The 56813-nt window shown below is 73.0% G+C and carries 50 protein-coding genes (1 of these 50 running past the window's edge); 26 read left to right on the forward strand and 24 right to left on the reverse strand.

The genetic code is table 11. The features are described 5' to 3' along the window. Nucleotides 1–144: 144 nt before the first annotated feature. Both ACIQMU_RS24295 and ACIQMU_RS24300 read left to right on the forward strand, forming a co-directional pair. A complete protein-coding gene (locus ACIQMU_RS24295) occupies nt 145–1746 on the forward strand; it encodes a glycoside hydrolase family 13 protein (RefSeq protein WP_352242112.1) in 1602 nt (533 codons plus the stop codon). 180 nt (nt 1747–1926) lie between these two features. Next, nucleotides 1927–2592 carry a lysophospholipid acyltransferase family protein gene (locus tag ACIQMU_RS24300; protein WP_352242111.1) on the forward strand — a complete coding sequence of 222 codons (666 nt, stop codon included), beginning with the start codon at nt 1927–1929 and terminating at the stop codon, nt 2590–2592. A gap of 74 nt (nt 2593–2666) precedes the next feature. Here ACIQMU_RS24300 and ACIQMU_RS24305 read toward each other — a convergent pair whose 3' ends face one another. Further along, nucleotides 2667–3260, reverse strand: a complete 594-nt coding sequence (locus tag ACIQMU_RS24305) for a DinB family protein (protein WP_352242110.1) — start codon at nt 3258–3260, stop codon at nt 2667–2669. 319 nt (nt 3261–3579) lie between these two features. Here ACIQMU_RS24305 and ACIQMU_RS24310 point away from each other — a divergent pair, with 319 nt between their 5' ends. Further along, the gene (locus tag ACIQMU_RS24310) at nt 3580–4377 is read left to right on the forward strand and encodes a VOC family protein (RefSeq protein ID WP_352242109.1); all 798 of its coding nucleotides are present in this window, start codon (nt 3580–3582) and stop codon (nt 4375–4377) included. 27 nt (nt 4378–4404) lie between these two features. Here the strand turns inward: ACIQMU_RS24310 and ACIQMU_RS24315 are convergent, their stop codons facing one another. From ACIQMU_RS24315 to ACIQMU_RS24330, 4 genes are all read right to left on the reverse strand, one after another. Then, a complete protein-coding gene (locus tag ACIQMU_RS24315; RefSeq protein WP_352242108.1) occupies nt 4405–5265 on the reverse strand; it encodes an endo alpha-1,4 polygalactosaminidase in 861 nt (286 codons plus the stop codon). Nucleotides 5266–5320: 55 nt separating this feature from the next. Next, nucleotides 5321–6658 (reverse strand): HAMP domain-containing sensor histidine kinase, encoded by a 1338-nt coding sequence (locus ACIQMU_RS24320; protein ID WP_352242107.1) that lies wholly within the window; start codon nt 6656–6658, stop codon nt 5321–5323. Further along, on the reverse strand, nt 6658–7332 hold the full coding sequence (locus ACIQMU_RS24325; RefSeq protein WP_402689664.1) for a response regulator transcription factor: 675 nt from the start codon (nt 7330–7332) through the stop codon (nt 6658–6660). The genes ACIQMU_RS24320 and ACIQMU_RS24325 overlap by 1 nt, the downstream gene beginning before the upstream one ends. Nucleotides 7333–7605: 273 nt before the next feature. Further along, nucleotides 7606–8517: a LysR family transcriptional regulator ArgP gene (locus tag ACIQMU_RS24330; protein WP_352242105.1), complete on the reverse strand. Its 912-nt coding sequence runs from the start codon at nt 8515–8517 to the stop codon at nt 7606–7608. Nucleotides 8518–8584: 67 nt separating this feature from the next. Here ACIQMU_RS24330 and ACIQMU_RS24335 point away from each other — a divergent pair, with 67 nt between their 5' ends. Next, nucleotides 8585–9196, forward strand: a complete 612-nt coding sequence (locus ACIQMU_RS24335; protein ID WP_402689665.1) for a LysE/ArgO family amino acid transporter — start codon at nt 8585–8587, stop codon at nt 9194–9196. Between the two features lie 44 nt (nt 9197–9240). On the opposite strand, the gene ACIQMU_RS24340 is transcribed toward ACIQMU_RS24335, so the two are convergent. Then, on the reverse strand, nt 9241–9879 hold the full coding sequence (locus ACIQMU_RS24340) for a ScbR family autoregulator-binding transcription factor (RefSeq protein WP_352242103.1): 639 nt from the start codon (nt 9877–9879) through the stop codon (nt 9241–9243). A gap of 190 nt (nt 9880–10069) precedes the next feature. Here ACIQMU_RS24340 and ACIQMU_RS24345 point away from each other — a divergent pair, with 190 nt between their 5' ends. From ACIQMU_RS24345 to ACIQMU_RS24355, 3 genes are all read left to right on the forward strand, one after another. After that, nucleotides 10070–10975 (forward strand): ScbA/BarX family gamma-butyrolactone biosynthesis protein, encoded by a 906-nt coding sequence (locus ACIQMU_RS24345; RefSeq protein ID WP_402689666.1) that lies wholly within the window; start codon nt 10070–10072, stop codon nt 10973–10975. Between the two features lie 12 nt (nt 10976–10987). Further along, nucleotides 10988–11857 (forward strand): NAD(P)H-binding protein, encoded by an 870-nt coding sequence (locus tag ACIQMU_RS24350; RefSeq protein WP_402689667.1) that lies wholly within the window; start codon nt 10988–10990, stop codon nt 11855–11857. A 267-nt stretch (nt 11858–12124) separates the two neighbouring features. Beyond that, a complete protein-coding gene (locus tag ACIQMU_RS24355) occupies nt 12125–12814 on the forward strand; it encodes a ScbR family autoregulator-binding transcription factor (protein ID WP_352242100.1) in 690 nt (229 codons plus the stop codon). A gap of 180 nt (nt 12815–12994) precedes the next feature. Here the strand turns inward: ACIQMU_RS24355 and ACIQMU_RS24360 are convergent, their stop codons facing one another. The 4 genes from ACIQMU_RS24360 to ACIQMU_RS24375 all read right to left on the reverse strand — a co-directional run bounded on the left by ACIQMU_RS24360 (nt 12995) and on the right by ACIQMU_RS24375 (nt 17987). Next, complete coding sequence (locus ACIQMU_RS24360) at nt 12995–14110, reverse strand: AI-2E family transporter (RefSeq protein ID WP_402689668.1); 1116 nt, start codon at nt 14108–14110, stop codon at nt 12995–12997. 89 nt (nt 14111–14199) lie between these two features. Further along, nucleotides 14200–16413, reverse strand: a complete 2214-nt coding sequence (locus ACIQMU_RS24365) for a HelD family protein (RefSeq protein ID WP_402689702.1) — start codon at nt 16411–16413, stop codon at nt 14200–14202. 261 nt (nt 16414–16674) lie between these two features. Further along, nucleotides 16675–16887 carry a hypothetical protein gene (locus tag ACIQMU_RS24370; RefSeq protein WP_352242098.1) on the reverse strand — a complete coding sequence of 71 codons (213 nt, stop codon included), beginning with the start codon at nt 16885–16887 and terminating at the stop codon, nt 16675–16677. 56 nt (nt 16888–16943) lie between these two features. Beyond that, a complete protein-coding gene (locus ACIQMU_RS24375; protein ID WP_352242097.1) occupies nt 16944–17987 on the reverse strand; it encodes a MerR family transcriptional regulator in 1044 nt (347 codons plus the stop codon). Nucleotides 17988–18080: 93 nt separating this feature from the next. On the opposite strand from ACIQMU_RS24375, the gene ACIQMU_RS24380 reads away from it, so the two are divergent. Next, nucleotides 18081–19586, forward strand: coding sequence for an alpha/beta fold hydrolase (locus tag ACIQMU_RS24380; protein ID WP_352242096.1), 1506 nt, complete (start codon nt 18081–18083; stop codon nt 19584–19586). 92 nt (nt 19587–19678) lie between these two features. On the opposite strand, the gene ACIQMU_RS24385 is transcribed toward ACIQMU_RS24380, so the two are convergent. After that, nucleotides 19679–20089, reverse strand: coding sequence for an Ohr family peroxiredoxin (locus ACIQMU_RS24385; protein ID WP_352242095.1), 411 nt, complete (start codon nt 20087–20089; stop codon nt 19679–19681). A gap of 113 nt (nt 20090–20202) precedes the next feature. Here ACIQMU_RS24385 and ACIQMU_RS24390 point away from each other — a divergent pair, with 113 nt between their 5' ends. Together ACIQMU_RS24390 and ACIQMU_RS24395 are read left to right on the forward strand one after the other, a co-directional pair. After that, nucleotides 20203–20691: a MarR family winged helix-turn-helix transcriptional regulator gene (locus ACIQMU_RS24390; protein WP_402689669.1), complete on the forward strand. Its 489-nt coding sequence runs from the start codon at nt 20203–20205 to the stop codon at nt 20689–20691. A 326-nt stretch (nt 20692–21017) separates the two neighbouring features. Further along, a complete protein-coding gene (locus ACIQMU_RS24395; protein WP_352242093.1) occupies nt 21018–21644 on the forward strand; it encodes a hypothetical protein in 627 nt (208 codons plus the stop codon). A 64-nt stretch (nt 21645–21708) separates the two neighbouring features. Here ACIQMU_RS24395 and thpR read toward each other — a convergent pair whose 3' ends face one another. Together thpR and ACIQMU_RS24405 are read right to left on the reverse strand one after the other, a co-directional pair. Further along, nucleotides 21709–22347: an RNA 2',3'-cyclic phosphodiesterase gene (thpR, locus tag ACIQMU_RS24400; protein WP_402689670.1), complete on the reverse strand. Its 639-nt coding sequence runs from the start codon at nt 22345–22347 to the stop codon at nt 21709–21711. Nucleotides 22348–22511: 164 nt separating this feature from the next. Continuing rightward, nucleotides 22512–22901 (reverse strand): VOC family protein, encoded by a 390-nt coding sequence (locus ACIQMU_RS24405; RefSeq protein ID WP_352242091.1) that lies wholly within the window; start codon nt 22899–22901, stop codon nt 22512–22514. A 199-nt stretch (nt 22902–23100) separates the two neighbouring features. Here ACIQMU_RS24405 and ACIQMU_RS24410 point away from each other — a divergent pair, with 199 nt between their 5' ends. Further along, a complete protein-coding gene (locus tag ACIQMU_RS24410; RefSeq protein ID WP_352242090.1) occupies nt 23101–23712 on the forward strand; it encodes an XRE family transcriptional regulator in 612 nt (203 codons plus the stop codon). Nucleotides 23713–24132: 420 nt separating this feature from the next. Here the strand turns inward: ACIQMU_RS24410 and ACIQMU_RS24415 are convergent, their stop codons facing one another. The 5 genes from ACIQMU_RS24415 to ACIQMU_RS24435 form a co-directional block, all read right to left on the reverse strand. Beyond that, nucleotides 24133–25296, reverse strand: a complete 1164-nt coding sequence (locus ACIQMU_RS24415) for an oxygenase MpaB family protein (protein WP_352242089.1) — start codon at nt 25294–25296, stop codon at nt 24133–24135. Between the two features lie 242 nt (nt 25297–25538). Beyond that, nucleotides 25539–26594: a polyprenyl synthetase family protein gene (locus ACIQMU_RS24420; protein WP_352242088.1), complete on the reverse strand. Its 1056-nt coding sequence runs from the start codon at nt 26592–26594 to the stop codon at nt 25539–25541. After that, a complete protein-coding gene (locus ACIQMU_RS24425; protein ID WP_352242087.1) occupies nt 26584–26862 on the reverse strand; it encodes a polyprenyl synthetase in 279 nt (92 codons plus the stop codon). The genes ACIQMU_RS24420 and ACIQMU_RS24425 overlap by 11 nt, the downstream gene beginning before the upstream one ends. Nucleotides 26863–27158: 296 nt before the next feature. Further along, the gene (locus tag ACIQMU_RS24430; protein WP_402689671.1) at nt 27159–28304 is read right to left on the reverse strand and encodes an RNA polymerase sigma factor; all 1146 of its coding nucleotides are present in this window, start codon (nt 28302–28304) and stop codon (nt 27159–27161) included. 7 nt (nt 28305–28311) lie between these two features. Next, on the reverse strand, nt 28312–28719 hold the full coding sequence (locus ACIQMU_RS24435; RefSeq protein WP_352242085.1) for a YciI family protein: 408 nt from the start codon (nt 28717–28719) through the stop codon (nt 28312–28314). Between the two features lie 846 nt (nt 28720–29565). On the opposite strand from ACIQMU_RS24435, the gene ACIQMU_RS24440 reads away from it, so the two are divergent. From ACIQMU_RS24440 to ACIQMU_RS24455, 4 genes are all read left to right on the forward strand, one after another. Continuing rightward, nucleotides 29566–30150 (forward strand): DUF998 domain-containing protein, encoded by a 585-nt coding sequence (locus tag ACIQMU_RS24440; protein WP_352242084.1) that lies wholly within the window; start codon nt 29566–29568, stop codon nt 30148–30150. Nucleotides 30151–30432: 282 nt separating this feature from the next. Beyond that, complete coding sequence (locus ACIQMU_RS24445; protein ID WP_352242083.1) at nt 30433–30645, forward strand: hypothetical protein; 213 nt, start codon at nt 30433–30435, stop codon at nt 30643–30645. An 81-nt stretch (nt 30646–30726) separates the two neighbouring features. Then, nucleotides 30727–31824 (forward strand): MerR family transcriptional regulator, encoded by a 1098-nt coding sequence (locus tag ACIQMU_RS24450; protein ID WP_352242159.1) that lies wholly within the window; start codon nt 30727–30729, stop codon nt 31822–31824. A gap of 298 nt (nt 31825–32122) precedes the next feature. After that, nucleotides 32123–33589 carry a DUF4157 domain-containing protein gene (locus tag ACIQMU_RS24455; RefSeq protein WP_402689672.1) on the forward strand — a complete coding sequence of 489 codons (1467 nt, stop codon included), beginning with the start codon at nt 32123–32125 and terminating at the stop codon, nt 33587–33589. On the opposite strand, the gene ACIQMU_RS24460 is transcribed toward ACIQMU_RS24455, so the two are convergent. After that, nucleotides 33583–33777, reverse strand: a complete 195-nt coding sequence (locus ACIQMU_RS24460; RefSeq protein ID WP_402689673.1) for a hypothetical protein — start codon at nt 33775–33777, stop codon at nt 33583–33585. The genes ACIQMU_RS24455 and ACIQMU_RS24460 overlap by 7 nt on opposite strands. Nucleotides 33778–34405: 628 nt before the next feature. On the opposite strand from ACIQMU_RS24460, the gene ACIQMU_RS24465 reads away from it, so the two are divergent. Both ACIQMU_RS24465 and ACIQMU_RS24470 read left to right on the forward strand, forming a co-directional pair. Then, on the forward strand, nt 34406–37852 hold the full coding sequence (locus ACIQMU_RS24465) for a DNA polymerase III subunit alpha (RefSeq protein ID WP_402689674.1): 3447 nt from the start codon (nt 34406–34408) through the stop codon (nt 37850–37852). Then, nucleotides 37849–38868, forward strand: coding sequence for a DNA polymerase thumb domain-containing protein (locus tag ACIQMU_RS24470; protein ID WP_352242081.1), 1020 nt, complete (start codon nt 37849–37851; stop codon nt 38866–38868). The genes ACIQMU_RS24465 and ACIQMU_RS24470 overlap by 4 nt, the downstream gene beginning before the upstream one ends. A 179-nt stretch (nt 38869–39047) precedes the next feature. Here the strand turns inward: ACIQMU_RS24470 and ACIQMU_RS24475 are convergent, their stop codons facing one another. Then, nucleotides 39048–39302: a DUF6332 family protein gene (locus ACIQMU_RS24475; RefSeq protein ID WP_352242080.1), complete on the reverse strand. Its 255-nt coding sequence runs from the start codon at nt 39300–39302 to the stop codon at nt 39048–39050. A gap of 435 nt (nt 39303–39737) precedes the next feature. Here ACIQMU_RS24475 and ACIQMU_RS24480 point away from each other — a divergent pair, with 435 nt between their 5' ends. From ACIQMU_RS24480 to ACIQMU_RS24490, 3 genes are all read left to right on the forward strand, one after another. Further along, a complete protein-coding gene (locus ACIQMU_RS24480) occupies nt 39738–41189 on the forward strand; it encodes a sugar porter family MFS transporter (protein ID WP_352242079.1) in 1452 nt (483 codons plus the stop codon). Nucleotides 41190–41259: 70 nt separating this feature from the next. Further along, on the forward strand, nt 41260–42684 hold the full coding sequence (gene zwf, locus ACIQMU_RS24485; protein WP_352242078.1) for a glucose-6-phosphate dehydrogenase: 1425 nt from the start codon (nt 41260–41262) through the stop codon (nt 42682–42684). 264 nt (nt 42685–42948) lie between these two features. Then, the gene (locus tag ACIQMU_RS24490) at nt 42949–44064 is read left to right on the forward strand and encodes an FUSC family protein (RefSeq protein WP_352242077.1); all 1116 of its coding nucleotides are present in this window, start codon (nt 42949–42951) and stop codon (nt 44062–44064) included. Nucleotides 44065–44183: 119 nt separating this feature from the next. On the opposite strand, the gene ACIQMU_RS24495 is transcribed toward ACIQMU_RS24490, so the two are convergent. Then, nucleotides 44184–45464, reverse strand: a complete 1281-nt coding sequence (locus tag ACIQMU_RS24495; protein WP_402689675.1) for a low temperature requirement protein A — start codon at nt 45462–45464, stop codon at nt 44184–44186. Between the two features lie 863 nt (nt 45465–46327). Next, nucleotides 46328–46723, reverse strand: a complete 396-nt coding sequence (locus tag ACIQMU_RS24500) for an Imm7 family immunity protein (RefSeq protein ID WP_402689676.1) — start codon at nt 46721–46723, stop codon at nt 46328–46330. Between the two features lie 349 nt (nt 46724–47072). Here ACIQMU_RS24500 and ACIQMU_RS24505 point away from each other — a divergent pair, with 349 nt between their 5' ends. From ACIQMU_RS24505 to ACIQMU_RS24530, 6 genes are read left to right on the forward strand one after another with little or no spacing between them, the layout of a single operon-like run. After that, nucleotides 47073–48020 carry a ketoacyl-ACP synthase III gene (locus tag ACIQMU_RS24505; protein WP_352242074.1) on the forward strand — a complete coding sequence of 316 codons (948 nt, stop codon included), beginning with the start codon at nt 47073–47075 and terminating at the stop codon, nt 48018–48020. Beyond that, on the forward strand, nt 48017–48757 hold the full coding sequence (locus ACIQMU_RS24510; protein ID WP_352242073.1) for a glycosyltransferase family A protein: 741 nt from the start codon (nt 48017–48019) through the stop codon (nt 48755–48757). The genes ACIQMU_RS24505 and ACIQMU_RS24510 overlap by 4 nt, the downstream gene beginning before the upstream one ends. Continuing rightward, complete coding sequence (locus tag ACIQMU_RS24515) at nt 48757–50235, forward strand: class I adenylate-forming enzyme family protein (protein WP_352242072.1); 1479 nt, start codon at nt 48757–48759, stop codon at nt 50233–50235. Before ACIQMU_RS24510 ends, ACIQMU_RS24515 begins: the two co-directional genes overlap by 1 nt. Further along, nucleotides 50232–51008, forward strand: coding sequence for a glycosyltransferase family 2 protein (locus ACIQMU_RS24520; RefSeq protein ID WP_402689677.1), 777 nt, complete (start codon nt 50232–50234; stop codon nt 51006–51008). Before ACIQMU_RS24515 ends, ACIQMU_RS24520 begins: the two co-directional genes overlap by 4 nt. Beyond that, complete coding sequence (locus tag ACIQMU_RS24525; protein ID WP_402689678.1) at nt 51005–52144, forward strand: cytochrome P450; 1140 nt, start codon at nt 51005–51007, stop codon at nt 52142–52144. The genes ACIQMU_RS24520 and ACIQMU_RS24525 overlap by 4 nt, the downstream gene beginning before the upstream one ends. Then, a complete protein-coding gene (locus ACIQMU_RS24530; protein ID WP_352242069.1) occupies nt 52141–53088 on the forward strand; it encodes an NAD(P)-dependent oxidoreductase in 948 nt (315 codons plus the stop codon). The genes ACIQMU_RS24525 and ACIQMU_RS24530 overlap by 4 nt, the downstream gene beginning before the upstream one ends. Nucleotides 53089–53146: 58 nt before the next feature. Here the strand turns inward: ACIQMU_RS24530 and ACIQMU_RS24535 are convergent, their stop codons facing one another. Continuing rightward, complete coding sequence (locus ACIQMU_RS24535; RefSeq protein ID WP_402689679.1) at nt 53147–53956, reverse strand: hypothetical protein; 810 nt, start codon at nt 53954–53956, stop codon at nt 53147–53149. Nucleotides 53957–54296: 340 nt separating this feature from the next. Next, nucleotides 54297–56813: the 3' portion of a beta-ketoacyl synthase N-terminal-like domain-containing protein gene (locus tag ACIQMU_RS24540; protein ID WP_402689680.1), read on the reverse strand. Its footprint extends 4122 nt past the window's final position; the window shows 2517 of its 6639 coding nt (coding positions 4123–6639); its start codon lies off the right edge, out of view; its stop codon occupies nt 54297–54299.

Below are 56813 nucleotides of genomic sequence, written 5' to 3' on the forward strand. Positions count from 1 at the left end.
GCCCGGGGCCGCCCCGCCCGGGCCCCGCCGCCGCCCCGGGCCCCCCGCCCGGGTGGGGGGGGGGGGCTTCCCCCCCCCCCGCCCCGGGGGGGGGGCCGGCCCCCCCCCGCGGGCCCCCGCGCCCGCCCGAAAGGAAACCGCCTTATGGAAGGCAGCCAGCTTGCCGCCGACGACTGGTGGCGCTCGGCCGTCATTTACCAGGTCTACGTCCGCAGCTTCGCCGACGGCGACGGCGACGGCACCGGCGATCTGGCGGGCGTACGGAGCCGGCTGCCCTACCTGGCCGAACTCGGCGTCGACGCCCTGTGGTTCACCCCCTGGTATCTGTCCCCGATGGCGGACGGCGGGTACGACGTCGCCGACTACCGGGCCATCGACCCCTCCTTCGGCACCCTCGCGGAGGCCGAGAAGCTCATAGCCGAGGCCCGCACGGCGGGGATCCGGACCATCATCGACATCGTGCCCAACCACGTCTCCGACCAGCACGTCTGGTTCAAGGCCGCGCTGGCGGCCGGCCCCGGCAGCGCGGAGCGCGAACTCTTCCACTTCCGCCCCGGCCGCGGCGAACACGGCGAACTGCCCCCCAACGACTGGGAGAGCGAATTCGGCGGGGTCCCGTGGACCCGCGTCGAGGACGGCGAGTGGTATCTGCACCTCTTCGCCACCGAGCAGCCCGACCTGAACTGGGCGCACCCGGCGGTACGCCAGGAGCACGAGGACATCCTGCGCTTCTGGTTCGAACGCGGCGTCTCCGGGGTCCGCATCGACTCCGCCGCCCTGGTCGCCAAGGATCCGCAGCTCCCGGACCTCGACGGGCACCGGGGGCCCCACCCCTACATCGACCGCGACGAGCTGCACGACATCTACCGGAGCTGGCGGACCATCGCCGACGCGTTCGACGGCATCTTCGTCGGCGAGGTGTGGCTGCCCGACTCGGAGCGCTTCGCCCGCTACCTCCGCCCCGACGAACTGCACACCGCCTTCAACTTCAGCTTCCTCAGCTGCCCGTGGGACGGCCGGCTGCTGCGCCGGGCGATCGACGAGACCCTCGCCGAACACGCCCCCGTCGGCGCCCCCGCCACCTGGGTCCTCTGCAACCACGACATCACCCGCACCGTGACCCGCTACGGCCGCGAGGACACCGGCTTCTCCTTCACGGCCAAGGCGTTCGGCGTCCCCAGCGACCTGGAACTCGGTACCCGCCGGGCCCGCGCCGCCGCCCTCCTCTCGCTCGCCCTGCCCGGCTCGGTCTACCTCTACCAGGGCGAAGAACTGGGCCTGCCCGAGGCCGACGTACCGCTGGACCGCATCCAGGACCCCATGTACTTCCGCTCCCAGGGCCGCGCCCCCGGTCGCGACGGCTGCCGTACTCCGCTGCCCTGGACGGCCGGGGAACCCTTCGCCGGGTTCGGCTCCACCGTCGAACCCTGGCTCCCCCTCCCCGCCGACTGGCCCGCCCGAGCCGCCGACCTCCAGGCTCAGGACCCCGGCTCCATGCTGGCCCTCTACCGCGAGGCCCTGCGGCGACGGCGCTCCCTGCCCGTCCTGCACACCGAACCGCTGCGCTGGCTGGGCGAGGACCCGGAACTGCTGATGTTCGCCCGCGGCGAGCACCTGGTCTGCGCCGTCAACCTCGCGGAGAAGCCCGCACGACTCCCCGCCCACAGTGAACTCCTGCTCGCCAGCGGCCCCCTGGACGCCGACGGCCGGCTGCCCCGCGACACGGCGGTGTGGCTGGCCCGCTGAACCCGTACCGGCACTGCCCGGCAGGGCGATCACCCCCGGGCAGTCTGAGTACCCGCACTCAGGCCCCGGACCCGGGCCGGCACGACGATGAGGCAGGTGCGGGGGGAGAAGCCGAGGAAGGCCCGCCCCGCACCGCCCAGCCGTCACCGGACGGCCTCGCCCGCCGCACCCGGGAGAACCGTGCTCAGCCGCATCGCCGCCGCCGTCGTCCCCTCGCTCGGACACCTCACGGTCACGTCCGACCACAACGCGGCTCCGGCCGCGGGCAGCATCATCGTCGCCAACCACACCTCCCTCGCCGACCCGGGCGTCGTGCTCGCCGCACTGCTGCGCCTCGGCGTCGAACCCGTCGTCATGGCCGCCGCCGGCCTGTGGCGCGTCCCGGTCCTCGGCCGCCTCCTGGAGCGCGGCGGCCATGTGCCCGTGCACCGGAACTCCCACCGGGCGGCGGCCGCCCTCGACGCGGCGGCCGCCGCGCTCGGACACGGCCGCCACCTGCTCATCTACGGCGAAGGTCGGCTGCCCTCCCGCGACGACGCGGCGGAGGCCCCGCCGGAGAGCTTCCGCAGCGGACTCGCCCGCCTCGCGTACGCGTCCGGAGCACCCGTTGTGCCGCTCGGCCAGGCGGGCGCCCGCCGGGTGAGCTCAGGCCCGTGCGTCAAGCAGCTCTCCGGACTCCTCACCGCTCCGGCCCGCCGCCCCCGGCTCCACGTGCACGTCGGGTCCCCGCTGCACCTCCCGCCGGGGATCGGGGAGGCGACCGCCGCGGCTCGCGAAGCCGTCACCGCCGCCTGGCGCACCGCCGCGCAGCACGTCGGAGAGCCCGCGGCGCTCTCCGGACACTGAACGGGCGCCCGGCCCGGAGACGGCCGATCTCCGCGGCCTGCGCGCCGGCCTCCCGCACCCGACCGGCGTCGCGGTCATCCCTCGGCCCCCGCCTCCCGCGCCGTCCGCTCCAGGCGCTGCCGGTACTCCTCCCACCAGGCGCGGTCGCCCGGCGGCATGTTGTCGGTACCGGACCGCAGCCCCACCGTCCCGTCGATGAGCTCGCGGACGATGTCGGCGTGCCCCGCGTGCCGCTGGAGGTCGGAGATCACATGGACCAGGATCTGGTGCAGCGTCACCCGGCCCCGCTCACCGGGCCACCACCGGACCTGCCCGACCGCGTCGAGCGGCAGCTCGGCGATCGTGGCGTCCGCGTGCTCCGCCACCCGGCGGTAGAGGGACAGCACGTCCTCGCGCGACTCGTCGGCGGTCGCCCACATGTCCTGGTTGGCCTCGGCGTCGTCCCCGTAGGCGGCGGGCTCCTCGCCAAAGGGCCGCCGGAACGTCTCGCCGAAGTAGCCCAGCTCCACCCCGGCGGCGTGCTTGACCAGCCCGAGGAGGTTCGTGCCGGTCGGCGTCAGGGGGCGGCGGACGTCGTACTCCGAGAGCCCTTCGAGCTTCCACAACAAGGCGTCACGAGCGGACTGCAGATAGCGCTGGAGGTCAGCCTTCGGCTGCGAAGCGGTCATGGGCGCAGTCTGTCACCGGGCACTGACACACGGACCTCCCCCTCCTCCACGAGCGCTGACACGCGCACACCTCCTCAGCGGGCACCGACAAGCGCGGACCGCGCCCCGGGACGGACGGGCGCACGACGCACCGATTTCGGGACGCCGCCCGGGTGGCGGCGGCGGCCTTGGCGGCGTACGTATGGAGGCGTGCTGGTCCGACGGCCGTGTCGCCACGGAGCGCACCGGAGCACGCGGGGCCGGTGACCATCGGGCACACCCGCCCGACCCGGCGTCAGCGCCCGTCGGCTCAGCACCGGGAAGCGAGGAGACAGACCCGATGACCGCGGAAGAGCAGAGCATCCCTGTGCCCGGGGTTCCGTGCTGGGTCAGCCTCATGACCCGGGACCTGCGGGCCACCCAGGAGTTCTACGGGACCGTCCTCGGATGGACCTTCCGCTCCGGCACCCTCGGCGAAGGCTTCTCCGTCGCCCACGCCGGCGCCCTGCCCGTCGCCGGGATCGGGCAGATGGCTCCCGGACTGCCCACCTCCGTCTCCTGGACCCCCTACTTCGCCGTCGCGGACGTCGACGCGGCCGCCGCCGGGGTCCGTGAACGGGGCGGGACCATCGCCGTCGGCCCGATCCGGCTCGGCCCCGGCCGGGGGGCCGTGGCCGCCGACCGGGAAGGGGCCGCGTTCGGCTTCTGGGAAGGCCGGACCCCGCCCTGGTCGTTCGGCCGGGACAGCGCGCCGGCCTCACTGGAACTGCGGACCAGCCACGCCTTCGACTCGGCGATCTTCTACGCCGAGGTGTTCGGCTGGGCCTCCGAGGAACCCGGTGGCTGCGAGGTGGGCTACGCCTACCAGCAGGACGCGGTCGTCGTACGGCAGGGCGGCCGGACCGTCGCCACTCTGCGCGGAGGCGGGGACGCCTCGTCCCCCGCCCCCTGGCTGCGTCCGCGCTGGCACGTCCGCTTCCACGTCACTGACCTGGAGGCGGTCACGGCGGCGGCACGCGCGGCCGGTGGAACGGCCGGTCCGCCGGCGGACTCGCCCGCCGACGGCGCCGAAGCGGTGATCAGCGACCCCGACGGCGGCGTCTTCACGGTCCGCACCGGCCCGCCGGACTCCCTCTGAGGCTCCGGCCGCCCCGCGACGGGCCCGTCAGCAGGTGCGGAACACGTGCCCCGGCCGCCCGGCCGGCCGGACGTCGAGATCGCGGCGCACCACCGAGACGGCGGCCCCCACGGACGTGCACGCCTTCGTGAAGTCGCGGTCGGTGTACTCGACGACGAACACCCGGTCGCCGTAGGCGGTGGCGTAGTCGGCGCACTCGTCGTACCGGCCGCACTCCTCGGCGACGGCGAAGTCGAACCCGATCGCGTCCCGCCGCCCCAGCAGCCCGGTGGTGTTCTTCTGGCCGATCGCCAGCCCGGCGGCGTGGGCCCGGTCGGCCAGCAGTTTCGCGAACGCCGCGTTGTGCTCCCGGGTCAGCAGACCGCGCGAGCGCTCGAAGGAGTCCAGGTTGTCGGGCTCCACCGCCTGGAAGCCGGACGTCGCGCAGCCGTCGATCCACTTCCCGACGATCTCGGCCAGCCGGGTGCGTTTGCCCGCGGTCGAGGTGTCGAGCAGCGCCTCGCCCCAGTCCTCGTCGTTGACCAGGTCGCCGTCGCCGTCGCGCAACAACAGGTCGGGGTCGTTCTTCTGCCACCGGTCCAGCGCGTCGGGCTGGGTCTGGAAGGCGTTGACGTAGCAGACGTTGTACAGCCCCTCGGCCGGCTCGTCGCCCCGGTCGCGGGAGACGGCCCCGACCCCGGGCGGCGGGGTGTACGCCCCGCCGATCTGGTAGTCGAAGGTCACGTTCGCCCGGGGCGGCACGACCTCGGGCGCGGCCTTTGCCACCGGACCCGAGGCGAAGGCGTTGGACAGGAGCAGCCCGGCTCCCGTCGCGACCGCGACGCCGCCGGCCAGACCGGCGAGCGTGCCGCGGCGGCGGAGGAACGGAGGGACGGCGTGCTCGGACATACATGACTCCCGTGCGTGTACGTGGATAACCTGCCCCTGCATCATGGACGGCCGATCATGAGCGCATCGTGAGCGTCCGCCCCCATCCGCGCCGGCGGTCGTGCCGCGACCGGGCGGGCGCGAGCCGCAGGACGAACTCCGCGCCGCCGCCGGGGCGGGCCCGGACGGTGAGGGCGCCCCCGTGGGCCTCCGCCACCCGCCGTACCAGCGACAGTCCGATGCCCGTCCCCCCGCCCGGCGAGCGGAACCGCTCCATCAGCTCGGGCAGCTTTGCCGGGTCCACCCCCGGGCCCCGGTCCGCCACCCACACCTCCGGCCCGCGCACGCTCACCAGCAGATCGGCCCGGTCGGGCGCGCCCGCCCGGTGGCCGTGCCGCACGGCGTTGTCCAGCAGATTGCGCACCGCGACCCGCACCAGGGCCGCGTCGGCGTCGGTCACCGACTCCTCCAGCCGCAGTTCCGGACGGCTCCCGCTCCCCGGCAGCTCCGCGCACACCTCCTCGACCAGCTGGTCCAGCCGCAGCGGCTCCGCCCGGACGACGTCGGCGGCGGCCTCCAGCCGCCCCCGGGCCAGCAGGTTCTCCACCACGTCGGCCATCCGGTCCGCCGCCCGCCCGATCCGGGGCAGGTGCGCCTCCGGCCCGCCCGGAGCGCCGGCGGCCAGCTCCACCGACCCGCGCATCACCGCGACCGGGGTCCGCAACTCGTGCGCGGCGTCGGCCAGCAGCCGTTCCTGCTGCTCCAGGGCCTGCCAGGCCGGCCGGACGCTCCGCCCGGAGAGCACATGCCCCGTCAGAGCGGCCAGCGCCGTCAGCGCTCCGGCGCCGACGACGAGGGAGAGCGCCAGCCCGCGGTGCTCCGCCGCGCCGCGTTCCGGATCGCCGACCGCGACGGCCGCTCCCGCCACCTCGTCGGTGGCGTCGTGGTAAAAGGGCACCGCCAACAGACGCACGGGCGCGCCCGAACGGTCACGCGCATCGGACCGCACCGGCCCTTCCTCGTCCATCGCCGCACGGGTCACCGCCCGGAGCGCCGCGGGCGGCACGGCGAAGGGCGCGGTGCGGCCCCGGAACACCGTGACCGGATCACCGCCGGGCCGTCGCTCCAGCACCAGCACCTGCGGGGTCCCCGTGGTCGCCTCGTCGTCCCGCAGGCCGTCCAGCCGAATCCGGTCGTGCTCGTAGTAGACGAGCGAGGCCGCCACGGACGCCCGGCGGCGCATCTCGTCGTACTCGGCGTCCCGCCGCGCCTGGTCGTCGGTCCGGAGCACCAGCCACGACAGGCACGCCAGCCCGACGACGGTGATCAGGGTGTACGCGGCGGTCAGCCGCAGCCGCAGCCGGTGCAGCCGCCTCCTGGCCGGGGAGCGGCGCGGCCGTGCGGACCGCGCCATCAGGACGGCCTCGGATCCGCCGACAGCAGGAAGCCCCGAGCGCGCACGGTGTGCACCAGCGCGGGGGAGCCGAGCTTGCGCCGCAGGCCCGCGACGACGGCGTCCACCACGTTGGAGACGGGGTCGGCCATCTCGTCCCAGCAGTGCTCCAGCAGCCCGGTACGGGTGACGACGGCGTCCCGGTGGACGAGGAGCTGGTGGAGCACCGCGTACTCCTTCGGGCTCAGCGACAGCAGCACACCGCCGCGCCGCACCTCGTGCCGCGCCACGTCCATGACCACGTCGGCACAGCTGAGGAAGGAGGGGAGCCGGGCCGGCGCACGCCGGCTCAGATTCCGGACGCGGAGCACCAGCTCGCGCATCGCGAAAGGCTTGGCCAGGTAGTCGTCCGCCCCGTTCTCCAGCCCCCGCAACCGCTCGTCCAGGGAGTCCAGGGCGGTGAGGCACAGCGCGGGCACGGACCAGCCGGCCCGCCGCCTGTCCTCCAGCGGGGCGAGGGTGTCGCCGGAGGGCACCATCCGGTCCAGCACCACACAGTCGTAGGCGGTGAGGTGCAGCAGCTCGTCCGCCTCCGGCCAGTCCGACGCGCAGTCCACGGCGAAACCTCCGCCCCGCAGCCCGGAAGCGACCGTCTCCCGCAGGTCGTCGTCGTCCTCCACCAGCAGCACACGCACGGGCAGGGCCTCCGGTTTCCGGGGAGAGAAGGGGAGAAGAGGAGAAGAGGACAAGGGGGCGAGCGGACAAGGGGGCCGGATGCGGCTCCCCGCGGTGGCCGGGCTCCGGCGGCCGGGCGGCCCGGACCGGTCGGACTCCGGCCAGGGGGAGACCCGCCAGGGGGAGACCCGCCAGGGGGAGACCCGCCAGGGGGAGACCCGCCAGGGGGAGACCCGCCATCCTAAGGGCCGCCCCGCGCACCCGCCCCGCCCCGGTCCGCCGTCGTGGCCGGATCAGCCGCCGTCGAGCGCCTCGGCCGCCTCCGCCGCCACCGCCTCGGCGAGGGCGGCCAGGGCCGGGGAGTCCAGCTTCCACTGCTGCCAGTACAACGGGACGTCCACGGGGCGGCCGGAGGTGAGCCGCACCAGCCGGCCGTCGTTCAGCAGGGGCTCCGCCTGGACGTCGGGCGCCATGCCCCAGCCCATGCCCGCCGCCACCGCGTTCACGAAGCCCTCCGACGTGGGCACCAGATGTCGTCGGGCGCTCGTCCGGGGCCCGTGGCCGAGCCCGCGCACGAAGGCGGCCTGGAGGTCGTCGCGCCGGTCGAAGTCGATCACGGGGGCGTCGCCGATCAGCTCGCGCCACGCGGTGCCCTCCCGCCCGCCCAGCCACCGGTCGGCGAAACGGGGACTGGCCACCGGGAGATACCGCATCCGGCCGAGCCTGTGCACCGAGCAGCCCGTCACCGCCTCCGGCGACGAGGTCACCGCGGCCATCACCAGGCCCTCCCGCAGCAGGGCGGCCGTATGGTCCTGGTCCTCCCGATGGAGTTCGTAGCAGAGCTCCAGTTCCTCCGGCACGCGCCGCAGGGCGGACAGGAACCAGGTCGCCAGGGAATCGGAGTTCACCGCGATGGACAGGGGCGTCGGCTCGCCCGGCCCGGACATCCCGAGCGCCGCCCGGGCGTCGCGCTCCAGCCGGGCGAGCTGGCGGGCGAAGCGCACCACCACTTCCCCGGACTCGGTGGGACGCACCGGCTTCGTGCGCATCAGCAGCACCCGGCCCGTGCGCTGCTCCAGCGCCTTCACACGCTGGCTGACCGCCGACGGCGTCAGCCGCAGGACGTTCGCCGCCGCGTCGAAGGTGCCTTCGTCGACCACGGCCAGCAGCGTCCGCACCTGATCGAGAGGAAGCTCGGACATCATGAGAGCTAATGATACGTAAGAATTCTTAGCTGGACATCGGATTGTCTCGCTCCGTAGCGTCGGCCGCATGACGAACGCCTTGACCACCGCCGCCGCCGGGTTCGGCACCGGCCTCTCCCTCATCGTCGCCATCGGGGCCCAGAACGCCCTGGTGCTGCGCCAGGGAGTCCGTCGCGACGGCGTGCTCGCCGTGGTCGGTATCTGCGCCCTGTCCGACGCGGTGCTCATCGCGCTCGGGGTCGCCGGGGTCGGTGCGGTCGTCATGGCCTGGCCGTCGGCTCTGACGGTGGTGGGGCTCCTCGGCGGTGTGTTCCTGATCGGCTACGGCCTGCTCGCCGCGCGCCGGGTCCTGCGCCCGTCGGCGCTGCGCGCGGCGGACGCCCCGGCCACCTCGCGCCGGGGCGTCGTGCTGACCTGCCTGGCCATGACCTGGCTCAACCCGCACGTGTACCTCGACACCGTGTTCCTGCTCGGGTCCGTGGCCGCCGACCGGGGACCGCTGCGCTGGACCTTCGGCCTCGGCGCGATCCTGGCCAGCGTGTGCTGGTTCGCCGCGCTCGGGTACGGTGCCCGGCTGCTGAGCGGGGTCCTCGCGCGCCCCTCCGCCTGGCGGGTGCTGGACGGGCTGGTGGCCGTGATGATGATCGGCCTCGGCACGAAGCTGGCACTGGGCGCCTGAACGCCGGGAGGGCGTCGGCCCGGCCCCCGGTTCCCCCGGTCGGCTCAGTCGACGGGAGCGAGGAGGCCGAGGCGCTCGGCGCGCTCGGGCGTCAGATCCAGGGCGGTCAGGATGGAGGGCGCGGCGATGCCGGGGAGTATGTGCCGTTGCAGCGTGATGTGGCGGCGCTGCAGGTCCTGGTAGTTGGTGAGAGTCTGGGAGACCGCCTGGGTTCCCGCGAACGCGGCCACGTACAGGTCCGCCGTCTCGGTGGGGTTGACGTGGGGGAGCAGTTCGCCGTTGTGTTCGGCCTGGACGAGGAGGTGATGGGTGGCTTCCTGCCAGCGGAGGAAAGGGCCGCTGCGGTCCAGGCCCTGGGCCTGCTGGTCCATGGAGAGGCGGACGCCCGCGCGGACGAGGAGGCTGTTTTGCAGACGGTGACTGAACAGCATCCCCACGTCGATGAGTTCCTGGAGCCTGAGCGCCTGGCCCGGAACGGTCTGCGGCGGTTCCTGGGCGTCGAGAACGCCGAGCGCGAGATCTTCCTTGGACGGGAAATGGAAGTAGAGGGCGCCTTTCGTGACCCCGGCGCTTTTGAGTATTTCGGTGATCGTCGCGGCTTGGTAGCCGTATTTCTCGAAGGTTCGTGCCGCTGCCATCAGGATGGTCCGGCGGGTGCGGATCGCCCGGTCCTGCTTGGCCATCCTGTCTCCTTTGCTGGCGAGCCCGGGAAACGGCCGGGGCGGTGGGGGGACGGCCCTGCCGACGATAGAAAAAAAACCGCGTAGTCTGTATCTTATCAGCGCACGTGCATCGTAGGAACGGCTCGCCATCACATGACCCCTGGGGGGAGTTATGCCCGAAGCAGCAGTCTTGACCGATCCGGTGCCGGCTATGGAATCGGAGGTCGAGGCGGTGCATCCCGTAGGGATCGACATGGTGCACCGGACCAGGCCGGAGGACGCCTTTCCCCGCAACTGGGTCCGCCTCGCGCGCGACCGGTTCTCCGTGGCCGCGGTCCTGCCGCACGACCACCCGTTCTTCGCCCCGGTGGGCGGTGACCGGCACGATCCGCTGCTGGTCGCGGAAGCGATGCGGCAGGCGGCCATGCTCGCCTTCCACGCCGGGTACGGCGTCCCGCTGGACCACCACTTCCTGATGGCCGACCTGGACTACGTGTGCCACCGGGAACACCTGGGCGTGGGCGGCGCCCCCACCGAGATCGACGTGGAGGTGTACTGCTCCGACCTGAAGTGGCGCGGCGGGCTGCCCGTCCAGGGACGGGTGGGCTGGGCGGTGCACCGCGGCGGGGAACTGGCGGCGACCGGGACGGGCGCGACCCGCTTCACGAACCCCAAGGTGTACCGGCGGATGCGCGGCGAGGCCCCCGCCCGGAGGGTGTGGATATCCACGGCGGCGCCGGTGCCCGCCGCGCGGGCGGGCCGGCGCAGGATCGAGGACGTGGTGCTGTCGGGGACCGGCCGGGACGGGGTGTGGGAACTGCGCGTGGACACCCGGCATCCGACGCTGTTCCAGCGGCCCAACGACCATGTGCCGGGCATGCTCCTGCTGGAGGCGGCCCGCCAGGCGGCCTGCCTGGCGGCGGGACCCGGCGGAATCGTTCCGGCGAAGGCCAGCACCCGGTTCCACCGGTACGCCGAGTTCGGCGTCCCGTGCTGGATCGGGGCGGTGGTCGTGCCGGGAGAGGTCGAGGATACGGTGACGGTCCAGGTGACGGGCCACCAGGGCGGCCAACCGGTGTTCTCCACGGTCCTGTCCGGCCCGCGGGCCGACGGCTGAGAGGTTCTTCCAGTGATTCTCGTGACGGGCGCCACCGGAGCGGTGGGCCGCGAGGTCGCCGGCCGGCTGGCGGCGACCGGCCCCGTACGGATTCTTGCGCGCCGCCCCGAGCGGCTCACCGTGCGGGGGCGTGCGGTCGAGGTCGTCCAGGGGGAGTACGGTGACCGGCTCGCCCTCGACCGGGCCCTTCGGGGCGTGGCCTCGGTGTTCCTGGTGACGAACAGCCCCACGGAGCCCGACGACGAGCGGGCCGCCGTCGCGGCGGCCGCGGCGGGCGTCTCGCACCTGGTCAAGCTGTCCATGATGGCGGTGGAGGAGCCGGGCGCCGAGGACTTCATCACCCGGCGTCAACGGGAGAACGAACGGGTGGTCAGGGAGTCGGGGGTTCCGTGGACGTTCGTCCGCCCCAGGACGTTCATGTCCAACACGCTGTCCTGGGCGCCGGGCATCCGGTCGGCGGGCGTGGTGCGCGCGCTGTACGGCGACGCGCCGGTCGCGTGCGTCGACCCGCGTGACGTCGCCGCGGTCGCCGTCGCCGTTCTCACCGGCACGGGGCACGAGGGCAGGGCGTACGCCGTGTCGGGACCGGAGGCGATCACCGCGCGGGAGCAGACGGCTCAGCTGTCCCGGGTACTGGGGCGGCCGTTGCGCTTCGAGGAGCTGGGCGTGGACGCCGCGCGCACGGCTCTGCTGGCGAAGTACCCGCCGCCCGTGGCGGAGGCTTTCCTCGAGAGCGGTGAGCGGCAGCGGACGGGCGCGAAGGCGGCCGTGGTGCCCACGGTCCAGGAACTGACGGGCCGTCCGGCCAGGCCGTTCAGCGTCTGGTCGGCCGAGCACGCGGAGGCGTTCGCGGCGGAACGCGGCCCCTCCCCGGGCGAGTGAGCCGCGGCGGCACCGCTACGGAACACGGATAAGTGTGACGATGTGTATTTCCCTCTTCGGCCCTTCCATACGGCTCGGGGGGTGGGTACGGCCGGAAATGGTCCGGGCGCCTCCGTCGTATTCTTCCGTTTCCTGGAAATCAAACCGGCAAGTTGGTTTGATAACTCCCATGACGCCGTCCCATTGCCCCGGCGGGGAGTCCTCGACCGGTGCCGGTCCTTTTCCCGACCCCGCATCCGGCCGCTTCGCCCCCGCGCGGAGGCCCCGGTGACCAAACAGGAGCGGGCCACCCGTACCCGCCACGCGCTGATCCGCTCCGCCGCCATCGTCTTCGAGCAGCACGGTTACGCGCAGGCACGGCTGGTGCTGATCAGTTCCGGCGCCGGCGTCAGCACGGGCGCGCTGCACTTCCACTTCGACAACAAGGCCGCGGTAGCGGAAGCCGTGGTGGCGGAGGCGTCCCGAGGGCTGCGCGATATGTCCGGCGCGATCCGACGCAGGACGGACACCGCTCTCCAGGCGCTCGTCGACAGCTCGCACGCCCTCGCGGAGCGGCTGCGCGAGGACCCGGTGTGCCGGGCGGGATTCCGGCTGAGCTGCGACGGCGAGAGAGCCGCCGACCCGGATCTGCGAGTGGAATGGCACCACCGCGTGCGGGAGCTGCTGGACGAGGCGGCAGCCGACGGAACGCTCGCCGAGGGTGTCTCCCGTCAGGACGCGGCGGCCGCGACCGTCGCCGTGACGGCCGGGTTGGAGGTGCTCGGCCGGCACGAACCCGAGTGGCTGTCCCCGTACACGCTGACCGGTTTCTGGACGTTGCTGCTGCCCCGGCTCGCCGCCGCGGAGACCCTGGCGTTCATCGCCCCGTCCGGCACGGAGGCGGTGGCGGCGGCCCGGGGGCCCGCGTTCGCCGCCGACACCGCGGCGGAGACCGCCGGGGCGGCGGCGGTCACCTGAGTGACCGACGGAGGCCGGGACACACGGTGAAGCCTTCGGCCCGGACCTCCGAGCGGGCCCGCCGTCACTGCGGCCGCCGGGCGCCGGCCCGGACGACCGGCGGCCCGGGCGACCGGCCGCGCGCGCCCGGCGGCCCGGTGGACTCCCCCGACGGTGCCGTCGACGAGGAGGAGCGGGAGGCTACGACGGGACGGGCGAACCGCCCTGCCGGCCCTCGGTCTCCGGCTCCGGCGGCTCCTCCACGAGCTGCTCACGGAGGTAGTTCCAGGCCACGGCGACCAGTGCGGCCGTCGGAACGGCGAGCAGGCTGCCCACCACGCCGGCCAGACTGCCGCCCAGCGTCACCGCGAGCAGGACCGCCGCCGCGTGCAGACCGAGCCCACGGCTCTGGATCATGGGCTGGAACACGTTGCCCTCCAACTGCTGCACCACGACGATGATCCCCAGCACGATCAGAGCGTCCATCGGCCCGTTCGAGACCAACGCGATGGCCACCGCCACGAAGCCCGCGAACAGCGCTCCCACGATCGGCACGAACGCGGAGACGAAGGTCAGCACCGCAAGCGGCAGAACCAGCGGCACCCCCAGGATCCACAGGCCGAGCCCGATGAAGACCGCGTCCAGCAGACCGACGAACGCCTGCGACCGCACGAACGCGCCCAGGGTGTCCCAACTGCGGGAGGCCACCTCGGGGATGTCGGTGGCGAGGCGGCCGGGGAGCTGACGGGTGAGCCACGGCAGGAACCGCGGGCCGTCCTTGAGGAAGAAGAACATCAGGAAGACCGCGAGAACCGCTGTGACCAGTCCGTTGACCACGGTGCTCACCCCGGTGACGGCGGTGGTGACCACGCTGCCGACACTGTCCTGGAGCCGCGCGGTCGCGGTGTCGACGGCACCGGTGATCTGGGCGTCGCCGATGTTCAGCGGCGGGCCGGCCGCCCACGCGCGTACCTTGTCGATGCCCTCGACCACACCCTGGGCCAGTTCCCCGGACTGGTCCGCCACCGGCACCGCGATCAGGGCCACGATGCCCGCCCCCACGAGCAGGGAGAGCACCGTCACCACCGACGCGGCGAGCGCGGGCCACCAGCCGCGCCCACGCAGGAAACGGGCGAGCGGCCACGTCAGCGTGGTGAGGAAGAGGGCGACTACCAGCGGCCATACGACCGACCACATCCGGCCCAGCACCCACAGTGCGGCCGCCGCCGCCACAAGGACCAGCAGCACCTCCGCGGAGACCCGTGCCGACGTGCGGAGAGCCGCCGCGGTCTTTGTCGAACTCAAAGGCGAAGACATGGCGTCACCCTATGTGTTCGGCAACCGTGTTCCGGCCACTCCCGGGACCCGCCGACACCGACCGCGAGGAGGGCGGGCCGTCGGCCCCGTCAGCGCAACCCCGGGGGCAGTCCCTCCCGATGGACGATGCCCAGGCGCTGGGTGGCCCGGGTGAGCGCCACGTACAGATCGCTCGTGCCGAACAGGGCGGGCTCCACGACCAGCACATGGTCGAACTCGAGCCCCTTGGCCTGGCGCGGGTCCAGCAGCACCACCGGGTGTGTGAGGTTCGGGGCCTCGCCCGCCGCGACCCCGTCCAGCGGGGCGGCGATCTCCTCGTGCAGCGCCCGCGGCGCGATCACCGCGAGGCGCCCCTCCCGGGGTGTCAGCTCCCCGACCGCCCCGGCCACCGCGCCCGCCAGGTCCTGCCCGGCGTCCCGCTTCCACGGCCTCTCGCCGGTCGACCGCACCGAGACGGGGGCCGTGAAGGACGGGTCCTCCACCCGGAGCACCTCGGCGGCCAGCTCCATGATCTCCGCCGGCGTACGGTAGTTGACCTTCAGCACGACGTGCTCGAAGCGGTCGTCGACGTACGGCCGGAGAATCTCCTCCCAGGACCCGACGCCCGCCTCCTCGGACGTCTGGGCCGGGTCGCCGACCAGGGTCAGCGACCGGGTCGGCGACCGCCGCATCAGCAGCCGCCACGCCATCGGTGACAGCTCCTGCGCCTCGTCGACGATGATGTGGCCGAACGCCCAGGTGCGGTCGGCGGCGGCCCGCTCGGCGGCGGTGCGGTGGTCGGCCTCCTCGTGCCGCTCCGCCATCCGCTCGGCGTCGATGATGTCGTGGGCGGCGAGGACCTCGGACTCCTCGTCCTCGAACTCGTAGCTCTCCGACCCGCGCGAGAGCTCCAGCACGCCCTGCGCGTAGCCGACCCGTTCCTGGCGGGCCGCCTCGGCCGCCGCCCTCTCCGCGCTGTCGTCGACGCCGAGCAGCTCGGCGGCCTCGTCGAGCAGCGGTACGTCGGCCGGGGTCCACGCCCCGGCGGCGGCCGGACGGCGGATCGCGTCGGCGTCCTCGTCCGGTACGTGGACCGGGTCGGACAGATAGTCCGCGAGGAAGCCCTCGGGGGTCAGCGGCGGCCACAGCTCGTCCACGGCCGCGTGCACCTCCTTGCTCAGCGCGACGTCCCGGGCCAGCTGGGCCACGTCGTCGGGGCCGAGGAAGTTGGGCCCGCCGTAGGGGTCCGCGCCGATGCGCTCGACGAGCTGCGCGGTGAGCGCGTCGATGACCCGGAAGACGAAGTGGGGGCGGGCCCGATTGTGCGGCAGGCGGGTCTCTTGGGCGGCCTGCCGGGCCTCGTACGCGATTTCCCAGTCCAGGATCAGGTCCCCGCCGTCCTCGTGCGGGATCACCATCGCCGCCCCGGGCTCGGGCAGCCGCTGACGGTCGCGTACGGCCAGGGCGAGGGCCTCGGCCATCGGCTCGCCGCCCTTGACGGTGGCGGCGCGCGGAGTGTCCGTCCCGGTGGCGTGCACGCCGGGGAACAGCTCGGCCTGCGTCGCCAGCAGCACCCCCGTCTCACCGAGTGCGGGCAGCACCTCCGCGATGTAGCGCAGGAACGCCGGGTTGGGACCCACGATGAGTACGGCGCGCTTGGCGAGCAGTTCACGGTGCTCGTACAGCAGGAAGGCGGCCCGGTGCAGCGCGACGGCCGTCTTGCCGGTACCGGGGCCGCCCTCGACGACCAGGACGCCGCGGTGCGGGGCCCGGATGATGCCGTCCTGCTCGGCCTGGATGGTCCGCACGATGTCGCCCATGCGTCCGGTGCGCGCGGAATTGAGCGCCGCGAGCAGCACGGCGTCGCCGTTCGGATCCTCGAACCCGGTGCGGTCGCGGTCCCCGAGATCCAGGATCTCGTCATGGAGTTCGGTGACCGTGCGGCCCTCGGTGGTGATGTGCCGACGCCGGCGCAGCCCCATCGGCGTGTGTCCCGTGGCGAGATAGAAAGGGCGTGCCACCGGCGCACGCCAGTCGATCAGAACAGGAGTGTGCTCGCTGTCGTCCTCACGGATACCGATACGGCCGATATGGTGCGCTAGCCCGTCGGAGCGGTCGATGCGGCCGAAACACAGTGAGCCGTCCACCGCGTCGAGCGCGGCCAGCAGACCCGACCGCTCCGCGACCAGGATGTCGCGCTCCAGCCGCGCCTGCTGACCCGTCCCGACCGGAGTCAACGCGCGCTCGACCCCTTCGGCCGCCACCCCGCGCAGGGCGTCGACCCGGGCATGGAGCCGGTCGATGAATTCCTGCTCTTCCCGCAATTCGTCGCTTTCCCGGTTTGACAAAACGGCTCCCGCCCAGATATATTCGTATCCATAAGGCCCCCGAGCGGGGCCTTTCTGCATGAACGCAGAAGAATCCAATATACCCGCGACAATCCCCGGACCGCAAAGACGGTCCGGGGATTGTGCGTTTTGGGACGGCCATCGCCCGCACACGGCAGCCGTGGAGTTCCGCAGCCGCAGATCGGCGGGCCCGACGGAGAAGCGCGACAGGGTCCCGGGAAGGGCGCCGAGCCCCGCTCAGTCCGTCAGCGGGACGCGGAGCACGGGGTCGAAAGGGCGTTTGTTGAAGCCGCTGCGCAGGTTGCGGCAGCTCGGCGCCTCGCACATGAAGAACTCCTCGACGCTCCGACGCCCCGTCCGCCTCCGCAGCCAGGACTTCTCGTCGGGAGTGAGGGGGCGGTGTCGTTCATCGGCGTCACATGGATGGCAGTACAGGGAGCGGCTCGGCACAAAACCTCCTGAAGCGGATGAACAGGCAGGAGGAGAAGCATAGGAGGGCGGATCGGTCAGGGATGGTGTGTGCCGCGCCCGTTTTCGTCGGTGTCGCCGCCGGTGGGGCCTCCGCCCCGTGCGTCGCCGGGTCCGGTCGCCGTCTCCACCTGTGCCTCCAGGGCGGCCAGAAGCCAGTCGTGCGCGGACCCGGGTGTCGGCTCCCGAAGGCCGTCGGGTGCGCTGATCACCTCAGCCGTCAGGTCCCAGTACGGGTCGACGCGTGGATCGGCCGCGAGCCCGTCGGCCAGTGCACGGCGGAAGGCGGGGGTGTCGCGGGTGCCGTAGGTGCTCGCGTACGCGTCCACGAACCCGTCCAGCGCCTCACCGGGAGAGGGGGCCGCGCCGCGGCGCAACTCCCCGCCCGCCAGGTCGTACGCCTCGGCCAGCCCCGCGTACAGCACGGCCGACGCCCGGGCCCCCGCGACCCCGTGCGCCCGGGGCTGGCAGCTGCCGGCGCCCTCGCCGACGCCGCACGGACGGGTCACGAAGGCGTGCAGCCGGGCGAAGGCGAGCACCTGGGCCGGCCGCGGGGCGTCCGGCGGATGCGGCACCGCCGCCTCCAGGAACGCGGAGACGGACCGGGCGGGCATACGCGGTGGCAGCCATGAACGCCAGAACCGGGCCAGGGAGGCGGTGTTCGGCGGGGCGCCGACGGCCCCTACCAGCCGGAGCCGGCCGGGCCGTTCGGCCGGCGGACACTCCTGCACCAGCCTGAGCGCGGCCTCCCGCCAGCGCAGGGCCGCGAGTTCGGATCCCAGGACGCGCAGCCGGCCGGCCACGGCATCCTCCAGGACGCCACCCGCCCCGGCTCCGTCCCGCTCGTCCTGCTCGTCGAGGATGCGGCGCACTTCGGGGACCGGCAGGTCCAGGCCGCGCAGCGAGCGGATCATGTCCAACCGCTCAACGGCGTCCGGGGCGTACCTGCGGTGCCCGCCGGCGCTGCGGGACGCCTCCGGCAGCAGTCCGCGGTCCGAGTAGAAGCGGACGGTCTTGACGCTGACGCCCGCGTGCTCGGCCAGGTCGCCGATGGTGCACAAGCCGTCGTGCGACGAGAACACTTGAACCTCCACCAGGGGGAGTTCCTACGGTACCGCTGAGCGCGGCCGGGGGATCGGGCCGGTGCGCGGGAGACAGCGTGACGAGGAGGGACCATGACCGTATTCATCCTGGTGGCCGGGGCGTTCACCGGGCCGCACGTGTGGCGGGACACCGCCGCGCGGCTGGCCGAGGAGGGCGCCGAGGTGCGCTTCGCGGCGCTCACGGGACTGGGCGGACGCCCCGGCGGCCCGGGGGAGACCATCGACCTGGAGACCCATGTCGCGGACGTGGTCGCCGTGATCGACGCGGTGACGGCGGACTCCGGCGGGGAGATCGTGCTCGTCGGCCACGACTACGGCATCCACCCGGTGCTCGGCGCGGCCGACCGGCGGGCGCGGTCGATCGCCCGGATCGTCCACCTGGACGCCGGGATGCCGCGGGACGGCGTCCCCGCTCTGGCGGCCGTGCCGGACCCGCGCCTGCGCGTGGAGGTGGCGGAGCGCGCCGCCGGTGAGCTGCCGCCTCCGGCCCGGGACGCGTGGCCGCGCTGGGGGAGCACCGCGGGCCTCTCCGAGGCGGCCCTCGACGGGCTCACCGCCCTGGCGGCGCCGCAGCCGCTGGGCACGCTGCTCCAGCCGCTGCGGCTCACGGGCGCCGTGGCCGCGGTGCCCGTGACCGGGGTGCTGTGCACCGGCAACGGGCCGGGCGTCGAGATGCTCCAGATGATGGTGGAGGTCGGCGATCCCGCCCTGAGGGCCCTGGCCGACGCCCGGGTGGCCTTCTTCGACCTCCCCACCGGGCACTGGCCGATGCTGTCCTGCCCCGCGGCACTGGCGGAGACCCTGATCGAGGCCGCGTCCGGCGGGGGGCGCCGGCTGACCGCCCCCGACGCCTCCCGACCGCCCGCCCATCTGCGGCCGTTCCTCCTGGACGTGCCCGAACGGGCCCGGGAACGGGCCGGGAACACCGACCTGTACCTGCCGGACGGCCCGGGCCCGCACCCGGCCGTGGTGTTCGTGCACGGCGGCCCGGTGCCCGCCGGGGCACGGCCCACGCCCCGGGACTGGCCGACCCTGACGGGATACGCCCGCCACGTCGCCGGACAGGGGGCGGTGGGCGTGACGCTCGATCACCGCCTGCACGCCCTGACCGACTACGAGTCCGCCGCCGCGGACGTGGCCGACGCGGTGGAGCGGGTGCGCGCCGACCCGCGGGTGGACGCGGACCGGGTCGCCTTGTGGTTCTTCTCGGGCGGCGGACCGATCGCGGCCGACTGGCTCACGAACCCCCCGGCGTGGCTGCGCTGCCTGGCGGCGAACTACCCGGTCCTCGCGCCCCTGCCGGCATGGGGGCTGGCCGACACCCGTTTCCACCCGGTGCGGGCGGTCTCCCGCGCCGGCCGCCTGCCGATCGTGCTGGTCCGGGCGGAGCGCGAGAGCGCGGAGATCGCCGCGACCGTCGAGGAGTTCCTGACCGAGGCCGCCCGCCACCGGGCGGACGTCGAGGTCATCGACGTACCGGACGGACGGCACGGCTTCGAGACGCTCGACCCGACCGACGGGGCGCGCGAGGCCGTGCACCGTGCGGTGGGCGCGGTGCTGGCCCGCCTGAAGGGGTGACGCCCCGATGAGCCGGGGCCGGCCGGAGGTGTTCCGGGCCGGCCCCGCGGCGGACGACGGCGCGCTTCGCGTCGCTTGAAGGGGAAGGGCGGCTACTCGATGACGAGCTCGACGTCGATGTTGCCGCGGGTGGCCTTGGAGTACGGACAGTAGGCGTGGGTGGCCTCGACCAGCTTCTGCCCGGCCTCGCCCGCGAGGGAGTCCGGCAGTTCCACGCGCATGACCACCGCGAGCCCGAAGCCGTCGCCGTCCTTGCCGATGGAGACCTCGGCGGTCACGGAGGCGTCCTTGGTGTCGACCTTCATCTCGCGGCCGACCGCCGCCATCGCACTGGCGAAACAGGCCGCGTAGCCGGCCGCGAAGAGCTGCTCGGGGTTGGTGCCCTTTCCGTTGCCGCCGAGGGCAGGGGGCATGGAAAGGGGAAGGTCGATCTGGCCGTCCGAGCTCACGGCACGGCCTTCGCGGCCGTTGGCGGTGGCGGCGGCGGTGTACAACGCGTCCATGGGATGACCCTCCTCTGGTGCCCCGACCGGGATGGTCGTGGCCACGCCCATAAAGATTGCACACAATTAAGTTGTGTACAACTTGATGGCTTGGTCGGCGGTACGCTGGTTTCATGACCCCTTCTCCGAGTGCCTCGCCCGACCTCTGCGCCGTCCCCGACACGGAACTGCTGCGACTGGACCACCAGGTCTGCTTCTCGCTGCACGCCGCGTCACGGGCGTTCGGCGGCTTCTACCGGCAGGCGTTGAAGGATCTCGGCCTGACCTACCCGCAGTACCTGGTGATGCTGGTCCTGTGGGAGCGCGGCCCGCAGTCGGTCAAGGTCGTCGGGGAGCGTCTCCGCCTGGACTCCGGCACCCTCTCGCCACTGTTGAAGCGGCTGGAGGCGGCCGGGCTGGTCCGGCGTGAGCGCAGCCGCGAGGACGAACGCTCGGTCCTGATCGACCTGACGGAGGAGGGCGCGCGGCTGCGGGACCGCGCGCTGTCCGTCCCCAGGGGCGTGCTCGCCGCCACCGGCCTGTCCCTGGAGGAGGTTCTCGGGCTGCAGGAAGTCCTCGGCCGGCTCACCACCGCCCTGGGGGAGGCCGCCGACGCCTACTGAGCCGCCGAGGGGCAGCCGGCCGGTGGGGGCCGCCCTTCGGCGGTCCGGCTTCCGCGGCGACCGAGTCGAAGGCGGTGACGCTCTGGACGTCTGCCCGCTGCGCGACCCGGTCGGCGCCCCTGCGGGGGAGGTTCCCGCTGCGCGACCCGGTCAGCGCCCCTGTGGGGGAGGCCCGGTCGCGGAAGGCCGCGAAGTCCGGCAAGGGGAGGGGCGGGCGGCACCGGCGCGGGGTGAAACGCCCACCCACATGCGACAGAGGAAACTGTCACCATGTGGAACGACAGGAAATGTTGCCACGGATGCTCCGTGACAGCTAAAATTGTCACATGGATGATGTGAAGGTGATTCCGACCCCGGACCGGAGTGATGGGAGCTTCTGGACCACGGTCCTGACTCCGGTGGATCCCGCCTGGAACGATCCCGGCGACGACGACACGTTCGCCATGGACGAGCAGGTGCTCGACGCGGTCCGGGCGCTGACCGAACGGATCTCCACGCGGGCGGTGGCCTACCGCACCGCCGGCAAGCCGTTCGACGCGGCGCTCATGGCAGCGCCCGACGTCCAGCTGGCGATGCTGCGGTCGCTCTACGAAGCCAAGCGCTCGGTCGACCGGCTGGCCGAGAGCGCGGCCACCGTCGCCGGGCGCGGCGGGTCCAGCTACACGCAGTTGGGTGCGGCCTGGGGCGGCATCAAGCGCCAGTCGGCCCGCCTCAAGTGGCCCCACGCGGTGCCCAAGAAGTCCGCCGGCGAGTCCATCCCGCTCCACTACGCGGGCGGCGACGCCGTCATCCATCACGACTCGGGCGCCGACGCCTGGTGGTACGTCGCCACGGGCGCGGATTCGCAGGAGGACGAGTCGGAGGCTGTCCACAGCACCTCCGCCGAGGCCATCGCGCGGGCGACCGAGTTCCTGCTGACGCACGCCCGGCCCGCGCGGCTCGATACCGCGTGAGCCGGTGGCGGCACGCTCTTCCCGCTCGTGCCGCCCCACCTGTGCGCCCGGGAGGGGGCGTCCCTCAGCTGCCGGCGGCTCCCGCGGCCCCGCCGCGGAAGTCCCAGGCGTCGATGTCGCGGTAGTGGATCGGCCCCGGCCCCCGGCCGATGTTGCTGCCGACCAGATGGAGGCGCCGGGCCTCCCAGCTCCGGCCGGAGAAGGGGACGAGCCCGGCGGCGGCCTCCGCGGTGGCCCCGAGGTTTCCCCGCCGTGACCGGGCCAGCGTCAGGTGGGGCCGCAGCGGCCGGTCCGGGAAGGGCACACCGTGCTCCCTGACGAGGGCGCGTACGTCGGCGGCGAGCCTGTGCAGCCCTTCGAGGTCCCCCGTGACCCCGGCCCACAACACCCGCTCGTCGAAGTGCCCGCCGCCGTCCAGCGCCAGCCGCACCGGACGCTGCCGCGCCGCGAGCCCGGCGAGCGGAGGTATCAGGGGCGGGACGGCGGTGACCGGCAGCTCACCGAGGAACGCCAGGGTGATGTGCCAGTCCTCGATGCGGTTCCACCGCATACGGGGGTAGGCGTGGTAGGCCGGGCGCAGCGCCCGTGCCAGCTCTTCCTTCGCGTCGTCCGGCGGGGCGAGCGCCAGGAACACGCGGGTCGTCGTGGCCCGTCCGCGTTCGTCCGCAGGGGCCCCGGTCACGGCTTCGAGCGGTTCGTTCACCTGCCGTACCGTACGTGCCGACCGCGTCCCCGCCCCAACGCGGGGCCGACGGTGGACCCGTGCTTCGCCTCCCGCCCCACCGTGCGGCCCGGCGGGAGGCGGGCCGTGCCGCCGCAGAGCCGGGTGCGGAGCCCGTCAACCCGTTCGGCGGCCCGGCGTGCCGGTCAGCCGAGGTAGTCCGTGCGTCCCTCGTCGTCGAGCTCGAAGGGGCCCTCCGGGATGACGCAGAACTCATTGCCCTCGGGATCGCCCATCACCAGGAATCCGCCATCGGCGTACCCCTCCAGCCGACGCCCGCCGAGCGCCTCGATCCGCTGCCGCTCGGCCGCCGGGTCGGGTGCCGAGACATCGATGTGCAACCGGTTCTTGCCCCGCCTCGGCTCGTCGGTCCGCTGGAAGCCCAGCCCCAGGCCGTGTTCGCGCCGCAGCCATACGTACGGACCCGTACGGCCCACGATCGGCCTCCCGAGCAGCTCCGCCCAGAACGCGGCAAGCCGTTCCGGGTCCGTGGCATCGACGATGAGCGCGTTGATCCGCGTCTGTGACTCCGTCATGCTCACCCACCTTTCCAGGTGTGCCCCTGGCGCGCCCCGTGTTCCGTACCGACACCCCGGCCGAGGCCCACCGCCCGCGTGGCCGGAAGCGGACGGACAGTCGTCGCCCGCGGGGGCATTCCCGGCCGGCCATCAGCGTAAGAGGACGAGCGCGGGTGCTCCAGGACATCGCATGCGTACATCGCATACGCTCATGCGTATGACGCAAGAAGATGGTGAGCTGGACAGCCTGGTACGCAAACGCATCCGCGCCCTGCGTGTGGCCCAGGGCTGGTCCCTGGAGGAACTGGCCGCCCGCGCGAAAGTCAGCCAGTCCACGCTCAGCCGCATCGAGAACGGTCGGCGCCGGCTGGCCCTGGACCAGCTCGTCATCCTCGCCCGCGCCCTGGACACCTCCCTCGACCAGCTCGTCGAGACCGCCTCCGACGACGTCGTCTCCCACCCGATGATCGACGGGGCCCACGGCCAGATGCGGTGGCCCATCAAGGCGGAACCCGGTATGACCGTCATCCGTCAGCGTATGACCGAGCCGCCTCCCGACAACCCGTCGCGTCTGCGCGCCCACCCGGGCCGCGAGTGGCTCGTCGTCCTCTCCGGCACCGCGATCCTGCTGCTGGGAAACCGGCGCCTGCGGATCGAGACGAACCAGGCGGCGGAGTTCCCCACGATGCTCCCGCACGCGATCGGGGCCGAGGGCGGGCCGTGCGAGCTGCTGGGCATCTTCGACCGGGACGCCCGCCGCGGCCATCAGCGCGGCGAAGGCGCGGAGGCGGAGAACCGCCCGACACCGTCCGGGTCGAGCCCGCCGTGACGAGCGCGCGTCGGCGAGACGGAGGCGCGCGGAGCGCGCCACCGCCGCGCACGGCGGTGGCGGGCCGTGCGGGGGAGGTGCGGGGGAGGCCGCGAGGCGAGGCCGTGGCCGGTCAGTTGGGCGCCCGCAGCCGGTGCGCTCGCAGTCGGTGCACCCGAGGTCGACGAGGAGACCGCCGCCATGACGTTCGCGTCGTCACGACCGGCGGAACCCGACGGTCGGCGCGGTCGCCCCCCGCGCGTCTCAGCGGCTCACGCCGGGCCGACGCGGGAGATGGCGCCACCGATGTCAGCGTCGGGCAGCAGTCGGGGGCGAACTCGATGTCGCCGTCGTTGTGGTTCGCGTACGGGAAGCCCTCGCGAAACCGGCTGCCGGGGCCCGCCCGTCGCAGCCCCGCCGTGCGGAGCCTTCGGCCGCATGTCAGCCGGGGACGGTGGCGGCGGGCGGATTCCAGCGATGGGAGCGGGCTGCCGTGGGGGAGAGGCCGTACTCCTTCTTGAGGTGTTCGGGGATGGCGTAGTGCATGACGCGTCCGCGGGTGAGGGAGGACAGTTCGAGGACCGTGGTGAGGTGGCCGAGGCGGTCCAGGGCCATGGCGCCCAGGGGAGAGCGGTCCTCGATGTTCTCCAGGATGCCGAGAAGGTGGGGTACGGCCTTGACGACGGTGTCCCACGAGGTGCGGGGGACCCGCAGCCAGTCGGCGCAGGTGTCGCCGGTCAGGTGGCGGATGAGCGCGGAGACGATCGGGTCGAAGAAGGTCCCGGGCACGACCTCCTCGTACAGGTCGATGAGCTGCCGGGTCAGCCGCGCGCCCTCCTCGGAGGGCCCCATGTGCCGGACCATGTACAGGTCGAGAAACCGGCGGGCCTCGTCCAGCGATCGGGGAACGGCTTCCTGGTCGACGCCCAGCATCGCGCCGACCACCCGCCAGGCGTAGTAGTAGGCGTCAGCTCCTTCCTCCGACATATGGATGCCGAGGCGGTGGAGGCTGTCGAGGACGAGAAGCGAGAAGAACATCTGCCCGCCGATCATGTCCTCCTGACAGATCGGCGTCCCGAGCGTGTCGGTGTTCCATCGATTCTCGCGCAGGAGGTGATGGCGGATGGAGGCGTGCAGAAGACGGACCTTCTGGGCTGCCGGGACGAAGCGTCCCCCGGCCTCGAAGGCGTCCGGCCGCATCAGGTAGACGGTGAACTGCCCGGTCTCCGCCATGCGTTTGGAGGGGTAGTCCAGCCCGTGGGTGGCCGACAGGAGTTTCGCCACGTGCGGGACCACGTAGCAGGCCGGCATGGAGGCGAAGGACAGAGCAGTGGAAATATGGACGTTGTTGTCGATGAAGAACAACCGTGCCTTCTCCATCTTTCCCCAATCGACCCAGGCCGGCGGAGCGCTGGTGGCCTGGAGGTATTCCCGGGCGACATCGGGGAGCCCGTCCGGGAGAGGTGCGCCCGCGGTGGAGACATAGCGCATCAGGGTGTTGAACTTGCCCACCTCCCCGCGTTCGAAGAGCGCCGCGACGGTGGCGTCGGCCAGTTCGTCACCGCCCTGCCTCAGGGCGTTCATCGAATCCTCGGTGTGGTGCATGGAGGCGTTCCTTGTCGTCGGAGGATGTGCGGCGGACGGGTTCCGAACGGGGGTTCGGAGCAGCGGGGCCTGACAACCGGGTTCGGAGCAGCGGGGCCGCGACAACCGGGTTCGGAACAGGGAGGTTGGGACAACCGGGTTCGGGACAACCGGGTTCCGGACAGCGGGGTGGGGAACAGCGCGCTCCGTAACGATCGAGTCGGGACGATCGGGTTCGGAACGGCGGGGCCCGGCAACCGCGTTCAGGACAGCCGGACGGTTGCCGAGTTCGCCAGCGCGGTCAGGGCATCGGCGGCATGGGGCGGTACGTCCAGGTCATGAAGGGCGCCGAGGGCTTCGTCGACCCGCGCCGTGATCATGTCTTCGACGCGGCCGGGGGTTTCCAGCCGCCACATCACTTCGCGTACGGTCCGCAATCCGTCCTCGTCGAGGTCCCGGCGGCCCAGGACGGCTCGGAGCCGGCTCCGGTCGGCGTCACCGGCGAGGCGCCAGGTCTCCGCCAGCAGAGCCGTGGGCCGGTGCCCGCACACGTCGTCCGCGTTGGCCTTTCCGGTGCGAGCGGGGTCTCCGAACAGCCCGAGCAGATCGTCCCGGAGCTGGAACGCCTCGCCCAGCGGCAGCCCGTAGGCGGAGTAGCCCGCACACAGGCGTCCGCCGGCCCCGGCCAGGGCGCCGCCGATCAGCAGGGGCTGCTCGACGGTGTACTTGGCGGTCTTGTACCGGATCACCTTCAGCGACGCCCCGGTGTCCGGTTCCGTTCCGGTGCGCAGGATCTCCAGGCACTCGCCCGCGATCAGCTCCCGGCCAAGAATCGCCCACAACGGGCGCGCCCGGCCCAGATAGGCGGCAGGCAGACCGCTGGTGGCGAAGAGGTGCCCGGCCAGGCCCATCAGCAGGTCCCCCACCAGCATCGCCAGCGACCTGGCGGCGGCCGCCGAACGCGGGCGACGGCGCACGGCACCGCGCAGAGCGATGTGCGCGGTGGGGCGGCCGTGCCGCAGCGCACTGTCGTCGATGAGGTCGTCGTGCACGACCGCGGCCGCGTGGATCAGCTCCAGGGAGGCGGCCGCCCGCACCAGCGCGGCGCTGTCCGGCTGCCCCACCGCCCGCCAGCCCCAGTAGCAGAACGCGGCCCGCAACCGTTTGCCGTCCGCGACGACCGCCTCCAGCTGCGCGGCCACCGGTGCCAGGGACGGGTCGATCGCCGCGAACAGGGCGGCCTCCCGGGCGACGAACGAGTGCAGCACCTCGTCGATCCGCGCCCGGAACGCGCCCGCGTCCCACCGGTCAGACGCCATCTGCGGCCCGCCGGGCGACGGCCTGCCGGGCGAGGAGCTCCAGGTGGGCCGGGGGCGGAGCCGCGTACCGGTCCAGCACCAGGCGCCCGCGCGCCATCAGCTCGTGTTCGGCCTCCGCCGCCAGTTCGGCGGCGTCCGAGCGGCGCAGCAGTCCTCGCACCACGCCCAGGGCCGTCCCCACCGCGCTCACGGCCAGGTCGGCCGCCCCCATGACGAGCAGGACCACCCGCTCGTCCGGACCCCCGTCATGTTCCGTTTCTCGCGTCATGCCGCTCCCTCCCCCAGCCCTTCCGACGGCGCAGGCCGCACGCCCTGCCCACAGGATCGCGACGCACCGGGCATCGGAGGGGCGGAACCCACGATCGAGTGATCAATGCGCTCGACCGTGCGATTACGGTGAGACCGGCCGGGCTGCGAGACCCCGCCGCGCTTGTGACACCCAGCTCCGGGCAACGCCGTGCACGCAGAAGGCACAAGGAGGCGGGCTGCCTCGCAGAGCGTCACCGTACGCCGGGCCGGGCCCGCCCCTCCGGGAGAGGCGAGCGGCCCCTCGGTGCGGAACCCTCAGCGCGGAAGGGCCGCGTTGAGCCGGGCGGCCTGGCGCGTCAGGTGGGCGCGCTCAGCGAGCGTGGGGGCCCTGCGGGCTGCGTCCGCGTACAGCCGTGCCGCCCTCGGCAGGTCGCCGTCGCGCTCGTGGAGATACGCCGCGACCGCTGTATGACGGGGCAACGAGTCGCTCAGCGCGGCGAGCTCGGACAGGCCGGCGCTCGGCCCGTGGGCCTCGCCGACGGCGACCGCCCGGTTGAGCCGGACGACCGGGCTGTCGGTCAGGGCCATCAGTTCGTCGTACCACTCGACGATCTGAACCCAGTCGGTCTCCCCGGCGGTCGGCGCGTCGGCGTGGAGCGCCGCGACGGCGGCCTGGGCCTGGAACTCGCCCAGCCGGTCACGGACGAGGGCTGCCTGCAGAATCGCGACGCCCTCGGCGATCGCCCCGGTGTCCCATCGGCCCCGGTCCTGCTCGGCGAGCGGCACCAGGCTCCCGTCGGGCGCCGTCCGCGTGGCGCGCCGGGCATGGTGCAGCAGCATGAGGGCGAGCAGCCCCGCCACCTCCGGGTGGTCGATCGCGGCCGCGAGCTGCCGGGTGAGCCGGATCGCCTCGGCGGCGAGGTCGACGTCACCGGAATAGCCCTCGTTGAAGACCAGGTAGAGGACGCGCAGCACCGTGGCGACATCACCCGGCTGATCGAACCTCACGCCGGACACCGTGCGCTTCGCCCGGCTGATGCGCTGCGCCATGGTTGCCTCGGGCACCAGATAGGCGCGGGCGATCTGGCGGGTGGTGAGCCCGCCGACGGCTCGCAGCGTGAGCGCGACGGCGGACGACGGAGGCAGCGACGGGTGGGCGCACAGGAAGTAGAGCTGGAGCGTGTCGTCCGCCGCGGGCGCGAGTCCGGGCGCGGGCTCGTCGTCTACGAGATCCTCCCGCCGCCGCCGCGCGGCCTCCGCCCGCGTGGCGTCGAGGAACCGGCGCCAGGCCACGGTGACCAGCCAGCCCTTCGGGTCGCGCGGCTGGTCCTCCGGCCATACGCGGACCGCTTCGACCAGGGCGTCCTGCACGGCGTCCTCGGCCGCCGCGAAGTCTGCTCCGCGGCGGACGAGGACCCCGATGACGCTCGGCGTGAGGCTCCGCAGGAGTGCCTCGTTCATCGAGGCGTCATTCCGTGACGGTGGGCGGCGCGGACAGGAACGGGCGCACCTCCAGCCATTCGTGGATCGGCTTCCCGCCCGCACCCGGAGCCGCCGACAGCTCCCCGGCCAGCTCGACCGCGCGGTCGTAACCGTCGACGTCGATGATCATCCAGCCGGCGATGAGGTCCTTGGTCTCGGCGAACGGCCCGTCGGTGACCGGCGGACGGCCCTCACCGTCGTACCGGACCCACGAGCCTTCGGGGGCGAGCGCCGAGCCGTCGACGAACTCCCCGGTCTTCTCCAGCCGGTCCGCGAAGTCCTGCATGTACTGCATGTGCGCCGAGATCTCCTCGGGCGTCCACCGGTCCATCGGGACGTCGTTGACCGCGGCCGGGGCTCCGCGGTAGTGCTTGAGCAGCAGGTACTTGGCCATGATGTTCTCCTCCGTGCTGTACGGCCCATTGTGGCCGCTTCCACTGCTGGGACGGAGCCGGAAGCGGGTTCTCGACATCCCCGGCCGCCATCTTCGTGATTCTTTTCCGGCCGGTCGCGGACGAGCGAGCGGTCGCTGCTCTCGCAGGTCCCACAGGCTCCGCATTCGTGCCGTGACGGCCGGTGCCCCGGGAATCGGCCCGGGGAGCGCGCCGCCCCCGGGCTGCCTCCTGCGGCAGTCCGATGGAGACGACAACGCCCATCGGGCGAGCGGAGAGCGGACTGCCGCGACGCCCGCCGCCCGCGGGCCCGCCGACCCCCGAGCCGCAGGAGCGCCTCCGGATCGCGGGCGGCCGTGTCCCGAGGAACGCGGCCACTTCGGCGTGGCCGGCCGGGCCCGGGAAACGCGGGTAGGCCCTGAGGAGGTCCTCCGTCCCGGAGGCCGTACCGGGCGGGCGCGGGGGGAGGCGGTCGCATCCGTGGCCCGCCACCCGGTAGCGCAGGATCTGCTCCCGGCTAGCTTCGATCCGGACGATGCCGTTCGATCGCCGCCTCCTCACCGCGGGTTTCCGTACGCTACCCCGGTACGCCGCCGCCGGAGCCGTCCTCCACTCCATGGGGGGCGTCGTCGTCACCCGCCCGCGACCCAAGGCCGACGAGACCGCTCGGACCCATGGCGCCCGTACTCCTGGCGCCCCTCGCGCCGGTCCGGCGTGCGCTGTCGGGTCCGGAGCATGCTGTCGGCCTGAACACCCGAGCCCTGCCGTGCGCGGTCCGCCCGGTGGTACGGGCTGCTGAGGGAAGGGAGATCAGCGGCGGGAGAGAAGTTCACGTTTATGATGACTTGATGCGATCTGCTCCCTGGTGGGCCTTGGTCTCCTCCGGATGTGCCCCGGTCCTTCTGGTCGGCTCCTGGACGATCGCGCAGCTGCGCCAAGGGCCGGCGTACGACCCCGCGAGGGAGACCCTGAGCGTGCTGGCCTCCTACGGCGCTGCCAGCTACTGGCTGATGACGGGGATGCTGCTGGTGCTGGGAACGTCCTACGTGGTGACGGCGCACGCGCTCCGTCCGGCGGCGGCCGCCGGGCGTGCGGCCCTGGCCGGCGGCGGTCTGAGCGCACTGGCCCTGACGTTGGTGCCCGCTCCGAGCAGCGGCGGGGCGCTGGAGCACGGGGCCGTGTCCACCGTGGGCCTCGTGCTGCTGGCGGTGTGGCCGCCCCTGGCCGCCGTCCGGGACGGGAGGCCGGCGCCGTGGGGGCTCCGGCTCGATGTGTCGCTCGCCGCGAGCGCGTTGATGTGCGCGAGCGCGCTGTGGTTCCTCGCGGAGCTGCAGAGCGCGAGGGCGCCCGGCGTCGCCGAGCGCGTGGTCACGTTCATCCAGGCCCTGTGGCCGTTCCTGGTGGTGCTCTCCTGCCGGAGACGTACGGCCTGACCCAACGAGGCCCGCCTGCCACAGGAACGCCTTCGCAGGAAGCTTCCGCAGGAACGCCACTCGGCGTTGAGCAGGCCGAACGACGCCGGCCGTCGCCGGCCGTCCACCACGGAGCCGGCTGCATCCGGAATGGGTTTCACCGACTTCGGTGACGAGCCGCTCACGCTGGCTCCGCGGCGCGTGGTCCAGGCACGGGCCAGATTCCCGCCGCGGAGCCGGGACATCAGGACGTACTGCCGGCCGTTCCCGTACGGGCCGAAGTCATGTACCCGAGGGGCCGGTGTGACCGCTTCCTCCCAAAGCCGCGACCGCGTGATCGTGGCCGTGGTCCTGCGGGGCCCCGTCGGGGTGGTGTCCAAATCGGCGGTGGTCGCCTTCGTGGACGGGATGGCGATGAAGGCGAGCGGACCTGCCGAGTTCCGGCAGTGGCCGGCCGGGCTGCTGCCGGCTCTGGCCCCGGTACCGACACACGAGGTGCGGCGGGGGCCCCGCTGAGGCCCTTGCTGTTGGCGAGTGAGGCTTGACCCTCACGTGGCGTCAGGCTGCATAGTCGGAGCCGTGGAAGATCACTGGACCGTGGGACGCGTCGCCGAACTGGCCGGCGTGAGCGTCCGCACGCTGCATCACTATGACGAGATCGGGCTCGTTCGGCCGTCGTCGCGGACCGCGGCCGGGTACCGGGCCTACTCGGCGGACGACGTGGAGCGGCTTCGGGAGGTGCTGGGCTACCGGCGACTGGGCTTCGGTCTGCGCGAGGTTGCCGAACTGGTTGGCGACCCGTCCGCCGACGCGGTCGCGCACCTGCGCCGACTGCGCGGGCTGCTGCTGGAGAGGCGTGATCGTGCCGCAGCCATGGTGGCGGGCATCGACAGGGAACTGGCGGTACGAGCGAAGGGAATGAGAGTGACACCGGAGGAGCAGTTGGAGATGCTCGGTGCACGGCTGTACGACGCGATCGGCGGCGCCTACACCGCGACACGGCATACCGAGCCGCGCATCGCCGCGCAGATCTGGGACGCGCTCGGGGACGCGCAGACGGTGCTGAACGTGGGGGCCGGTACCGGCTCCTACGAGCCTGCCGATCGCGACGTCACCGCGGTGGAGCCATCCGCGGTCATGCGGGGGCAGCGGCCTGCCGGCTCGGCGCCGTGCGTGGCCGCCGCCGCGGAGAGCCTGCCGTTCGAGGACCACTCCTTCGACGTCGCGATGGCCGTCTCCACCGTCCATCACTGGGGGGACCCGATAGCCGGGCTGCGCGAGATGCGGCGCGTGGCCCGACGCGTGGTGGTGCTCACGTTCGACACCGACGAGCCCGGGTGGCAGGGCCGGTTCTGGCTCACCCGCGACTACCTGCCCGAGTTCGCCACCGTCCTCGCGGACTTTCCCTCGCTGACCGGGATGGCCGACGCGATCGGCGCCCGTGCTGAACCGGTGCCCATCCCGTGGGACTGCGCTGACGGGCTGTTCGAGGCGTACTGGCGCCGCCCGGGGGCCTACTTGGAGGGTCATGTGCGCCGTGCGGTGTCCGTGTGGACGCGAGTCGGGCCGGAGGCCGAGCAGCGGGCCGTGCGCAGCCTCAGCGACGACCTCGACTCCGGCCGGTGGGCCGAGCGCAACAGCGAACTCGCCGGTCTCGACGCCGCGGACCTCGGCCTCCGCCTGCTCGTAGCCTGACGGGATTGCCGGTCGCGGCCCCTCCGGTCAAAGCCCCGGGTACGGGCCGAGCTCCACTGCCGCGTCCTCGACGGGGCGCGAGCCCACGAGGGCCCGCCGACCGTGGCGCGAATCGCCCCTTACCCGAACAGCCTCAGGAACGATATCCAGGACGCCCACCTGACCTCGCCCTCAGAAAGGCACACTCTGCGTGCGTACGCAAAAGCCTGGCAAGGCGCCCGACCGGACTGAGGACCTCCGCCCGATATGCTTGGCAGGCAGGCCCCCTGCCACATCTGACACCCCCGCGGCCGCCCCCTTGGCGCCGCTCGCCCTGCAGCCCGGAGTCGGCAACGCCGCGGTCGTCCAGATGCTGCGCCAGGCCGGACACCCCGGTGCGCAAGCCCCGGAGCGCCATCACCACGGTGACGGCCGCGGTCACCAGCAGCCCGAGCCGGCCGCCGTGCGGCGCTCCGCCGTGCACAGCGTCCTGCGCAAGGGCGGCCGGCCCATGGACAACGCCACGCGTTCGGACATGGAGACCCGCCTCGGCGCCGACTTCTCCAACGTCCGCCTGCACACCGGCGCGGCAGCGCAGCGCTCCGCCGCCGAGATCGGTGCCCGCGCCTACACCTCCGGCGACCACATCGTCATCGGCGACAACGGCACGGACAGGCACACCCTCGCCCACGAGCTGACCCACGTCATCCAGCAGCGCCAGGGCCCCGTCGCCGGCGCTGGCAACGGCTCCGGCCTCAAGGTCTCCGACCCGTCGGACCGCTACGAGCGGGAGGCGGAGGCCAACGCCACCCGAGTGTTGGCCGGTGGCCCCTCCGTGGTGCAGGACTCCGGACAGCACGCTCCGGCAGCGGATACGGAGGCCATTCAGCGGGTCGTGATGCGGGACGAGGCCGCCACCCTCAGCAGTTTCACTCCGTCCAAGGCCGGCGCCACCCCCCTCCACGGAATCTCCATCCGACGCCCCACGACGGTGTCCGGAACAATCAAGAGGAGCGGAACGAGCGGGCGCCCCGGGGCGCCCAACCCACTCGCGGTCACGAGTCTGCACAGTCAATACCTCCAGGCGGTGGCCAACGGCCAGGCCGCCGTCCCGCTGACCGAGGCCCAGGTCTGGGCCGACCTCTTCGCCGGCGCCGGATACGACCGCGGGCACATCATGGGCCTCGAAGTCGGCGGCTTGGACGTCTCCGGAAACATCGTGCCGCAGTGGTCCCTCAACCAGCAGTCCGGAGCCTGGCGGAGGATCGAGAAGGACCTGACGGCCGTCAGCAACGGCGATGACGTCGAATTCAGCGTCAACTACGCGTCGGACGCCGGTGGTTATCAGACAGTCATGGTGCCCAAGGATATTTCGGCGAAGGTCACCTCCAGGGCGACCGGGCAGTCCGGCAGCCAGACCTGGGACAACGGGCCGGACGACAACGACCTGTTCAGGGCTGGAGCGAGCCCGGAGGAGCGGCGCGAGGCATACGAGGCGACCAAGACGCAGCGTCAGGTCACCACGGGTTCGGTACTCACCGAAGCCGAGATGCACCTGTTCGCACTCCGGGCGATCACCTACCCCAAGGCGCTCGCTCGATCGCACCGGGACTACGAACAGGCGTCCGCGAACGGAACCGGTCAGCAGGCCAGCAAGTTCGACGTCTACTGGGGCGAGTTCACGTTTTCGGACGTGCCGAAGAAGAGCCGCACCAAATTCATCGAGCAACTCGTGGTCGCGGGACTGGTCACCAAGGGGCAGGCCGGCTACCAGATCGTTCAGTAGCCGTAGCCGTAGCCGTAGCCGTAGCCGTAGCCGTAGCCGTAGCCGTAGCCGTAGCCGTAGCCGTAGCCGTAGCCGTAGCCGGTCTGATCCGGGTGCGTGCGGTGAGCGTGGTGGTCTCGCTCCTTGAGGCCACCGCGGAGGGCCTCGCCAGGACTCCGGGGCCACCGGTCCGGCCCGTGAGGCCGCATTCGGACGGCCCGGTCTGCCGCGCCGTTCCGTCGATCATCGCGGTCGGCCCAGGCGCAAGGAAGCAGAAACGCGGGTCACCGCACCGCTCGACTCACGACGCGCCTGACCCGCCACCGGACGACCCTTAGGCGCTGCATCCCGTCTGCTCCGGCGCTGACCGGTCCGCGGGTCACCATTCGAACACTCGAACGCCCACCGGTTCGCGTCCCGCCGTTTCGGCCGGAAAGTTCGTGCTCTACGCGACCGCGGGGAGCCCGGCCGCGCACGGGCTGCCGCACGGGCACTTCCTGCTGTCCGGCCGCCTCTTCGCCCACGTCATCGCCGGACCCGACCCGGCGCCCGCCGGACCCGACTGGCACCCGCCCGACCCGGCGTGCGTGCCCGGCTGGTCTGCGCCGGCATCGCCGGCGCCTCGGCCCTGCCCCGACATGGCGGCCGGCTGCCGGGACAGGGCCGAACCGCCGGCCGACCGAACCGCCGGCCGGCCGGCTACGGAGTCACTTCCCGCCCGATGGTGTGGCCGAAATCGTGACCCTCAAACTCGCATGTTCGAATTAATGTTCGATACAGTCGAGGTGTGGTCGGGTCCATTCGTACTACTTTGGGGGTATACAGGCGGAGGGTTTCATGCGAGGAAGCGTCCCTCATCTGCATGTCAGCAGTGGCTTTTCAGCCCGCTACGGTGCCTCGCATCCGCGCGATCTGATCGCCCGGGCCGTCGAGCGTGGGATCGGTACGGTGGCGCTGACCGACCGCGACATGATGACCGGCACGGTGCGCTTCGCGAAGGCCGCCGAGGCTGCCGGGGTGAAGCCGGTGTTCGGCGTCGATCTGGGCGTCGCCGCCCAGGGGGCCCCCGTCGATGTGCGCCGCCGCACCCCTGTGCGCGGCGGCGCCCACGTGGCGGAGGCAGCGTTCCGGGCGACGTTCCTGGCCCGGGACGCGGAGGGCTGGGCCCGGTTGTGCCGGATGGTGTCCGCCGCCCACGCCGAGGCGTTCCCCGCGGGAACACCGCCGACAGCTTCGTGGGAGACGCTCGCCCGGTACGCCGGCGAAGGGCTGATGGCGCTCCTCGGCCCCGCGTCGGAGCCCCTGCGGGCTCTCGCCGCCGGCCGCGCGGACATCGCCGAGCGACTCCTCGGCCCCTGGCAGCAGCTCGTCGGCGACGGACTGCGGCTGGAGATCGTGTGCTGGGGCCTCCCCGGCACCGGCCCGGGCTCGGTCCGCCTCGCCGCGCACACGCTCGCGCTCGCCGACCGCCTCGGCGTCCCGGCCGTGCTGACCAACGCCGTGCGGTACGCCGACCCGGCCCAGCACCGGGTCGCGGACGTGCTGGACGCGGCCCGGCTGCTGCGGCCCGTCGACCGGCGACGGCTCGACTGCGGGGAGCGCTGGCTCAAGGACGGGCCCGCGATGACCGAGATCGCCGGACGGGTGGCGGCCGCCGCCGGAGCGGACCGGTCCCGCGCCGCCCGGCTGATCACCGACACCGCCGCCGTCGCGGACGCGTGCGAGGTCGACCCGGCCCGGGACCTGGGGCTCGGAACGCCGCATTTCCCCGAACCCTCCGTGGTCGGTGCGGAACCGGGGCCGGAAGGAGCCATGCGGCTGCTGCGGCAGCGGTGCGAGAGCGGTATGGCCGCCCGCGGTCTCGATCGTGACCGGCGCGCGATGGACCAGCTCGACCACGAGCTCGGAGTCATCGGCCGGCTTCGCTACGAGCCGTACTTCCTTGCCGTGGGCCAGGTCGTCGCCGATGTGCGGGACATGGGCATCCGGGTCGCCGCCCGCGGCTCCGGAGCCGGCTCCATGGTCAACCACAGCTTGTTCGTGGCCACGGCGAACCCGCTGGAGCACGGGCTGCTCTTCGAACGGTTCCTGTCCGAGCGGCGGGCGTCGCTGCCGGACATCGACATCGACGTCGAGTCCGCACGCCGTCTGGAGGTCTACGACCGGATCATCACCCGCTTCGGGCGGGAGCGGGTCGCGGTCACCGGCATGCCCGAGACCTACCGGGCCCGGCACGCCCTGCGGGACACCGGCCTCGCACTCGGGCTGGCACCGGCCGCCGTGGACCGGATCGCGAAATCGTTCCCGCACATTCGTGCCTGCGACATCCGCTCGGCGCTCGCGGAACTCCCCGAGCTTCGTCAGCTTGCCGCCGAAGCCGAGCGGTACGGACCGTTGTGGGAGCTGGCCGAAAGCCTGGACGCACTGCCGCGTGGGATCGCCATGCACCCGTGCGGCGTGATCCTCTCCAGCACGAGCCTCCTGGACCGGCTGCCGGTCCAGCCCACACCCGGCGGCGAGTACCCGATGCTCCAGGCGGACAAGGAGGACGTCGAGGACATGGGCCTCCTCAAGCTGGACGTCCTCGGGGTGCGGATGCAGTCCGCGATGGCGCACGCCGTCACCGAGATCCGCCGTACGACCGGGCGGGCGATCGACCTCGACAACCCCGACCACGTCCCGCTCGATGACCGCTTCGCCTTCGCGCTCATCCAGAACTCCGACACGGTCGGCATGTTCCAGCTGGAGTCACCCGGCCAGCAGGACCTGGTCGGCCGGCTCCAGCCCCGCGATCCGCAGGACGTCATCGCCGACATCAGCCTGTTCCGTCCGGGCCCGGTCCAGGGCGGCATGCCCGCGCTCTACATCGCCGCCCGCCACGGCGCCACACCCGTCTACCCCCACCCCGACCTGGAACCGGTCCTGCGCGATACGTACGGGGTGACGATCTGGCACGAGCAGATCATCGACATCATCGCGGTCATGACCGGCTGCGACCGCGCTCTGGCCGAAGTGGCCCGCCGCGCCCTCAGCGACGGACAACGCCTGCCGAAGATCGAGGCATGGTTCCGGCAGCGGGCAGGCTCCCGCGGCTACAGCCCGGCAGTGCTCGACGACGTCTGGGACATCGTCGCCTCGTTCGGGGCATACGGATTCTGCCGGGCGCACGCGGTCGCGTTCGCCGTGCCGGCGCTGCAGTCCGCATGGCTCAAAGCCCACCACCCCGCCGCTCTCTACGCGGGGCTGCTGGAGCACGACCCCGGCATGTGGCCGGCCCGGGTCATCGTCGCCGACGCCCGCCGCCATGACGTGCCCGTCCTGCCGGTCGACATCAACGCCTCCCAGGCGCAGTACGCCGTCGAGCGGACCGGCTCCGGCTGGGGCGTGCGGGTCTCGCTGGCCACGGTGCACGGCATCTCCGACGACGAGGTCACCCGGATCACCGAAGGCCGGCCCTTCACCTCCCTGCAGGACTTCCACGCCCGGGCACACCCCAAGCTCCCGACCGTCGAACGCCTCATCAGCATCGGCGCCCTCGACCGGCTCAAGGGCGACTCGACGCGGCGGGACCTGCTCCTGCAGGCGACCGAGCTCCACCGCCAGTCCCGCACCCGCCCCGGCCCCGGCCAACTTCCGCTCGCCACGGCCCCCCATGCCGCCGGGCCGTCCGGGCTGCGGGAGATGACCGCCCGCGAACGGCTCGACGCCGAGCTCGGCGTCCTGAAGATCGACGTGACCCGGCACCTGATGGAGGACCACCACCGGCTGCTGCGCGAGATCGGCGCCACCGACGCCAAGCACCTGCGCGCGACGCGTCCCGGACAGCGCGTCCTGGTCGCCGGCGTCCGCGCCTCCACCCAGACCCCGCCGATCGCGTCGGGGAAGCGGATCATCTTCGTCACCCTCGAAGACGGCTCCGGACTCGTCGACCTCGCCTTCTTCGAGGACTCCCACGAACGGTGCGCGCACACGGTCTTCCACCACGGCCTGCTCCTCGTCCGCGGCACCGTCGAAGCCCGCGGACCCCGGCGCACCGTGGTCGGCGAGATGGCCTGGGACCTCGACGAACTCGCCACCGCCCGCGCCACCCACGGGCCCCAGGCCGTCCTCGACCTCCTGGGGCAGTCCCCGGCGCCCACACCCGCCCAGCCCGGCCCCACCCGGACGATCCCCGACGGCACCGCAGGCGCTCGCCTGCACCCCTGGAGCGATCTTCAGCCCGCCGGAACCCGGTCGGCCGACCTCACCCGCTTCGGACACAAGAGCCAGGGGAGCGCCGGATGACCGTGAACCCCGCCTCCCCGCGACGGCCCCGCGCGATCCTGCGGATCCACTTCCACCCCGCCGAGCGGAGCGAAGAGCTGTACGGACAGCTGCTCACCGTCCTCGACGGCATCAGCTCCCGCGTCGAACCCCTGCCCGCCGACTGGTCCGCCTACGTCGACCTCACCGGCGCCCTCACCTTCTGGGACCGCGACGTCGAAGGTCTCGTAGCCGTGCTCCGCCTCCGCCTGCTCGCGCTCCACGGCGTCCCGAGCTCGGCCGGCGCCGGCCCCACCCGCTCCATCGCGGCCATGGCCGCCGACGCCACCCCACCGGGCGCCGCCACGGTGGTTCACGACGACCCGTACGAGATCGCCGCGTTCCTCCGTACCAAGCCGACCGCCACTCTGCCGGGCATCGGCCCCAAGACCGCCCGGACGCTCGCCCGCTACGGCATCACCACCGTCGGCGACATCGCCGACACCCGACTCCTGACGCTCCAGCGAATCCTCGGCAACGCAGCCGCACGCCAGGCCCACGCCTTCGCGCACGGTATCGACGAACGCCCCGTCGTCCCGGGCGCCGCCCCCAGGACCATGAACACCAGCCATCGCTTCGACCGCGACGAACTCGATCCGGACCGGCACCACCGCACGGTCCTCCGCCTGGTCCAGGAACTCGGCGCCCGGCTGCGCTCGGCCGGCGAGATCACCCAGGCCCTCACGCTCACCGTCACCTACGCCGACCGCACCCAGACCACCCGCAGCAGGAGCCTCACCGAGGCGACCGCCCACACTCCCGCCCTGGCCACCACCGCCCGCGATCTCCTCACCGGCCTCGGCCTCCAGCGCGCCCGCGTCCGCGCACTCGCCCTCCGGGCAGAACGCCTCCGCCCCGCCGAGGACGCCGTCCACCAACTCACGCTCGACGACCGCGACGAGAAGCTGCACCGCCTGGAGGCTGCCCTCGACAGGGCCGCGATCCGCTACGGTCCCGGCATCGCCCGCGCCGCTTCGACCTTCCCGAGGGCCGGGTGAGCCGCCACGGTACGGCTCCGGCCGCCCGGGCGGCGGCTGCGAGTTCCAGGCCGGCCCGGCGGGTGGAGTCGGACCCGACGCTCCGTCAGGACCCGCCCGTCCGCTGCCGCCCTGCCGGCCACCGCTGCCACGTGCAACCGGAGGCCCCACGTCGGCAGGCAACCGATCGAGCCTTGCCGTCAGTGGCCTTTACGGCGTTCCGTGTCGAAGCGGTACAGCACCCGCGCCAGACGCCGGATTCCGGCCGCCGCCCCGACCAGGACACCCCCCGTCCGCACCCCTTCGGCCGCTGAACCAGAGAGGTCCATGACGAGAGTGAGGGCCAGAGCGACGGCAAAGACCGCCGCGGCAAGGGCGACCGCGGTCACCAGGGCAAAGGTGATCTCCACCGTCATTGCGTCCTTTTCCCACCGCGACTCCCGCCCCATATCCATGCTGGGAGTGTCGCATCAAGTTCAAGCCCCGGCCCCGAGCCGAACGCCTTCGGCTCCTCCAGCCGAGGCGCCTCTGCCACCGGAGACGGCTTCCGGACGTCGTCCCGTCCGGCGGCAGCCGCTCGCTCCAGCGGTCCGTCGAGGACGTCCACCACGGCGTCGTAGTCCGATACGCAGACCACGACGAGCGGGGAGGCCGCGATCGCGGCCTCCGGGGACTGCGCGAGCCTCGCGCCCCGAGCCACGAGGGCGTCGGCCTCGGCCGGCGTGCGACCGAGAGGGACCTTCGCCCCGTGCTCGCCGCCGGCCGGCCGCGATGTCCGCGCGCACTTCTCCGAGCCGCTGCCCCACCACCCGATTGCCCGCACGAGTGTCGGCATCGCCTGTGGGCGTCGAAGATGGCCGCACCGGTCATCGATGAGAAAAGGGCGGCACATGGTTCAGGGCTTCTCCAGGGAACCAGGCACCCAGGGACCACTCACCGAGGTCGCTCCGGACGGGGTGCGGAAGATCACCCGCTGGGCGGCCGCCATCGCGTTGGGCGGTTTCCTGTTCGGTTTCGACACCGGTGTCGTCTCCGGTGCGCTGCTCTACATCAAGGAGGACTTCGGTCTGAACTCCTTCGAGCAGGGCAGCGTGGTGAGTGTCCTGCTCATCGGGGCCGTACTCGGCGCCGCCTCGGCAGGACGGCTTTCCGACAGGCTCGGCAGGCGCAGAGCGCTGTGTCTCATCGGAGTCGTGTTCATCGTCGGTACGGTGATCGCGGCGGCGGCGACCGGATACCTGTCGCTCATGGCAGGGCGGATCGTCCTGGGACTCTCCGTCGGCGCCGCGTCCGCGACGGTGCCCGTGTACCTCTCGGAGATCTCGCCGACGAAGATCCGCGGCCGGCTCCTCACCATGAACCAGCTCATGATCACGGTCGGCATCCTGGTCGCGTACCTCGTCAATCTCCTCTTCGCCGGCAGCGAGATGTGGCGGGCGATGTTCGCCGTCGGCGTCGTACCGGCCATGCTCATGGTCGCGGCGACGCTGTGGTTCCTGCCGGAGTCGCCGCAGTGGCTGATCACCCACGGTCAGGTGGACGTGGCCCGCCGGGGGATCGCCGCGCTGACCGACGAGGCGACGGCGGACGCCCTGATCGCCCGGGCCCGGCAGCGCATCGCCGCCGAGCGCGAGAAGCAGAAGGAGAACGAAGAGGCCGGTGGCCAGGGTGCGAGGCGGCTGCTCGCGGTCGATGTGAGACCCGCCCTGATCGTCGGACTCACACTCGCCGCCGTACAGCAGTTCGCCGGGATCAACACGATCATCTACTACGCGCCGACCATCATCCAGCAGACCGGCCTGAACGCGTCGAACTCGATCTTCTACTCCGTGTTCATCGGAGTGATCAACCTGGTCATGACGCTCGTGGCGATCCGCCTGGTCGACAAGGTCGGACGACGGCCCATGGTGCTCGTCTCCCTCGGCCTCATGGCGGTCTCGATCTTCATGCTGGGGCTGGCGTTCGTCGTGGGCATGAACTCGACACTGACCCTGCTGTTCATGGTGATCTACATCGCCGCCTTCGCCGGCGGACTCGGCCCGGTCTTCTGGACACTGATCGGGGAACTCTTCCCGCCATCGGTCCGAGCCGAGGGATCCAGCGTGTCCACGGCCGTCAACTGGATCTCCAACTTCGTCGTCAGCCTCGCCTTCCTCCCCCTGGCGGGAGTCATCGGCCAGGGCGAGACCTTCTGGGTGTTCGCCGGGATCTGCGTGTTCGCCTTCCTCTTCGTCAGCCGCTACCTGCCGGAGACCCAGGGCCGTGACGCCGAGCAGATCGAGCGGGCCCTCCAAGCGCGCTTCGGGCGCTCGCCCGGCCCGCAGCCGCCCAGGACCACCTGAGAAGCCAGTGGCGGGAGCGCCGGTCGGCCACCGGCCCGCCGCTCCTTCCTCCCCACGAATGGACCGTGCGATGAACGACACCCTCACCAACCCGGCCGACCTGGAAAAATCCGACGCACTGGTGCTCTTCGGCATCTCCGGGGACCTCGCCAAGAAGATGCTGCTCCCGGCGCTGTACCGGCTCACCGAATCCGGCAAGCTGACCGTGCCGGTCATCGGCGTCGCCGCCACCGACTGGGACGACGACGCCCTGCGCCGGCACGCCCGCGACGCGGTCGTCGCCGCCGGAACGGACATCGACGAAGCGGTCTTCTCCCGGTTCGCGGCCCGCCTGTCCATCGTCGCCGGAGACTTCGCCGACGACGCCACTTTCGCCCGGCTCCGCGAAGCCGTCACCGGACTCGGCTTCGTGACGCACTACCTGGCGATCCCGCCGGCGCTGTTCACCAAGGTCGCCGCCTCCCTGGCCGAAGCGGGCCTGAACCGCGACTCCCGCCTGGTGGTGGAGAAACCCTTCGGACACGACCTCGACTCCGCACGCGAGCTCCAGGACGAACTGAGCGACTACTTCGACGACAACCACCTGCTGCGCGTCGACCACTTCCTGGGCAACCGCGCGGTCGAGAGCCTGATGGTCTCCCGGTTCGCCAACACCCTGCTCGCACCGATCTGGCACCGTTCCTACGTCGACAACGTCCAGATCACTCTCGCCGAAGACTTCGACGTATCCGACCGGGGCTCCTTCTACGACGCGGTGGGCTGCCTGCGCGACGTGGTCCAGAACCATATGCTCCAGGTCCTGGCCTTCCTGGCCATGGACCCGCCCAGCGCCGACCACGCCCGTGCGCAGGGGCTGGAGAAATGGCGGGTGCTGCACGCGACCCGCACCATGGACCCCGCCGACACCGTCCGCGGCCAGTACTCCGGCTACCGGGACGTCGAAGGCGTCCAGCCCGACTCCACCACCGAGACGTACTTCGCGACCCGCATGTTCGTCGACAACTGGCGCTGGTCGGGCGTGCCCTTCTACCTCCGCAGCGGAAAGGCCCTGAAGGTCTCCGCCACCGAGGTCGTCGTCGAGCTCCGTGAACCGCCCCTGGAGCTGTTCGGCGGCGACCGCACACAGACCCCGCCCAACCTCATCCGCTTCCGTATCGACGGAGACACCGGAATCAGGGCCGACCTGGTCGTGGGCAAGGCGGAGGAGAACACGGGGCCGATGACCGTCCCCATCGGTGTCGACTACGCCGAGGTACTGGGGCGGCAGGAACTCCCGTACGAGAACATCCTCCACGGAGCCGTCGAAGGCGACCCCGAACGCTTCGCGTTCTTCCCCGTCATCCAGGAAGCCTGGCGCATCGTGGAACCGGTACTCACCCCCGATGAACCGCCTCTGCCGTACGCACCGGGGTCCTGGGGCCCGGAAGCCGCCGCCCGGCTCCCAGGACTGCGGCGCTGGCACGAGCTGGGCGCCCGCCTGTTCGACGACGACTGAGGCTGCCCGCCCATCGCCGGTCGAGGAGACCGGCGTCGCCAGCTGCGGTGGGTCGCGAGGCGGAGGGACGTCCGGCCTTGCCGCATTCAGGACGATCCGGCGACGCGGCGAGGTGCCGCAGCCGCCGTCGTGCGCCGGCCAGGGACGACGGGACGGCCCTGAGAGCCTCTCGTGCGCGGACGGCGGCGCGCCCACCGCCGGCGGACCGAGGCTCCGGCGGCCCGTGGGGAGGCGGCGTCGTCGGGCCGGGAGCCGAGGAGGACCATGCACGCCATGTGGCTGCGCCTCAAGGAGAATCTGTGGCCTGTGCTCCAGCAGGCCGCGGCAGCCACGCTGTCCTGGTGGATCGCCCGGACCGTCTTCGACCACCACCTTCCCCTCTTCGCCCCGATCGCCACCCTCGTCGCGCTCAACACGCCCGTCGGCGGGCGGGGCACCAACGCCGTCCGGGTCGTGTCCGGGGTCATCGCCGGCGTCATCGTCGGGCAACTGGCCTACCACTTCCTCGGCCATGGCGCGGCGTCCGTCGGTGTGGCCGTCCTGGTCGCACTCTTCGTCGCGCTCCTCGTCGACGGCCAGCGCATCACGATGGCCCAGGCAGCGGTGGGCGCGGTCATCTCGGTCGCGGCCGGGCAGCAGGCGGGCATCGACCGGGTACAGGACGCCCTGTTCGGAGCGGGCGTAGCCCTCGTGTTCAGTCAGCTCCTCTTCCCTCCGCACCCGCTCGCCCTGCTGAGACGGGCCGAGACCGCCACGCTGCACGGGCTCAGCCGCGCGCTGGAGTTGACGGCACGGGCACTGGACGAGTCGGCCGACGAGCGCATCGCCCGGCCGTGGGAGGAACTGCGCCCCGTCTACACCCTGCTGAACGATCTCGGCCGGACCCGGGACGACACCATCGCGGTGGTCCGGCGCACCCCTCACTGGCGGCGCCGACAGGAGCCGGTCCACGAGGAGATCGCGGCCACGCGCTATCTGGACCTGCTCGGCAACAGCTGCCTCACACTCATCCGCGGTGCCACCGCCCTCGACACGGGACACAGGCAGAAGTTCGCCCCCACGGTACGCGGCCTCGCCGGGGTCCTGGGGGCCCTGGCCGCCGCCCCCGGAAGCCAGGCCGTACGCCGCCACGCGGCCCGGCGCGTCCTCGACATCGTTCGGGACGCGCCGGACGAACAACGGACTCTCCCGATCGCGGTGTGGGAGAGCGTACGGCAGGTGGCCGGGGACGTCCTGGTCTTCGCGGGCGCCGACGTGGACCGGGCCGACCTCGCGGTGCACGAGGGGACCACCGACCTGCCCCTCGGAACCCCGCCCGATCTCCGGTGGCCCTCCCCTCGGAGGCGACGCCGGGGACGGCAGGGCCCCTCGCCCCAGTAGGGCCCGTCAGGGCCCCGCCGGCGGCCACCTGGGCGGCCAGCCGGCCACGATCCGCTCTCCCTCGCTCCGGCGCTCGCACGCCGCCGCTCACCGCAGTGTCCGCGCGGACGGTGCCTCGCCTACCGGGCGCCGAGCCTTTCCAGCATTTCCCGCTGGTGCCGGTGGCCGGTCGTCTCGTAGCCGACCACGGTGACGAACGGCGCGAGCATGACGACGAGCAGGCACGTCGCGATGGCGACACCGGCGGCGGCCAGGAGGACCGCGGCGAGCAGTACGGCGACGGTGAGGGCGATCAGGATGATGTGGAAGCGGTCGGCCGCGGACAGCAGCAGCGTGTGCAGGAGGTAGACCATGAGGACGTAGAGACCGACCGGGACGGCGAGGGCGAGCACGACGGCGATACCGGAGATCTCGGCGTGGTGCTCCAGGTACAAACCCGCCACGTGCAGCCCGGTGCCCGCCCCGGCGACGCCGATGAACAGAGGGATGTGGCCGTAGCCGAAGAGGTAGCCACGCCTGCGCCGGTGCACCAGGATGTCCCCGAACGGCGTCAGGAAGTACATCCACCACATGCCGAAGGTCAGCCCGACACCGGCGACGACGACGGCGACGGCGTTCCAGGTCCAGTGTGTACCGTCTCCGCCGCCCAGGAGATCGCCGGACGAGGCGACCGTTCCGACGACGCCTTCACCGAGGACGATGATCGCGAAGAGGCCGTACCGCTCGGCCACATGGTGCGGGTGCCAGGGGGTGCCGCCGGCGGAACCCTGGGTGAGCACCGGCAGTACGAGTTCCAGGGTGCCCAGGACGGCGAACGCGACGAATACGACGGCGATCGGCAGGGGAGTGAAGGCCACCACGATCCATCCGGCCTGAGCGATCAGCGTCCAGCGGATGTTGGCCACGCCGACGTCGTGGAACGACGGAGCCTGCCGGGCGGCGCGCCACCACTGGAGCACCATCGCGATCCGCATGACGACGTATCCCAGGACCATGGCCCGCAGTTCGAGGTGGCCGCCCTCTTCGACGGAGTGAAACATCGCCGGCAGGCCGAGGGAGAACACGACGACGCCGATCATCTGGACCATCGTCAAGACCCGGTAGAGCCAGTCGTCCGTGGCGAAGGCGGAGGCGAACCAGCTGAAGCTGATCCAGGCGACGCTGATCGCGAACATGGCCAGCACGAACGCGGTCACCGCCTGGGCGGCGTGGCCCTCGGCGAGCATCTCCGCGAACTGGGACGACGCGGTACCGACAGCGACGACGAAGGTCAGGTCGAACAAGAGCTCCAGCGGCGAGGCGGTCCGGCCCCGCTCCTCCGGATCACGACCGGTCATGGGGACCAGCCGCCGCCCCGGACCGGCCGGGCCGGGCTTGCTGTGGGATCGGGGATCATTCATGCGCAGCAGTATTGACGAGGCTCACGCCGCCGCCCGGCTGCCCTGCCGACGTACTTCCCTTCGAGCGGTGGAGTTCATCCGCCGGCTCGGGCAGCATGAAGGTGGCGGTTGTTCACGAGAACGACGTCAGCGGCCGGCCGCGGTGACTGACGGACCGCGGCGTGAGCACCAGCCCCCGCCCCGGGGAGCGCTGGTGATCTGCTGCCATATTCTTCGGCCATGGCAAAATGGCGGCGGCCTCCGGCCGATGCGCTCCGGACCCTGGACCCGGCCCTGGGCGGACAGCGGCGTCCGACCCGGATACAGAAGTGGGTGGCCCGACACCCGATCGGCACCGGGCTCTGCGTGGCCGTTCCCGTCGCGCTCCTCTCCTCGATCCCGGCGCGTGAGGAGGAGCCCCATGACCCTCTGTTCGCTGTGGCCTTCGGGCCGGCTCTCGGCCTTGTCTTCGCTCTCACGGCCGCCTCGGAGCACCTTCGGCAGCGCCGGCTCAAGCGTCTGGGGTTATGGGACGGGTCCTGAGCGGGGCCAGAAGCGGCGCGGGCCGGGAGGCCGGGAGCGCGGGAGGAGGCGGGGGTGTCACGACATCCGAGAGTCGAGTTCTTCGCCGGCCCGGGCGGGATGTGCTTGAGCATCATGTTCTATGGGTGGACGGCGGCCAGCAGCGGCACTGCTCCCTGGGCGAGGGCTGTCGCGGCGCTCTTCCTGGTGGTCTGGACGGTGCTGCTCGCGAGGCACCTCCCGCGGCGCGCCCGTGGCCGGACGTCAGGGAAGCAGCCGGACGAACCGGTCTCCTGAGGGGGCGATCCTGCGGGCAGCCTTCCTCACGACCGCTGTCACGCGTCGAAGGCGCCTACCGGGGCTCAGCCCGTGAAGGGATCTTCCACCATCGGAACGCACGGGGACAGCAACCTCTCCGTGTGCAGCGTGACTTGGCCCCTAACGAGCCTCAGCACGCGGACCTCGTTCGCGTGGTCCGGTTCCTCGTCATCGCGAACATGAAGAAGCCCGTACGAACCGGGAGCGACCACGGCCACATGCGCGAACAGCTCGGCGACGTCAGGCGGTGAGCGGTGGTTGGAAAAGCCGCCGAGGTGGATGAACGGCTCACCGTTCATCCACCTCAGGTCAAGCAGGTAGGGGCTGTCCATGAGGGCGATGCGGCGGCGGAGCCCATCGACGATCTGCCGCAGTCGGGGCTGATCGTCGTCGTCGGCCGCGGTTTCCCGGACCGTGATCCATCCGTGGTACTCGAACATCCCGCGATCGTAGTGAGGCGACCCGCGCCCGGGCCCCGGGCCTCCGACGGCGGCACCCGATCCGCCGGATTCCGCCGCCTGTAGGACCGTGGGCGGATGGCGACGGACAGGAGCGGGGACCGAAGGCCGGCCTGGACCATGACGCGACGGCCGCCGAAAGCCGCGTCGAGGCGCCGCCGGAAGGTCGCGCCGCGCCGCCGCTGTGCTACCCGGGCGAGTTGAGTACGAGAACTCAGGCGTGCTGTCCGCACCAGCTCGTACCGTCCAGCTCATGCATATAGACCATGCCGACCGCGCAAGACGCCGGGCGGGCATCACAGCAGTGGCTTCCTGCCTGCCGGACCGGGAAGTGACGTCACAGGCTCTGCAACGGCGACTGATCCGGTCCAGTGGGCTGCCACTGCCCGCTCGGGCGATCGAACGGGCCACCGGAATCACCTCGCGCCGCGCGGCTGCCGCGGGCGAGTACGCGTCGACCCTCGCCGTGCGGGCGGCCCGGACGGCACTGGACAGGGCGCAGATCGCACCCTGTGACGTGGACCTGCTGGTCTTCGCCTCTGCTACCCGGGACATGGCCGAACCCGCGACCGCCCACATCGTGCAGGCCGAACTGGGCTCCCGGGCCCACGCGCTGGACGTCACCAACGCGTGCAACAGCTTCGTCAACGGCATCGACACCGCGCGAGCCATGATCCTCGCCGGCCGCGCCCACCGGGCCCTCGTCGTCACCGGAGAGACTCCGAGCCGCGCCGTGCGGCACGATCCGGCCACACTCGACGCGTTCCGGGAATCGTTCGCCGGCTACACGTTGGGCGACGCGGGGGCCGCGGTCGTCCTGGAGGCGGTGGAGCGGGGAGGCATCCTCGACGTGGACACCGAGACGCACTCCGAGCACTGGCCGGTCGGCGGCATCATGGGCGGCGGTTCACGGCATCCCCGGGGGGACGAGCACACCTACTTCCGCGGTGACGGCAGCGAACTGCGCGAGGTGTTCGAGAAGGTCGGCACGTCGGTCCTCGACCGGATGCGGCAGCGCACCGGAATGGCGTGGGGCGACTTCCGCCACATCCTGGTCCACCAGGTCACCGTGCCGTACCTGGACCGGTTCGTGGAGCTCACCGGAGTCCCCCGGGACCGGCTCGTCGTCACCGTGCCCGAGCTCGGCAACATGGCCAGCGCCACGCTCGGTGTGCAGCTCGACCGTGTCCACGCGGGCCTGCGGCCCGGCGACCGGGTCCTCTTCGTGGGCCTCGGCGGCGGCGTGAGCCTGATGACGATCGTCTGGGAGAAGGCATGACCGCCCTGTGGGTCGTGGTGCCGGCGCACCAGGAGGCCCCTCGGATCGCCGCCACGCTGAACGCGCTCGCGGCCCAGCGCGACCCCGACTTCACCCTCGTCGTCGTGGACAACGCCTCCACCGACGCCACCGCCGCCATCGCCCGTGACTTCGCCGACCGGGCGCCCTTCCCCGTGCACGTGCTGGACGAGCCGGAGAAGGGCGTGGGCTGCGCCGTCGACACCGGCTTCCGGTACGCGATCGAGCGCGGCGCGGCACTGCTGGCCCGCACCGACGCCGACTGCCTGCCGCACCCCGGCTGGACGGCCGGCGCCCGCGCCGCCCTGCTGCGCGGCGCGGGCCTGGTGTGCGGGCGCATCGACGCGCGCCGCGACGAGCACGGACCGCTCGGACGGGCCGCCTTCCGCGCGCTGGTCCGGATCGCCGCGTTCTTCGGCCGGATACGCCCCGCGCACCGCCGCCGCCACGGCTACCTCGCCCCCTACCGGATGCACGCCGGCAACAACATGGCCGTCACCGCCGCCCTGTACGAGGCCGTCGGCGGGATGCCGCGCCGCCCTTCCCCCACGGACCGGCTGTTCCTCAACCGGGTGCGCCGCCGCACCACCGCCATCGTCCACGCCCGCGACATGGTCGTGGAGAACTCCACCCGCCGACTGCGCGTCTACGGCCTGGTCGGCACCGCCCGCTGGTACCTCGACAAGGGGCCCGGCCGTCACGGGGAGGACCCCCGCTGATGCTCGACGCCCTCGCCCGCACCCTGCGCCGCCACCCCGGCCGGCCCGCCGTCCTCGGCACCACCCGCACCGGAGCCGTACGTGCCAAAGCCACCTGCGGGGAGCTGGCCGACCTCGCCGACCGCTACACCGCCGCCCTCCTCGCGCGGGGCCTCGCGCCCGCCGGCACGGTCGGTGTCGCCGTCCGGCCCGGGCCCCGGGCACTCGCGGTGATGCTCGCCGTGCACCGGCTCGGCGCACGGGCTGCGGTGCTCGACCCCGGTGCCGGGCCGGACGTGCTGCGTGCCCGACTCGCCCTGGCCCGCCCCGAACTCGTCCTCGCCGACGCCACCGCCCAGGCGGTCGCCGGATGGGCCCGGCCGCTCGCCCGCCGGGCCCGCCTGGCCCTGCCGGACCTCGCCGAGCTGGGACCGGTCGCCACGGTCGGGCCGCGGCTGCCCGGCTGCGCCCCCGCCCTGGACGCCGACGTCCGCGCCGTACCGCTCCCGCACCCGGTCGACGGGGACGGCGACGCGGTCATCGTGTTCACCTCGGGCACCACCTCACGACCCCGCGCGGTGGTGCACACCCGCTCCTCGCTCGCCGCGGGCATGGCCACGGTGGCCGAGCTGGTACGGCCCGAGGCCGGGCGGCCCGTGCTCGGCAGTACCTTCTTCGTACTCGTACCGTCCCTGGCGAGCGGAGCGCCGGTCGCGCTGCCCGCCCGCTCCGTGCCGGTGCTGCGCCGCCAACTGCGCCGCCTCGCCCCCCAGGCCACGTACCTGACACCGCCGCAGCTGAGGCGGCTGCTGGCGGAGGGCGGCCGGTTCACCGGACGGGTGTGGACCGGGTCGGCCCCGGCCGGCGCCGAGCTGCTGACCCGCGTCAAACGGGCGGGCGCGGACGAGGCGTGGGGCGTGTACGCGCTGACCGAGCTGTTCCCGGCGGCGGCGGTCGAGCAGGCCGACAAGGCCGCGTTCACCGGCGACGGGGACCTGGTCGGAGCGCCGCTGCCGGGGGTGGCGGCCAAGACGGACGCGTCGGGCGAGCTGCTGCTGTCCGGCCCCGCCGCACGCCACCGCTACCTGGGCGAGGACCCGGACCCGTGGGTAGCCACCGGCGACCGGGCGCGCCTCGACGGCGGCCGGATCGTGCTGGAGGGCCGCCGCAAGGACATGATCCTGCGCCGCGCCGAGAACATCTACCCCGGTCTGTACGAACCGGCGCTGCACGTGCCGGGCGTCGAACTGGCCCTGCTGGTGGGCGTACCGGCCGGCGACGGCGACGAACGCCTGGTCGCCGTCGTCCAGCCGGGCCCCCGGGCGGACCGTGCGGCGCTGCGGGCCGCGCTGGCCGGACCTCTGCGGCGCATGGGCGCCGCCCGCCCCGACGCGGTGCTGCTGGCGGAGATCCCGCTGTCCGGCCGGTCTCTGAAGCCCGACCGTGCCGCGACCGCGCGCCTCGCGGAACGGCGCCTCGCCGAAGCGGGCGGGCGATGACCGCGCCGGGCGGAGCACCGCGACTGTGGGCCGTGGTGCCCGCGTACAACGAGGAGGCCGGACTGGGCGCCACCCTGACCGCGCTCGCCGCCCAGACGGACACGGGCTTCGCGCTGGTCGTCGTCGACAACGCCTCCACCGACGCGACCCCCGACATCGTGCGCGGGTTCGCCGCCACCGTGTCCTTCTCCGTACACCTCGTCCACGAGGAGGAGCGGGGCACCGGCGCCGCCGCCGACACCGGCTTCCGTTACGCCATCGAGCACGGGGCGGAGCTGCTCGTGCGCACGGACGCCGACTGCCTGCCCGCCGCCGACTGGATCGCCGCCGCCCGCGAGGAGTTCGCGGCCGGCACGGAGATGGCCTGCGGCCGAAGCCTCCCGCGCGGGGACGAACGGCCCTCACCCGCCGAGCGGTACGTGCTGCCGGCGGTCGTCAGGGCGACCGCGCTGTACGGGCGCTACCGCACCGCGCACCGGCACCCCCGCTACCGCGCCCCCTACGTGCTGTGCCACGGCCACAACCTCGCCATCACCGCCGCGCTCTACCTGCGATGCGGGGGCACGCCGCGCACTCCGCTGGAGGGCCCGCCCGAGGACGTCGTCCTCCTCAACCGGGCGCGCGAGCACAGCGACCGGATCGCGCGCGCCGAAGCCATGGTGGTGCACACCAGCCTGCGCCGCCTACGGGCGTGGGGCGCCCGCCGGACCCTCCTGTGGTGCTGGGACCGACGCTACCGGCCCGCCGACCCGAAGCAGGTGCACGTCAGATGACCACGGTTCCCGCCCCCTCCGCCCTGCGCGCCGCCCGGCGCCGCGACCGACGCGTGTACACCCGCTCCCACCCCCTGCTGTTCGCCCTCCTCGCCGCCACCCGACGCCACGCGGTCACCCGCCTCGGCGGCGCGGTGCTGGTGCACGGCGCCGAGCCCTGCCGGCAGGCCCTCACCCGCATCCCGCTGGACCGCACCGCCGCCGGCACCACCGGCGGCGCCGCCCGGGAACTGTCCGCCGGCGGCACCCTGTTCGACCAGGAGGGCACCGGGCACCGCACCACCCGGCGCGCCGTCGCCGACGACCTCGGCGCGGCCGGAGTGGAGCGGCTGCGCCCGGTGTGGCAGGACGTCCTGGACCGCCGTCTCGCCCCGCTCGGCACGGGACGCGACGTCGACCTCGTCCCACTGGCCCGTGAACTGGCCGGGGCCACCGTCCGCGCGCTGCTGGGCGCGACCGGCGACCCGCAGGCCATCGCCGCCGCGGCCGCCGCGGCGGCGGCGATGGCCGTACGCGACCACCTGCCCGGCCCCCGGCCGCCGGGCACGGCACGCGCGGCCGCCGAGGCGACCGCACGGCTGGAGGCGCTGCTCGCCCCGGCAACCGGGCCGGCGACCGAGCCGGCCCTGCGGGCCATGCTCGCGGTCGCCGCCGTCAACACCACCGTCGCCGCCCTCCCGCGGGCCGCCGCCTGGTGTGCCGACGGAGACCTCTGGGCGCAGGCGGCCGACGACCGGCTGCGCCCGGACCTGGTGGCAGAACTGCTGCGGGTGACCGCTCCCTCCCCCCTGCTGCCCCGCGTGGCGGCGGCCGACGCGGAGTTGGAGGGCTGCCCGGTGAAGGCCGGGGACCGCCTGATCCTGATCGCACGACACGCCGCCCGGGCCCACGACCGGCTGCCCGACGCCCGGAACCCGCAACCGCCCGGCCTCGCCCAGCTCGTCTTCGGCGCCGGCACCCACGCCTGTCCCGGCGCACGCCTGGCCCGCGCCCAGCTCGACGACGCCCTCGCCGCGCTGGCCCCCCACCGCCCCACCGTCCTGCGCGCCCGCGTCGACCGGGGCGCCGCCCTGCCGGGCTGGCGCACCCTCACCGTCCGGGCGGCCGGCGGCCCTCGACCCCGGGAGAACCGATGACCACGATCGCCGTCACCGGAGCGAGCGGCTTCTGCGGCTCCCACGTCGCCACGACGGCCGCCGCGCGTGGGGCCCGCGTCCTGTGCCTCGGACGACGCCCCGGCCCGGTCGGCCGGCACATCCCGTGGGACGCCGCGCGCGAGGCGCCGGACCTCTCCGGCGCCGACTTCGTCGTGCACTGCGCGGCGGCCGTCGGCGACCCCGTGCCCGGCTCACCGGCCGAGGCCGCCCTGCACGCCGTCAACGTCGACGGCACGGCCCGGCTGCTCGATTCGGCGGCCGGGCGGCCGGTGGTGTGGGTGAGCAGCGCCAGTGTGTACGCACCCGCCCCTCGCCACTCCCGCGTCTTCGAGGACCACCCGGTGCGCGGACACGTGAACGCCTACGGCCGCTCCAAGGCCGCCGGGGAGGCGCTGGCCCTCGCCGCGGGCGCCGTGGTGCTGCGGCCGAGGGCGGTCTACGGCGAAGGGGACCCGCACCTGGTGCCCCGGCTGCTGTCCCGCGTCCGTCGCGGACTGCTCGTGCTGCCGGGGCCCAGCGCCGACCTCAGCCTGACCTCCGTCGGGAACCTCACCGACGCCGGCCTGCTGGCCGCCCGCTGGCCGCCGGGCGCGTACAACATCGCCGACCCCGAGCCGTACGACCGCGACCGGGCGATCCACGCGGTACTGCGTGCCCACGGCGTCCGCGCGCGCATCGAACACCTGCCACCCGCGTTCGCCCGTGCCGCCGCCTTCGCGGTGCAGTCCCTGTCCCGGCTGCGACCGCGGTCGGAGCCGCTGCTCACCCGCTACGCCGTCGAGCAACTGGCCCGCCCGGTCGTACTGGATGTGTCCCGGGCCCGGGCCCAGGGCTGGGAGCCGCGGCACACGTTGAGCGACTACCTGTCCGCGACGTCGGAGCGGCGGGGAAACGCCGACGCCGCCCGGGACGCGCCGCGGTAGGGCGCGCGCGTCGGCGGGTCGACAGGACGACAGCGAGGAGGTCCGGCCCCTCGGGACCTCAGTCCCGCCGCCGTCGAGTTCCTCGCGGCTGCCGCCGCTGTGCCTTCTCCCCGGTCGTGGGTCCCCCCAGCGGACCACCGGCCGGGATCACGACCAGGACGGCTACGCCTTCCGCTTCCGGTTCGAGTACGAGTCGGTCCCCGCCGACAGCCGCCTCCAGCAGGGCCCGCCGGCGCCCGGTCATGGTGTGGGGCGACTCCCCCCAGTCCATGGCCAGCGCGTCGTCCTCGGCCGGCGATGGTGCTGCGACGGCGTCCTGCCAGTCGGTCCTGCCCAGGAGGGCCCACAGCTGTTCCTCCAGCACTGCCGACAGAGCCTCGCGTCGCTCGACCGTACCGAACATCCGAGCTGCCAAGCCGTCGCGCCGCCAGCGCCCGTGCCGGGACTGGACGCTGTGATGTGACAGCACGCGCTTCAGCTCGGCGAGCCGCGCAGCGCCGTCCGGCGCCGGTTCGCGGTCCAGCGCACGAGAGAGCTCGGCCCGCTGGGTGACCAGCCAGACCGCCCGTTCGTTCAGAAGGCTCAGGCACCACAGAAGGCGTTCGTCATCGACCCGTGAGCCGAAGCGCCTTCGCCGGCCGCCGAGTTCGAGGGCCACCTCGATGCGGTGTCGTGGATCGCGACAGTAGGCACGGACCGCGTGGGCCTCGGCGATCTCCGCGTCCAGTTCGGCCAGCCGGGCACGGCGCCACCGCGTGACGAACCCGGGCCGCGCGAACCGCCGGACCGCGAGGGCGCGCAGCTCGCGGTCGATCGCCGGCACGGGCGCCCGGACCGTCGCGCAGTCGCTGGTCACGCACTGGTACACCGCGCGCAGTGGATCGGGTGCCCAACGCCCCGGAGGGTGTGCCCCCATGACCGGCCCATCGCACGCCGAGCACCGCAGCAGGTCGTTTCCGACGAACTGCATGCCCCCCTCGAAAGCGGGAACCTCCACGCCGAACCGGTTGGCGTGGTGTCGGTCGAGAACGTCAACGACCCGATTCAGGTGCATCCGCCATTCTCGTCCCGTACGAGGACGGGAAGGCAATACCCGGACGGCTCGCTGTCCGGCCGCGGCGGAGACGGTCCAGCGGGGCCCGGCATGAGGGCAGGGGCAGGGGCAGGGGCAACGGGGCACCCAGGGCCACCAGTGCGCCGCCGGGGTCTCACACCGCGGACGCCGCCTCCGACACCACGCGCATCCCCAGTCCCCGCACCCGGTAGATGCACGTGTCGTCGCCCCACAGCGACGCGTCCGCCACCGCATAGGGGCCGCGCGCGTCCGCGCCGCTCTCCACGATGTCCATGTCCACCCGGATCAACCGGTCGGCCGGAGTGATCTGCCCCCGGTAGGTCCAGGACGCCTCGCGGCCGGGCAGCACCGGTTCGAAACGCGGGTGCTCGACACCGTCGGCCGCGCCCCGTTCGAGCAGGTGGAACTGGAGCAGCTGACACATGGCCTCAAGACCCAACGACCCCGGCTGCACCGGGTCCTGGAAGAAGTGGGCACGGAAGAACCAGGCGTCCGGGCGCACGTCCTTCTCCGACCGCAGCCGGCCCAGCCCCGCGCTCCCGCCGTCCGGCCAGTAGCCCGTGATCCGGTCCAGCATCAGCAGCATCGGTCCCGGCAGGCGTGGTTCCCCGGCGCAGTACCGGGCGGGCCGGGTCGTCAGGTCGACCACCCGGCCGCAGGGCTCGTCGAGGCGGGACCGGTCGTCCGCCGACGTCGTGAGCCCCTGCTGATCCTCGAAGGCCGACCGGGGGAAGTACCCGAAGACCGTGGAGAGTTCGAACACGGGCGAGTCGTCGGCCGTGCACGTCACCCGGAACGACTCGATGATCATGTCTCCGCTGCACGAGACCCGCGTCAGCTCGGCCCTGGTGCGTACCGTGCGGGTGGCCGGGGTGACCTCGCCGGTGACCGTCCCGGATCCGTCGAGGTTGCGGAACAGCAGATCGGTGCCGCTGGTCAACGCGCTGCCCACGTACGAGGCGAGCCATCCGCACGGTTGCAGGGCGATCTCGGTGAGGACGGCGAACGGCATGGCCCGGCCACCGCTCTGCTCGAAGTACCACGCTCGGGCTGGTACGTCGTACTCGGCGACGACGACGCTGCCCTCGCGCATCCCGGCCTGCGGCCCGTCCACCGACACGATCCGGCTCATGAAGTGGTACGGCGGGCCGGGGAGCCGGGCCACCCTGCGGGTGCCGTCGAAGGGCTCGTACATGGCGCCGAACGCCTCGCTCGGCCTGCCCCACGCGCACGCCAGCAGGGAGGCGTGGTCGAAGGGGAATCCGTCGGCGGCGACCGCCACGGGCTTCTCCTCCCGGTGCCCGGCCAGTCCGGCCAGCCGTGGCGGCGGCACCGGGTTCCCGTCGGTCTGCACGGCGGGCGGACCGCAGTGCCGCCAGTGCGACAGCGGCCAGTCGGGGACCAGCCGGATCGCCATGTCGCGGCCCAGGAACGCCTTCGCCCCGTCCACCGAGCCCAGGACGTCGGCGTGGAGCGTCGGAATCGGCCCGGCCGAGACGCCGCGTACGAACACCTCGTAGACGACCCGCCGGCCCTCCGGGGTCGCCTGGCCCCGGCACATCGCCGTGGAGGGGTGGTCGCTGACCGGTTCGAAGCGCCAGCCGTCCCGGTCGAGCGTGAAGCCCATGGCCGTCAGGTAGAACGCCATCGCCTGGAGACCGCCCTGGAACATCAGGGTGCCCGGCATGCACGGGTCGTTCTTGAAGTGGCCGGTGAAGAACCAGTCGTCCGGGGACAACGCGGTCTCGGCGCGCAGATAGCCGCGGCCCCACGGCCCTCCGGCCGGATCGAAGGCGGTGACCTCGTCCAGCAGCCGCAGCCGGCCCTCGTCGAGCCGGGGGGGACGGACGTGGGCCGCCGTCGCCTCCCAGCCGGGCCCGAAGCAGTCCGCCGGCCGCCCCTGGGCCAGGGCCCGCACCCGGTCCGCACCGAAGCGGGACCGTTCGCAGCGTACGGCCGGCGGATCGAGCGGCAGTCCGTCGCCGGGCGAGTGCTCGGCGGGATCCCATCGAACGCCACCGCTGCCGACGAGCTCCGCCGGGGTGAAGAACCCGGCCTGGCCCTCGCGGACGCTGAGCCGCAGCTCGCCGTCCACGTAGCAGTCGTAGTGGAAGAAGGCCAGCCGGACGCCGTCGGCCTCCGCATGGCCGTCGAGATGGATCTCGAAGCGCAGGGTGTCGCCCGCTTCCGGCGGGCTGCCGTGGAACGTCACCTCGCAGCCGAGCAGCCGATAGGCGCGCTCGCCCCGGTTGAGGAGGTCGATACCCAGCCAGCTGAGCAGGAGCAGGTCGGCCTGGCCCGCCTCGATCAGCAGACCGGCCGGCATGCGCCCCGTGGAGTCCAGGTACCAACTGCCGGGCAGGACGTCGGTCTCCGTCCAGATCCTGCCGTCCGTGCGCACCGGGCCCGGCAGTGCGAGCGCCCCGGGGACGGCGTCGATGCCGGTGACCCGGTCGGCGAGCAGCATGGGCGGCCCGGGCATCCTGGTCTGCACCGCGTAGCCGTCCTGCTCCGCGAAGCGCGGGCCGAACAGGGTGGAGATCTCGCGGGAGGCCAGGTGCTCCAACTGGGCGCGGTCGAACGTGGGCCCGGGCTTCGGAGCCGGCGCCGGGAGCGACGGGACGGCAGGCGGTGCGGTGGGTCCGGTTGG

Origin of the sequence: Streptomyces sp. NPDC091649 (assembly GCF_044756785.1) — a bacterium.
Lineage (GTDB): Bacteria > Actinomycetota > Actinomycetes > Streptomycetales > Streptomycetaceae > Streptomyces.

Excerpts from the sequence above, each read along its gene's own strand:
- ACIQMU_RS24410 (WP_352242090.1), top strand. The coding sequence starts at position 23,101 with ATGACGCAAGAAGATGGTGAGCTGGACAGCCTGGTACGCAAACGCATC.
- ACIQMU_RS24480 (WP_352242079.1), top strand. The coding sequence starts at position 39,738 with ATGGTTCAGGGCTTCTCCAGGGAACCAGGCACCCAGGGACCACTCACC.
- ACIQMU_RS24335 (WP_402689665.1), top strand. The coding sequence starts at position 8,585 with ATGACGAACGCCTTGACCACCGCCGCCGCCGGGTTCGGCACCGGCCTC.
- ACIQMU_RS24515 (WP_352242072.1), top strand. The coding sequence starts at position 48,757 with ATGCTCGACGCCCTCGCCCGCACCCTGCGCCGCCACCCCGGCCGGCCC.
- ACIQMU_RS24490 (WP_352242077.1), top strand. The coding sequence starts at position 42,949 with ATGCACGCCATGTGGCTGCGCCTCAAGGAGAATCTGTGGCCTGTGCTC.
- ACIQMU_RS24345 (WP_402689666.1), top strand. The coding sequence starts at position 10,070 with ATGGAATCGGAGGTCGAGGCGGTGCATCCCGTAGGGATCGACATGGTG.
- ACIQMU_RS24405 (WP_352242091.1), bottom strand. The coding sequence starts at position 22,901 with ATGACGGAGTCACAGACGCGGATCAACGCGCTCATCGTCGATGCCACG.
- ACIQMU_RS24330 (WP_352242105.1), bottom strand. The coding sequence starts at position 8,517 with ATGATGTCCGAGCTTCCTCTCGATCAGGTGCGGACGCTGCTGGCCGTG.
- ACIQMU_RS24475 (WP_352242080.1), bottom strand. The coding sequence starts at position 39,302 with ATGGATATGGGGCGGGAGTCGCGGTGGGAAAAGGACGCAATGACGGTG.
- ACIQMU_RS24305 (WP_352242110.1), bottom strand. The coding sequence starts at position 3,260 with ATGACCGCTTCGCAGCCGAAGGCTGACCTCCAGCGCTATCTGCAGTCC.
- ACIQMU_RS24440 (WP_352242084.1), top strand. The coding sequence starts at position 29,566 with ATGCGATCTGCTCCCTGGTGGGCCTTGGTCTCCTCCGGATGTGCCCCG.
- ACIQMU_RS24420 (WP_352242088.1), bottom strand. The coding sequence starts at position 26,594 with ATGGCGTCTGACCGGTGGGACGCGGGCGCGTTCCGGGCGCGGATCGAC.
- ACIQMU_RS24510 (WP_352242073.1), top strand. The coding sequence starts at position 48,017 with ATGACCGCCCTGTGGGTCGTGGTGCCGGCGCACCAGGAGGCCCCTCGG.
- ACIQMU_RS24435 (WP_352242085.1), bottom strand. The coding sequence starts at position 28,719 with ATGGCCAAGTACCTGCTGCTCAAGCACTACCGCGGAGCCCCGGCCGCG.
- ACIQMU_RS24360 (WP_402689668.1), bottom strand. The coding sequence starts at position 14,110 with ATGTCTTCGCCTTTGAGTTCGACAAAGACCGCGGCGGCTCTCCGCACG.
- ACIQMU_RS24390 (WP_402689669.1), top strand. The coding sequence starts at position 20,203 with ATGACCCCTTCTCCGAGTGCCTCGCCCGACCTCTGCGCCGTCCCCGAC.
- ACIQMU_RS24395 (WP_352242093.1), top strand. The coding sequence starts at position 21,018 with ATGGATGATGTGAAGGTGATTCCGACCCCGGACCGGAGTGATGGGAGC.
- ACIQMU_RS24425 (WP_352242087.1), bottom strand. The coding sequence starts at position 26,862 with ATGACGCGAGAAACGGAACATGACGGGGGTCCGGACGAGCGGGTGGTC.
- ACIQMU_RS24380 (WP_352242096.1), top strand. The coding sequence starts at position 18,081 with ATGACCGTATTCATCCTGGTGGCCGGGGCGTTCACCGGGCCGCACGTG.
- ACIQMU_RS24315 (WP_352242108.1), bottom strand. The coding sequence starts at position 5,265 with ATGTCCGAGCACGCCGTCCCTCCGTTCCTCCGCCGCCGCGGCACGCTC.
- ACIQMU_RS24430 (WP_402689671.1), bottom strand. The coding sequence starts at position 28,304 with ATGAACGAGGCACTCCTGCGGAGCCTCACGCCGAGCGTCATCGGGGTC.
- zwf (WP_352242078.1), top strand. The coding sequence starts at position 41,260 with ATGAACGACACCCTCACCAACCCGGCCGACCTGGAAAAATCCGACGCA.
- ACIQMU_RS24460 (WP_402689673.1), bottom strand. The coding sequence starts at position 33,777 with ATGCGGCCTCACGGGCCGGACCGGTGGCCCCGGAGTCCTGGCGAGGCC.
- ACIQMU_RS24500 (WP_402689676.1), bottom strand. The coding sequence starts at position 46,723 with ATGTTCGAGTACCACGGATGGATCACGGTCCGGGAAACCGCGGCCGAC.
- ACIQMU_RS24520 (WP_402689677.1), top strand. The coding sequence starts at position 50,232 with ATGACCGCGCCGGGCGGAGCACCGCGACTGTGGGCCGTGGTGCCCGCG.
- ACIQMU_RS24340 (WP_352242103.1), bottom strand. The coding sequence starts at position 9,879 with ATGGCCAAGCAGGACCGGGCGATCCGCACCCGCCGGACCATCCTGATG.
- ACIQMU_RS24470 (WP_352242081.1), top strand. The coding sequence starts at position 37,849 with ATGACCGTGAACCCCGCCTCCCCGCGACGGCCCCGCGCGATCCTGCGG.
- ACIQMU_RS24465 (WP_402689674.1), top strand. The coding sequence starts at position 34,406 with ATGCGAGGAAGCGTCCCTCATCTGCATGTCAGCAGTGGCTTTTCAGCC.
- ACIQMU_RS24295 (WP_352242112.1), top strand. The coding sequence starts at position 145 with ATGGAAGGCAGCCAGCTTGCCGCCGACGACTGGTGGCGCTCGGCCGTC.
- ACIQMU_RS24320 (WP_352242107.1), bottom strand. The coding sequence starts at position 6,658 with ATGGCGCGGTCCGCACGGCCGCGCCGCTCCCCGGCCAGGAGGCGGCTG.
- ACIQMU_RS24530 (WP_352242069.1), top strand. The coding sequence starts at position 52,141 with ATGACCACGATCGCCGTCACCGGAGCGAGCGGCTTCTGCGGCTCCCAC.
- ACIQMU_RS24385 (WP_352242095.1), bottom strand. The coding sequence starts at position 20,089 with ATGGACGCGTTGTACACCGCCGCCGCCACCGCCAACGGCCGCGAAGGC.
- ACIQMU_RS24525 (WP_402689678.1), top strand. The coding sequence starts at position 51,005 with ATGACCACGGTTCCCGCCCCCTCCGCCCTGCGCGCCGCCCGGCGCCGC.
- ACIQMU_RS24415 (WP_352242089.1), bottom strand. The coding sequence starts at position 25,296 with ATGCACCACACCGAGGATTCGATGAACGCCCTGAGGCAGGGCGGTGAC.
- ACIQMU_RS24495 (WP_402689675.1), bottom strand. The coding sequence starts at position 45,464 with ATGAATGATCCCCGATCCCACAGCAAGCCCGGCCCGGCCGGTCCGGGG.
- ACIQMU_RS24310 (WP_352242109.1), top strand. The coding sequence starts at position 3,580 with ATGACCGCGGAAGAGCAGAGCATCCCTGTGCCCGGGGTTCCGTGCTGG.